Raw genomic sequence first — 41349 nt, forward strand, 5'->3', positions numbered from 1 at the left:
CTTCAAATCGCTGGGCTGCGTTGTGAAGCTGCTCGTGGCCAACTGTCAAGGGCAGAAGGACCCACGTTTCGACATAGAGTATGAGCTCGTCTCGCCGGTCAGATCGAAGAAACTAGGTTACGACCTTAGAAAATTGCTTACGAATAGGCGCTTCTTGAGGCGCCTGAGGGAACTGATTAAGCAATTCAAACCAGACATCATCTATGAGCGATATGATTTGTATGCGTCGGCGGCAGCAGATGTTGCCTCGACGAGGCGCATAACTCATATGCTTGAAGTCAACGCGCCTCTGCTCGAAGAGATGCGGCGGATCCTTCATTTTCCGCGACTGGCCAACTTATTCCAGAGTCGGACATTCAAGAAGGCTGACCTTCTGATCGGCGTGTCGGACAGTATTTGCTCGATGTTGAGGACGATTACTCCGGGCGGGCGCGTCTTGCTCGTCGAGAACGGCGTGAACGAGGATGTCTTCAATACCAGGGTTTCTGGGGAGGAGGTAAGGAGGCAGTATGGGCTTAACGGCAAACTCGTTGTTGGGTTCACGGGCAGTTTAAGGGGCTGGCAGGGCGTTGATTTGCTCCTTCGTGCTGCCTCGATCCTGCTGTCGGCGCGTGATGACGTGCGCTTCCTTGTCGTGGGTGGTGGGAATAACTTCCCGACGTATAGGCAGATAGCGCAGGATTGGGGGCTTTTGGATAAGTTCCTACTCGTTGGTCCGGTGCCGTCCACTGAGGTTCCGAGCTGTATTGCCGCGTCTGACGTATGCGTTGCGCCCTATGCTCCGTCGGCCAACTTCTATGTTTCGCCAATGAAGATTCGGGAGTATGTGGCCATGCGCAAGCCCATAGTCGCGTCTGACTTGCCTCAGATAGCCAAGACCATCCGCGACAACGTGGATGGTCTTCTTGCCAGGCCCGGGGATGAAAAGGACCTCGCCAGCAAAATAGCAGTCATGCTCGACGACTCTGCACTAAGAGACCGTCTGGCCAAGACGGCCCACGAACGCTGGGCCGGCAAGCTCTCCTGGCTCAACTGTGCGCGGAGGGTTCTTGAAGCCACGAAAAAGCAGGGGAAATAGGGGACGTGGCACTGCGCCGGACATCAAGCCTGTATCAGCGGGCGGAGATGCTGCTTGACTTTTTCCTGGTGGTGTTGGTGATTCTCTTGCCTTTTGAGAAGCAGACTGCACAGGTACTGAACACCGCGCTTTATGGCGCGCTGGGGCTGGTTGTCCTTTTGGCTCTCGCTCGCCGAACAACCACGAGAATATCCACACCACTTGACCTGCCCATCCTTGCACTTGTCGTGATGGCAGTCCTCAGCACTGTGTTCAGTATCGACCCGCTAATATCACTGAAGTCTATTCATCGGACGTTAATACAGTTCCTCTTAGTCTATTATCTCGTGGTCTATGCGGTCAACAGCATCGAAAGGGTCAAATTGCTGGCCTTTGCATTCCTGGCCGGCTCGGTGCCGGTCTCTCTATACGGCATATTTACGTTTTTCTCTAAAGAGGAATTGATTGACGGGCGCGTTCACTCCACGTTCTACCATCCAACGCGTCTTGCAAACTATCTAGTGTTTGTTGTGGCAATCAGCGTGCTGCTCGGGGCGCACTATCGCTCGCGCAAGGCTCTCCAGATGGTCTTGTATGCCGCCTTTGGTCTGGGTTCCTTCTGCCTTGTTCTTACGGCCTCACGAGGCGCCACGCTGGGGCTCCTGCTGGGTTTTCTCGTTGTCTTCGGGCCTCGGAGGAAATGGTTGTGGCTTATGCTTGCCGTGGTTGTTGCCACGTCGATCGCCATCGTCCCCTTTCAAAGCAAACATCTTCGCTTCATGAAGGTGGCCGAGAGCTTCTCCAAAGGAATGGATGCGAACACGGTCTTGGGCGAGAGGAGGTTCCTATGGCAAAGCGCGATGAGGATGATCAAGGACCATCCCGTTGTCGGGATTGGATATGGCAAGACATTTAATCTGCTTTACAGATCGGCCTATGTGGAGGAAGGCGCGACGCAGGACCACTCATCGGCTCACAACATCTTGCTCGAGATCGCTCTGGAAATGGGGCCGCTAGGTCTTGCGGTGTTTCTCTGGCTGCACATCTTGATCTTCGTTTCGACGTTTAGGCTCGTTCGGCGCCAGCTCCGGCCGAGCACGTTTGCCCGGGCGCTTGCCGCGGGAATACTAATCGGTTTGATTGGCGTTACCTTCAACGGGATGGCCAACTACTTCTACAGGGACAGGCTGATACTCGTTTACTGGCTTTTTGTGGGCATTGTTTTCAGTCTGCGTCGAATAGCTTCCCGAGACCCCGTTGCCGAGCCTGCGTCCCTGAAGGGCACCGCGAGTTGATCCCCAGGACAAGAGAACATCGAGACACACCTGTTAATCCCGCCGGCCTCCGGATCTAGGATGAAACGTCGCTAAGCGGCGGACCGCCTCTATTTTTGGGAATTGGGTTTCGGCCCTGACTCCTTGAGCATTTTCTCTGCTAGAGCCACCTCGGTCTTGCTGCCCATGTAAACTGGGCACCTATCCTGGATGCTCTCCGGCTCGACATCGAGTATCCGCTTCTGGCCATTGCTGGCTGCGCCCCCCGCCGCCTCGATAATGAACGCCATGGGATTGGCCTCGAACATGAGTCGCAATTTGCCCTTTGGAGCGCCATCCAGCCCCGGATACGTGAACAGGCCGCCGCCCTTCATGAGCACATGATTGACGTCTGGGACCATTCCACCGCTGTAACGGAGCTTGTAGCCCTTATCCAATAGTGCATCGATGAAGGCTGTATGGCTGAGCGAGCACTTCCTCGCGCTGCCACCAGGGCTATATATCTTGCCCGATTCTTTCATTCTCACATTCTCCCGCGTGAGTATGTAGGAACCTACCTGGTTGAGTGTAAACTCGTGCACGCCATCTGGCAGGCCGATCACCATGGTCGTCCGCGGGCCGTAGAGAACGAACAATGCGGCGATCTGGTCGGAGCCCGGACGGACGAGCTCCTCGCCGGGGAATATGGAGACAATTGTTCCGACAGCTAGGTTGACATCCACGAGCGAGGACCCGTCGAGTGGATCGAAGCAGACTGAGTACTTGCCTGGTTTGCTCAGATACGCGGAGAAGATATTTTGCTGCTCCTCCGAAGCCATGTTCACAACCAGCCCACAGGTGCTCATACGCGTGCTCATTAGCTCGTCAGCCAGAACGTCAAGCGCCAACTGTTGTTCGCCATAGACATTTGTGGTGCCCGCCTGACCCAAGGCGCTGGTGTCGATTGCATACTTGATGTACTTGGACGCCTCAGCGAGCTCACATATCAATCCCCTGAGGGTTCCCTCGATCCCCAGCTCGAACAGAAACGAGCGTAGAGTCTTTGCTTCTTTGGTGAGTGGCATGTTTCGCTCCTCTATGTGCTCTCAGGTCTCGCGAGCGGCACGTCAACTCTCCTGACCTCGATCGAGGCGAGCTGTTGAGTATTCATAGCGCCCAGCTTCTCGAACAGAAACTCGAAGCGTGCCTGCAGCTCCTCACAAATCGCATCTCTCGCCGACTTGTCTATGCTCCATATTTCTTTCTTGAATGGCCCAAATCCTTTCTTACGCGTCTTGTAGATGAACTGCTCGTCGGTCTGGTCGGCCTTCCGCTCGTTCGTCAGCTTCTCATGTATCCATGCATATATCTTGTTTCTCAACTCGCTCGGGAATGCGGCATGGTCGTAGATAACGTTTTGAAAACCTGTCGCGAGGTGAATCTCTGCCGCCTCCACCTCCCGGAACTTGTGGAACAGCTCGTCCGGCAGCGTCGAGGCGCCGTGTTGAACCGCTCCCGCCAGGCCATAGCTCTCCCTTGCTATTGTGGAGAGGTTCTCCAGCGTGTCAAAATCAAGGGCCACGTCTGCGACGTTTCCATCGGGAAGCGGGACTCCGCCGTGCGTTGTCCCAGTCTGGATCGCGATCTTACTAATCCCTATAAGGTCGTTCCCTCTTTTGGCCAGCTCGTCCTGAAAACCCTCCATGTAGGCGGAAAGCTCATCCGGAGTGCTGTTCTTGCCGCCTACCTCGCCAATCTCCCCGCCAAGAGAGATCGTTACGCCCTCCGGCTCCTTGCTGCGAACATAGGCACACAACTCGGCGGCGAGAGTGAAGTTGTCTCGCTGCTGCTCGAAAACCGTCTCTTTGGACAGATCAACGAGAGTCGATGTATCTAGATCGATATTGAAGAAGCCGCCAGCGATCGCCTCGTCGATAAGGTCCTTGATCAATTGAACCTCTCGCTCTGGATGGGCTCGATAGGCCTTCGCTTTGACCTGGAAGTGGTCGCCTTGCACAAACAGTGGCCCCGTGAAACCCTCCTTGATGCCCGCAGCGGCGATAACGGCCGTGTATTCCATCGGACGCTGATGCGTATAGCCCATCTCCGACTTCGCTATCTCGAAAATCATCGCCCCAACTTTGAGCTTCTTCCTGGCGCGGAATATAGCTCGCGCAACATCATAGGTCATGCTGCGAATGTTGACGGCGGGAACGGTTACGCCCGAGTACTCCTCACGGCCGCGCGCCTCATAAAGTTCCTGAACGGAGCCTAGCCACAGACCGAGCCGATTGGCGGTCTCTATTATCACCCATCTGGCAGCGTCTCTCGTGGCCTGACTCTCTGCGAGCGCCGCGGTGCTGGCAAGCTCGTCAATCAGCTCGGCCCTGAGCCGCTCCGGGTCAAACACTCTGAGGCCGTCCTCTATTTCGATGATGTTTCTCAGCCCATCCTTGAGATTAGCAAGACCTTCATAGACCATGGGTGTTACCTCCCGCCTCATTTTTCGATTCCCAACGACACGGATTGTAGTCTTTTCACATCATAAACAAAGATTGTAGATTGTGTCAACACATGCGAAAGGGCCGCAACAGTTGTGCAGACATCAGTCGATTTGGACACCTGTTGTGTTAAGCGATACTTGCTTGCCAAATCTTGTTCCTTCGACTGCTATCCCTGTTGACATTCACTCGCCGTATCCTATAATCTCGATCTTGTACGAGAATACCTGAGGACTAAGTGTTTTCTGCTACCAGACAGAAGACTACAAATCGATAACCTGAACTTGGAGGGAGGTGATGATAAATGAACAAGCACAAGGGATTTATAGCGGTCAACGTCGCAACGGGCGAGGCGCTCAATGTCTATAATTATCTGAAGAAGCGTCCAGAGGTTACGTCGGTTTTCCTCGTTGCTGGAATGTATGACCTGATGATCGTGGCTGAGACGGAGACTTCTGAGAGCTTTGCGGATTTTGTTGTCCAGGAGGTTCAAAAGACAAAGGGCGTTACGCATACGATGACGTGCATGGCTCTTCGGGGAGATTAGGATAGCTCTCTTGTGCGAGGGCTCTCACAGGATTGCTCTCATTGTTGTGAGGGAATGCATTGGTGTAGCATAAAGACGTCGGGCGTGGTGTGCGGAGTTTCTTTGAGGCTTCGTTCCAGCCCAAGCAGGTTATAGGTTGGATATGTTCTTGGCCTGCTGTCTCTTGGGGTGACAGATTGGGCAGTTAGCTCTTCTAGATGTTGTTGCTGATACACGGATCACTCAACATCTGTATTGCTTTCGAGGCCGGAGAAGTTCTTGGTGCAAGGGGGCTTGCGGCATCGCATGTATTCTCCGTGCGCTATTGAGTATGCTGGGTTAGGCTCGTTTGGGCTACAGGAATGGCATTCAGTTGCAGATGCGATTTTTGGGTGCGTTTCGTAGAAGCTGTAGATTCTGAATGGGCACTTTTCAAGTTCCGCGTTTTGGGATAGTGTGTTGTATGAGTTGTGTGTGGTATTTCCCTAGTTGATGGCTATTGGAGGTGCAGAGGATGAGCACGTTCACTCGTGCCCAGGTTGAGCAAGGTGTCAAGGAAGGGAGAAGCTTCAAGGGGGCTGACCTTTCTCAGGTTGATTTGGATGAATGCGACCTTTCAGGCACAGACTTCTCGAATGCCAATCTTCAGGGCGCGATTCTGAGAAATGCGGACCTCTCCTACTGCAATTTTGAGGGCGCGGACCTTTCACGGGCAAACATGCAAGAGGCCTTCATGAAGAAGGCGGATTTCACGGGCGCTGTGCTCCGCAAGGCGGACTTGTCGCGAGCGCGTGTGAAGAGTTCCATTTTCAAGCGTTGCGATCTGAGAAAGACTAGGGCGGAGGATTGCGAGTTCGTCAGTTGTGATCTGGGGGAGGCGTTGCTCGACGGGGCGGACCTAACGCTTTCCGATTTTACTGAGCCGGTTTTGGAGCGGGTTCAGGCGATTGGAGCCGATTTCTCGCTTTGCCACATAGAGAATGGGATGTTTGATCATTCAAACCTTAAGGGGGCTGATTTTGGGGGGGCGGAGATTGTCCACTGCGAGATGATGATGACCCGCCTTGATGGCGCCAACCTGAGGCAGGCCAAGATCATCTCGACCAAGCTTGTGAAAGCGCTGCTTTGTGAGGCGACGCTTTCTGCCAGCAATCTGAAGGATGTTGACCTCTCCGAGGCGGATTTGAGCAAAGCCACGTTGGAGGTAGCCAAGATTCGCGCAAGCCAAATGTCACGGGTGAACCTATCGGGCGCCAGTCTAAAGGCGTCGTATTTCAGGGATGTCAATCTCACAGGTGCAAAGCTGGATGGAGCGGATTTCCTTTCCGCGACTTTCAGGAATGTTGATTGCTCTGGCGTTGACTTCCGGTTGGTCCGGAATCTCGACAAATCAAGGGGCGACCTTAAAAACGCCGGCAACCTTACTTAAGCATGTCCTAGCAGAGCGGTCTTATGGCAGAGGTTCAAGGAAGGGTCCCGCCTCATGATCGAGAGGCCGAACGGCTCGTCCTAGGCGGGCTCATCATCGACAACAGTCTGATACCCGTTGTTGGTGAGATAGTAACGGAGCGGAGCTTCGATTTTGCGGCCCACAGACACATATTCTCGGCGATGCTCGAGCTTTATGAACGAGATTTGCCTGTTGACCTCGTTACGCTGAGGGAGGAGCTAACGAGGCGGCAAATGGTGGAGAAGGTTGGCGGGATGGCTTATATCTCGGGTCTGGTTGCGGATGTCTCCTATGTGACCAACGTGAAGCACTATGCGAACATCGTCCATGACAAGTTCCTTCTTCGCTCGCTGATATCCGCTTGCAGTCGCGTCGTTGACAAATGCTACGAGGGTGCTGAGGACGCAATCCAGGTCATAGAGGAGGCCGAGAGAGCGCTCTCAGATGTCGCGCAGACGCGCACTCGGGCCAGTATTGTGCCCGTGGCGGAACAAGTCAGGGACAATCTCGAGATGATAGAGAAGCTCGCGACTGGCGAGAAAAAGGTCCCCGGCGTGCCGACCGGCTTTAGACAGTTGGACAAGCTCGTACTTGGCCTGCACCGGGGTGATCAGATAATCGTCGGGGCGAGGCCAAGTGTGGGGAAGACCTCGCTTTGTTTGAACGTTGCCTACAACGCGGCCAAAAAGGAGGGAGTTCCGGTCCTGATCTTCAGTATCGAGATGTCCAAGGAGGATGTTACGAACCGCTTTCTCTCCTTCTTGGCCGGTGTCTCCCTCTCCAAGATCAGGAGCGCCAAGCTCTCTCTCTCTGAGCGAGACCTGCTCCGTCATGCTGGCGAGGAGCTCAGCAAGCTGCCGATTTTCATTGACGATTCAGCAACCTTGTCCCCTCTTCAGATGCGCTCAAGAGCGAAGATGCTGAAGACTGAGTTTGACCTCGGGATCGTCATGATTGACTACATTCAGTTGATGCACTATCACAGGCGAACGGACAATCGTCAGCAGGAAGTAACGGCCATATCCAGATCGCTGAAGTCGATGGCTCGGGAGCTGGGTGTGGCTGTAGTTGCGTTCTCACAGCTCAGTCGTGAGGTAACCCGGCGGCGGGAGAGCGCCATCCCCCAGTTGGCGGACCTGCGTGAATCGGGCTCGCTCGAGCAGGACGCGGATGTGGTGATCTTCCTTCACGATCCGACCCGGGCCGCCCACCAAAAGGACAAAACCTATAAAAGGCCCGATGCGGTGGAGATAGACGTAATCGTGGCAAAGCAGCGGAACGGCCCGATCGGCGCCGTCAAATTGCTCTTTCAAAGCAAGTATGCTTGTTTCAAAAACATCTCCAACGAAGCGCCCCCCCCGTGGGGCGGCCCTGTGGACGATTCGACTATGCCCACATGGGTCGATCAGGACGATGAACTTGAGGGTCTGGAATAGGGCATCGACGTCTCCCTGGACTGGCGTGGTGTGTACGACAGCATAGCCCCGTGGCACAAAGACGCGCTGTAAAACCGCACGGCTCGCACTGCCCGCGGGCAAGCCTTGTGCAGCTCCAAATCGCTTAACGGTTGCTATTGAGGGGACGAGGCGCTCCTGATCGCAAGGATCGAGATGACTGTCTCGTCGCCTGTTGTTTGGTCTATTGCCCTGATGTAGCCCCCGTTCTGCGTCTGGATTACCTCGGAGACCGTTACTTTTTTGTACTGAACAGCCTGCGTGATCGGCGAGATATATTCTACTACAACTGGCTTGGCAAGCGTCATGGCCATGTTCAGAGTGTCGATGATCCCCTTGCGAGGTCTGTTCGAGAGCTTGGCCTTCTTGTCATCGCTCAGTCTCCTAGATATTGGCTCTCGTTGAATGACAAGGTCTGAAAGCTCGCCAGCAAGAAATCTGACCTGCAGCTCCATTAGGAATGGAAGCTTCGCAGACAGGAGCTCCTCATCAATACAGAGCCTCTTGAGCGCCGGCAGCTCGTGCTCGACCGACCTCAGAATCCGGGACAGCGCAAGCGCGCTTGCGAAAACAGCAGTGCTCTGCTGCTGAGAGAGCGAGTATGTCTGAAGCTCGGGACTCGATTCTACAAGTTCTTCGTCGATCTCGGGCAAGTAGCCCTCGCGCTTGAGCAGCTTGTAAAGAGCATTTGCCTGCGTGCCGTCAATGAGTGCGGTTCTTTCCCCGATCTGCTTCTGTATGCAAGTCGCTATCTTGTGCAGACCAAGAATCTCGGTCATCAGAAACTCATCGGCTGTATCGAGCAAAACAGCGCCTTTTATCCTGATATTGCCAAACCTCGCCGCCCACTCCCTTATCGAGAACTCAACGTTCTGAGGGACCCCAGCGAGTGAATGGCGCTTGAGAAACGAGATGATTGACTTGCCGTCAATGCCACGCTGAAGGGCTCTCGCAATGGAGTGTTTGCTGAGCTGGAACTTGAAGACAGCGTCAGTCTCGCCGCGATTGGAGAACCGGTTGAGGAAGAGCAGGGCCGAGCGGTCAAACTCCCTGTTCGCTGTTATCTCGAAGTCTGGTTGCAGGACGAAATGCTCCTGTGGCTTGCCGGGCTTGCTCCCGAGGTCTTCATTAAGCAGCCTTTTGCCAAGCTCAGAGATGGCGAAGTGCGTGAGCTGCTGTTTTTTTGAGAGCCTTAACTTGACAGCCCCGAGCCAATACAGCGGGTCATAAATGTAGTTGGCGAGGAGATGGCCCTCGAGATTAAACCAGAAACTTCTCTCGCCGGCCTCGCTGTGAAAACGATGGCCCTTGCCGGCCTCGAGTATGGTTATCCTCCAGTTATAGGGGTCGGATTGGGGACGAAGGAAGCCGGGCAGTGTTTCGGACATCTGCATGGAAAACGTCCCAAACTCCTGCCACTCGCCCTCGGGCAGCCTCGCCAGTTCAGAAAGCACAGCTCGTCTGCACTCCCTCGGCGGATTTCGGCGGCCAGAGACATCGACGCGGAGGCTCGGAATCTGGTATAGCTCGTCCCACGACGAGCCAAGATACGCGGTGAAAAGCCTCTGTTGTTGCGCCTCAAGCGGAGCCGACAGCCAATTCTCACAATCATCCGAAAGGCCAGCGACGGTCTCGTGGGGCCGAACGACGAGCAGCTCCAGCTCGAAGAGCAGGTGCAGCACGAACCTGACCAACCGGTCTTGCTTGAGCCGCGGGAAAGAGGGGGGGGCGATAGGTGAGCCGTTGATGACGGCGAGGATGCGATTTATGCCGGATTTGGCGATGCCGCCTCGTTTTAGAACCTGCAGGTCTGCCGAATCAACCTCTGCAAGGAGGACAAACAGGTCGTCGAGCAGCCTGTCCCCCATATGAAGCTCTGAGTCGCCAGCGTCGCGACCTGTGGGGACTGATAGGCCTTTTGTTAGCGCCATTGCTGCGTCTTCTTAGGCCGAACGGGCCGTCCTGTTATTCCGGCCGCGAACGGCGATCTCAAAGGCCTGCTCGTACTTCCGTTTTATGACGCCCCAGTTGTAGTTGATACGGAAGTATCTGTTGCCGAGGCTGCCGAGACGTGAGCGAAGGAAGTCGTTCGTCAGAAGCTCCCTTAAGGCGATTATGAATTCGCCCTTCGAGCGGTAGTAAAGACCCCCGTTGCTGCGGATGCATTGTCCCCTCAGAACGTCCGATTGGCCGTTGACCAATACAGCTTTCCTGTTGGCCCACGCCTCGAGCAGGACCATCGAGAGACTTTCCAGAAAGGACGGCATAACAAGCAGTTTTGCGCCTTTCAGGAGGGCAAGCTTGTCCTCGAGAGAGACGAAGCCCAGATGTCTGATCATCGGGTGGTCCGGCACGTCGATAACGTTGTTACCCAACAACACAAGATGCGGCTTTGGCGCGTTGTCCGCCGCTATGTAATCAATGAAGTAGTCAAACAGCTGCTCGCACCCCTTGTTCTTGTCGATTCGCCCGATGTAGATAATATATGGCTGGGACGCAAGCGAATACCTGGCGAGCGTCTCGTTAATGTCGCCGGCTTTCTTCTCCTCTATGCCGACGCCCGTTATGATATTGGGCACAGAGTAGTTGTGATGAGCGTTCTGGATAAGGGCTCTGCTCTCGGGCGAGTTGTAGAGTATCACACTGGGGTCTTGGAACGTGCTGTGGAAGATGGGCAGCTCGACCGCCGGGTCGGGCTCTGCCGTGGGGACAAGGATCGACTTGTCGCCGAAGAGCCTCACACATTCAAAGGAGTGGTAGTAACGGAAACTAAAGGGGATTAAGATGTCATAGCTGTCGATGTTTTTTTGCAGAAAGTCGATTAGGTCTGAAGTGAATGGGCCCTGCTCGCGCAGCCAGAGGCGTTGTTTCTCCATCGAGGCCGGGCCACTGAAAACCTCCTGCGAGATCAGCCCGAACCTTCGCTCGTCGCGAAGTTGCTTGCTCCTGAAGCGGCGGACCAGCACGCCGTTGATCCTCTCCTCGCCCGGCGTGTAGTGGTCTCGCCAGGAGACGTAATCGAGCGCGCAGGAAGATAAGACCTCCACCTCAAAGTCCGATGCGAGGTGTTCGGCGAGGAGCCTGCAATGAAGCTCCGCTCCCCCGTTTACATCCAAACCAAACCGCTGAACAAGAAACGCTATCCGCACCAGCTACTACCTCTTGGCCTCAAAACCGCATTGTCTCATGACGTCATCGCTGACAACCGCAATTGCCTCTTTGACCGCCTTGTCGAAGTTATCATTTTCCACTGTTCTTATCCCGTTTTTCTCCGCCAGCGAGAGGACGTAATTCTGTATCCTGCGGATTGAATCAAAGTTCTCCAGATAACGCCGCGCAAGCCTGTTTTTGGCCCCGGCCTCCCGCGAGGAGAACCTAGCTCTGTGAGAGGCCTCGTCCGAGACCTTGCACATTATCCAACTAACGATGGCTGAGCGGTCGAATTGACCGATCTTCAGGCAGCCCGGAACGAGGTGGACGCCGTCGATGACCGTGCTCACGCCCTCCCGGACTGCCCGTTCGATCATGGCACGCACGCCGACGCATATCTTAACAGCTTGCTCCTGAAAGGCAAATACTACCGGATCGACTGAGGCCGGAAGCGGCGTAGAGAGCGACTTGTAGGCCGTGTAGGATGACTCATGTATTGAGGGCACGAACTGGTCGGAGAAAAGCGTCCCCATTATGTGCCGTATCGAGTCCGTCGAGCTCGCCCGCCTAAACCCCAGGAAGCGACCCAGCTCCCCCGCCATTGTCGATTTGCCTGTCCCAGTCCCGCCGCCGATGAGCACGATGACCGGAGTCGCCTCGTCCTTGAGGTGGCGCCACATCAAGTAGTAGCGCGCAAACTTCTCGCCCGAAGTAGTCGAGAGGAAGTGCGCTGTTCTCTCCCTGATCTTATCTCGGGTCACGAGCGTCTTTCTCTCTGCCTTAAAGCCAGACTCCACGAGCCTTGCTATCTCAAAAGCCGTCTCAGCCGCTACACCAGATGCCTGTATCGAGAATGTCAAGAGACCCTTGGAAAACGGCATCGACGTCCCAGTGCCCTCTACCACTAGATGACGAGAACCGCCTCGCAGCCGTGAATACTCCTTTGCAATCTCCTCCCCAAAACTCTCTCGGAGCCGCAAAAGCACCATGGCGATCAGCTCCTCTTTCATGCACTGCGCACCTTCGCGGCCTGCCACCTCCTTTTGAATGTCGCAAGCAAAGCTATACGCCTCCTCCAGCGGGAGCCCTGAAGCGGTCAGGGATTTCGTCAAGACACCTCGCGAGAACGGGAAACGCACACCGTCCCCCAAGACAACAGACGGCTGAGGTTCAGAGATCATACAACACAGTCCTTAATCAAACTCAATAGCGGTCCGCCCCCTCACGCCGGACAGAAGCCGTTAAAAACACCACAATAACCCTCTGTATCTTGCTAAATGCATATCTCCAAACCTACACCCAAACAACTGAGACCCACGCTGCCAATTACCGAACACTCGCAATACCGTATCAGCCCTAGTGCATCTTGATGTCCTGGCCCTCCGGCAAGGGGTGTCGCTCGATGTCGATAGTGCCGAAAGTCTCCTCATACTTTTGGATGTTCATCTCCAGTGCCTTCCAGAACAGCTTCGCCCGCAGTGGGTTCGTGATGATCCTGTCGAATACCCTGATCTCGTTGCGGCCCGGCATTACCTGGCCAAGGTCGATCACGAACTCGTAGTTGCTGTGCCACACATTGACGAAGTTGGCGTATTTGCCTCTGGAGGCCTCATCGTCAATTCTTACCTTGAACTGCATTTGTTTTGGCTTGGCTTCCAAATCCTGTCACCTCCGATCCGAAAACATTATCGTGACGTCGCCTTTGAGCGTCCGACAAGAGGTTACATACCAACCAACCGATCGTCAAACCGCTAAAAACAAAGCGAACTATATCCGATGATAGATTCAGGAGGTACGACACAAGTAATGAGTATGGTGGTGGAGCTTTGTGCTGAAGGTCCAGCGGCAGTGTTGCGCGCCACAGGAGCACTCGATGAAAGAGGGGCCACCCAACTTCATAGTAAGGTGCAAGAGGCGATAGACACAGGATTTAGGAGTGTAGTCTTAAACCTCTCGGGCATCACCAACATGACGCCAGATGGCTTGATGCTGCTCGAGACAATTCGCCATGACGTCGCCCTTTGCGACGGGCAGCTCATTCTGACGCTCCCTCAGCACGAGGCCGCTGAAGTTCTCAGTGTTTATGGCCTCAAAAAGCACCTCGTCATTCTACCTAGTGAGAAGGAAGCGCTTCGCCGGATCGACAGCTCGATTCCCGCAGGGTGGAGCACTCCTTGACGTGCTGTCCCCCGGCGCCTCCTGACACATGCCTACGGTCAAGGCAAGCACGTTGAAAGAAGCATTCTAGAACTGTTGCCTCCTCGCTCTGCACCGTCAGGCTACGCCTGCGGCTACCCATGGTCTGCCCTTCGGGCAGGAGCTTTTGCCCTCTATCCGCGAGGCAGCCGCAACGTTCCCCGCTCCAATCTGATTATTGGAATAGTCATATTTGCTTGCCTGAGCAAGTCCGGCGTGCCAAGATCATCCTGCCATGAAATCGATCGCCGCAAAGGCCTGGTTCTTACTCCGCCTCCTCGTTTTCTCGCTCGCTGCCTTGGCCTACGCAGCATGGGTAAGATTGCTCTGCCGCCGCCGCTGTGCGTTGAAGGGGACCGCCGAATCCAGAACGGCCATCGTATTCATCTCCACGCATCCTTTCACTGGCCTCTGGCAGAGGCCGCAGCAGATAGCTGTGCGCCTCGCCAAATCATATCCCATTCTCTATTTTTGGCCGAGATACGCCTCTGACCTCGCAAGGCGGAAAGAGAACTCCCAGCAGGTTGAGCCCGAAAGCGCATCATCGATTCGGCTCGTGTCGCCGCTTCTGCTCCCGTTCGGGCGAGCAATCCCAGCGGTGTATAAAGCGAATCTCGGAACCGCTAGGTCGGCGATCGCCCATCGCCTCCGTGCGATGGGTTTTTCTGCCGCGCCCACACTTTGGTTCTACGCGCCTCGTTTCGCCCATCTTCTGGACTCGCTTGAGCATTCCGCCGTGGTTTACGACATCATGGACGAGCACTCGGCCTTCAGCTTTGCCAGGCGCGACATGAAAGAGCTTGAGACTAGACTCTTGCGGGACGCCGATGTCGTGTTTGCCGGAACTAACACGCTTGCCGAGCGAAAGAGGGAGCTTGCGCCGGAGATAAAGTATCTGCCGTGCGGCGTCGAGTTTGAGCACTTCAGCGCCGCCGCGGCCCAGAAACTGCCTGTTCCAGCTGCCTTTTCAAGCGTCAATGGCCCACTGATTGGCTACTTTGGCGCTGTGGACGACCGGCTCGACTTCGACATGCTCCTTGCCGCAGCGATGAGGCATCCTGACTGGACGATCCTGCTGGTAGGCCCCAGGTTTGGGACGAAGTCTCAAAATGAGCTCGTCCAGTCCCAACCCAACATCGTCATGCCCGGCCTCGTCCCCTACGCGGAGCTACCAGCCTATCTTGCCCAGTTTGACGTCGCAGTGCTCCCGTTCGTTCTTAATGAGCTCACGATGCACATACACCCGACCAAAGTGCTGGAGTATCTTGCATCCCGAACTCCGGTTGTATCCACACCCATTCCGGACGTCGTGAAGTTCTACTCTGGGGTCGTGAAGATAGCCTCGACGCCGCATGAGTTCATCGCCGCGGTCGAGAATCTACTCAGCAGGCCAGATGCGGACGCAGTTGAGCGAGGCTATCAGATGGCTCGCGCCTCGTCCTGGGATGCCCTGGTCGAGAGAATGATGGCCGACTTAAAGAGGGCCTTACTGGGCCGGAGCAAATCTAGCGGGCGGAGTCCGGCGACAAATGGGCATGCCTGACCCCGTCCACCGCGATGCGGATGCTCTTGAAGGTCCGCATCGTCCGCACAGCATCCAGCCCATTGTGGGTCTAGCAGTCGTGTTTGCGGTAGCCTTTGCCATTCGGCTGGTTGGCATAAACTGGGCTCTCCCCGCGGTTATCCACCATGACGAGCGCAACGTTGGGCTGGCGGTTCTAAAAGCGCTGTTCTCGGGGGAGCCTTGCCCCACATTCTACTACTATCCGGCGCTAGCTGTGTTCAGCCACTATGTCTCGGCGGTGGTGGCTTTCACCGTGGGCAAGCACTATGGCCTGTTGGGACGGCTCACTGACCTGAGGCTTCCCGATTACCTCCCGTACGCTAGGTTCGCCAGTGCCCTGGCAGGGGCGCTCACCGTTCTAGTGGTGGCAAAGACCGCGAGGGACGTCCGACGAGGCGCTGGCATACCCGCGGGCCTGGTCGCCACTTTCGGCTTCATCAGTGTCCTGCACAGCCACTATGCCACCCCAGACGTTTCGCTGACCCTATTCGTCCAACTCGCCCTGCTGTTCTCGTTCCTGAGTCTCTCTCGCCGAAGCCCTCGCTCAAGCTTCTGGGCAGCGGCTTTCGCGGCCTTCGCGGCGTCGTTCAAATACACCGCTTTCCTCGTCATTATCCCAGCGATTGTCTCCGCCGTGCTCGTTGGACCAAAGGGCAATCGGATGGGCCGCGCAACGCAGGTAGCAGCAGTCGGATTCGCTATCTTCGCAGTTATCAACATTGGCGGCATCATCGACTTGCCCGTCCTCGTCGATCATGTCCGAGCCGAAGCCATGCACTACTTCCAGGCGGGCAACCTCGGAGTCCCAGGCGTGAGCTGCGAGAACCCGCGCGGGGTCATGTTCCACGTTCGTGCGGCTCTCGGCGACGTTGGCTACGTGGCGGCCGGGCTCGCCATCCTCGGCATCATAACCTGCGCGTCATCTCGGCTGGGAAGGCGCTATCTGCTGGTCTCGTTGGCCTTCGTTGTGCCTCATCTCGCGCTCTTTGCCTCCGCAAGGGCCGCGTTCCCAAGGAATGTGCTCCCGCTAACCCCATCCGTTGCCATCCTCGCCGGGGTTGGCATCGCCCGGGTGGCAGAATCTGTCCGCACTAAGAGCCTCCGGCCGAAAGTGATCGCACTCGTGACCGGGCTTGCCATTCTGCTCCCAGCCCGGGCCACGCTCTTAAATGACTATGTGATGACGCGGGCCTGTTCTCTCGCGAGGGTTCAAGAATGGTTCATCCGAAACGGGGAGCCGGTCGGCGGCGTAGGCTACCGGGTTGCCTCGCTGCACTCGCTTTGGACGCCCAGAACCGTGGGGGCGAGAGACCTTTCGATCGGCGAGGTGTTTCTTGAGCGCCTGAAGAATCAGGAGAATCTGCCGGACCCCGCGTGGTTCTTAGAACAGGGAGCTGTTTTCTTCACGATCGAACGCTGGGGGGTTGGCCGGTATTCCGGGCTCGACTGGCCAGACCGCATGTTAGGCCTCATCCGGCACTACTGCGTTTTGGTTGACACTATCAGCGGCTGGCCGCCGGATGCTAGGTGGTTCCCTAATAGCGGCTTTGCGGCTCCTGAGGTTGGCCCGGACACGTTCTTTGGACCCACCGTTGAGATATTCATCCTAAAGCCTGCTTTTCCCCCACCACAGACCGGAGCAGGATGACCCCACACGGGGGAACAGGGCCCTAATCGCCCTGCATCAGTGGCGCCCATGAGCTGCATACACCCAGGCGGAGCAACAGGCCCAGCAACAAAGATCAGCTTCTCTGAGCGCGACCTCGCCAAGTAGTTCGTAGTTATAGGTAGTTCCAGATTGCAGGCTCTACTTGGGCAGTTCGCGTTTCGGGGTGTACGTTGCATATTGCAACTTTCGCAAGGGAGTCCTGGTTTTGCAGCCGGGGAAAACTGTCCCAAATGGGACAATTGGTGGTAAAGCGCTGTCCCAAATGGGACAGTTAGCGAAACATAGATATAACTATCCATTAGGGGCGCTCATGATATAATAATCGTAATATGACCAATTCCTGCAAGGGGGAGAGTCAAGGCCATTTTCTGAGGGTGCAAGAACCGCTTCTGATCGAAGCTAGGCTAATAATCGCCGATAAGCTAAATAGTTGGGCTGTTTGGCACGGGATGTGCTGATTTTCTATAACGAAGCGGAAACACCTGTCAAGGAGGTGGCAAGAAAATGTACTTCAAAGTAGTTGTCGAATGTGGGCACGTAGGTGCTGGCAAGAGCGTAGAGACTGTCAGGTATTGGCATGCCAGAAGTGTTTCTCACGCGCTGTTTTCCGCTTCAGGCCTGCCGCGGGCCAAGAAGAAGAACTTGACCGTTGTCAAGTCCGTGGTTCCGATAACCCGGGATGAGTTCGACGTTGGCCTGAAGGAAGAGGCGTCGAATCCCTACCTCTCATGGGTTTCGCGGCCTGTCGAGTCTGGACACTTGGCCAGACGGGCAAGCTAAACTCGCGTTCATCGCGCGATACCTCTTGCCACTGTTTTCTCGGCCCTACTTGTTCTAGCGAGCATGGCTTACCGGCTCTGACTTGACAAAACCCTCACTTTAGCATTCACTTCTGCCTCCGAGAAAGCTGTTCAGTCTTAGGCTGAGAGTTTAGCCCCTCTCCTCTGGTGTTCAGCTCCTGAGAACAAGGATGAGGTCATCTGTTCCTTGCGACATTTTGACATAACCGGGCTCTGCATATTCCTTATTGCTTTTCTTGTTGCCTCGGTTGGGTTATTCACCTATTTCTCGTTCGACGACTATATCTACTTGCGACTAGCGCAGGAATACGCGTCCAGCCTCAAGACCTTTTTCACGCCTTTCTGGACGTTTAACCCTTGGATTTATTACCGACCTCTTCCCTCGATGTTCTGGGTAATCTTGTTCACGCTTTTCGGACCGTTCCCCACGCCATACGAGCTCGGCATCATGTTTATCTTTGCGACGATGGTATTCTTTGTCTATCGGCTTGGAAACCTTCTCGGTGGACGGATTGCTGGTGTTGTAGCCGGGCTGCTGGTGCTCTTTTACTTCCCCATCTACAGCCTCTCCTGGCTGCGGTCCTCATCCTCCCTACAGATGGAACTGTTCTTTGTTGCCTCGGGGATGTTCTACATTGCGCGATGGGCGAAGTCTTTGTCAACGCGTCACGCACCCAAAAGTCTTCCTTGGCTGGGGATTGCGCTCTTGATCGGCGCATTCCTGTCGAAAGAAGCATCATTCTTGATCCCCCTTCTGCTACCTCTTCTGGTGCCCAAGAGGCGAGTTATCAAGCTCGCTGCGGGTCTGTTTGTTACAGGTATTGGGATATTCTTCGTTATCAGAAACCTGATCGAGCCGGGTTTCCCACTTCACGTCCCAAGGTTTGATTTGATGCCGATTGCAGGGGACCTGGAGTTTTTTCTGTGTGATCAGTTCCTATTCTACCTGCCTGCCTCGCTCATTGTCTTGGCCGCGCTGGCTTGGGGCAGCAGAAATCGGCACGTTTATCTCCTTTTATGTGTCGTCGCGTTTTTTCTCATAGATGCCTTTGTCGGATACACAGTCACGACGCAACGGGCGAAACTGGCCGTATGTCTTGTCGTCTTGGCGTATTGCTTCATCAATGCGCCCGCTAAAGCGAGGTGCTTGCTTGTCTGGGTCGCACTTCTATTTATTCCCCCTCTCTCCGTTCTCGACACGAACATCCACCAATCGGATGAATCATTCGTGGGCTTGGCGTTGTTTTTGGGTATTGGCGTTGCGAGGCAGACGAGGCTCGCCTCGAGGATAGGTAGGTCCATTGTCCGAGCTCATAAGTCGAGAGCCGAAAGGCCAAAAGGCATCGCCGGCGGCTTGCATGAACAGACCCTTGGCTTAAGAGCTAGACTTGCACGACGGTTGCGTATCGCAGGTGCACTATTGTGCGTACTGCTGCTTGGCTACGCGGCCTATAGTATTGTCTCGCTCAATCTCCGAATCGGCGTGGCTGAGGCGCGCATGGCAATCCAACAGTCGAGGCTGACGAGTGACCTCCGTGAATACCTGTGTGGCCTACAAGTGCGAGATATGAGGGTTCATATGACTAATCTTCCCAGGCTTATCTCGGTTCCAGACTTCCCATTCGACGCTCTTCTGCATGGCTGCTGGCTTATCGTCGATGAACGTATTTCGGCGAGAATGGGCATTTTTGCCCTGACGAATGAAACACCGAAGAGGATAATAGACGACGTGACCTCGCGCTCACACCTTATCAAGCGACTCTCCAGAGGACCTCACGAGGTGCTGGTCTTCCTCTCCCCAAAGCAATGGCTCCAAGCAGAGAGACCAGCATTGTTGGATTAGGGAGCTTGAGACATAACTGTTTCAGAGAGGCGAGATAAGGTGCGGGGGTCGTTAGGGCAACGATCCCCCACACCTAGTTTTGCCCTCGCAGGTGGATAGGGTCGGGCAGGACTCATGCTAGCCTGCCGAGGGCTTAAAACTGAACCACATGGGGCTCATCGGGGCGAACTTTATCTACACACCTCCCTGTTATTGCTTCTTACCAATTCCTTACGAGATGTCTAATTATTTCAAAGCAGATTCTGTGCCACAGTAGTCAGCCGATTCTTCAGATTGCCTATTCAAGGGGTGAATTGGGCACGCATCGCGGTTTTCTGCCCCAAGTCGGGCAGAATTGGTATGTGTTTGGATATCGGGACTTATTTCGCTTATATCTGGTCAATATCGTGATATTGCGCCAATCGATCCTGTTTCTTTATTTGTCCCATTTAGGACAGCGATTCTAGGCCGATTGTGCCATTTGGGACAAAACGTAAGCAAATCGCATATCAGCAGACCAGCGTGATGTCGCGAATCGTCTAAGGTCAGGCTTGAAGGGCCTGGCTCATGGCCGCGAGCCATTGGGATCACTTCGTTGAAATAAGCTCGATCGTGTGGACGACAGGGATATTGCGGCCGATATGGGCGAGTCCGTCCGCTATCTGCATAACACAGGCGGGGCAGCCGGTTGCTACAATGTCGGCGCCAGTCGCAAGGATGTTCTTGGCCTTGTCCGTGGCAATCTCGCTTGAGATGTCATAGTGATGAACGCTGAACAGCCCTCCACAGCCGCAGCACACGTTCGCGTCCTGCATCGGGACGAACTGGACGCCGGCGGTGTTGTTTAGGATCGTTTTTGGCTGTGCGACGATGTTCATTCGCCTGCCGAGGTGGCATGCCTCGTGGTAGGTAACTTTGACAGGTTTGGCGGGGTCGAGTCCCAGTCGTTCAAGCAGGTCTTTGTTGACCGAGAACTTCGTCCGGCCGAGCACGTCAACGAGCAGCTCCGAGACGTCGATTATGCGGCCGGCGACGGTCTGTGCCGAGGCGAGCATCCGGGGATCATCTCTAAACAGGATTGGGTAGTAATGCTTGATCGCCGATCCACAGGAGCCGCAGGTGGTAACTATCACTTCTGCGCCTGTCTGAAGCAACACCTTTATGTTGTGCTTGGCAAGCCTCCTTGCAGAGACGAGGTCGCCCGATATGATTGCTGGCATGCCGCAGCACTTCTGTTTGAGGGGGACGAAGAGCGAGACATCCTTTGAGGCCAGTCGGAGCAGCTGGAGGGGGACCTCGGGGCAGGAGTAGTTGGCCATGCATCCGACGAAGTAAGCAACTGACCGGGTTTGCGGGGCATCTTCCGGAGTAGATCGGCTCCTGGCTGCGGCAGAGCTGAGGAACGGACGCGGCGCTATCTTTGGAAGGAGACGGTCTCTTGGGACCATGATTGGGAACCTGAGGTGCATCCCGGATTCGCTGGGGACTTTGAAGAAGAACAGGCGACGAAGCACTCGCGCCAAGAATGCGCCGAGGTTCATTAGCGATCTTGTCTGGAGGACTGTCCGAAAGGCCATGAAGAAGGGGAGATTGCTGGCTTTCTTTCTTCTGAGCGCTGACCGCCCGGCGATCATCCTCGCGTCGAAATCAAGGTCGTTAGGGCATTCGTCCATACAAGCCGTGCAAACAAGACACTGCGAGAGATAAGACGCGACGTCGTGCTCGGCGTCGATCTCGCCGCTCGCGAGCGCCTCAGCCAGAGCCATCTTGCCTCTCGGCGCAACCATCTCGACGAGTTTCTTCTTATAGACGGGGCATACGGCAAGGCACGAGCCGCATCTTAGGCACACCTTCTTCGCGTCGTCTGTCAATCTCAAGACTTTCGACGTCTCACCTTTCTCGACAACTGCTAGTAAATCCCGACTCATTTGTATATCCGGTCTCGTGCACTGCTTCAAAACCGCATCCCACATGCCTGTAGGCTCTTCATCCTAGCAATCATCGGCCACGAAAACGAGGCTAGCTCCTCGATTTCAGACCGCCAATCGCATAACTGTAACATCTATCGACGCCTGAAGGATACCGGCTGACGGTCATAAGTTGAGTAGAGAAGACCTGTTCATGGGTGTGGCGTGGGCGAGGGAGAAACAACAAAACAGACCAATGCGGCACGAAGCCAGACGCGCTCAAGCCAATAATCTGTGCAAATCGCGCTGACCCTCTATCGCAAATCGCGCTCTTCCCATTTGGCTTTGCCGATTGCATGATAGGTTCTCGTGAATACTAGCTGAGGTATGTGAGCCCATTGCACTCGAGGTTTTTTGGAAGTGGCCAATACACGAGGTATTGAGACGGCGCTTCTGGCGCGGCTTCCTGACGATGGAGCTCTGCGCTCATGGTGGCCGAGGGCGCGATGCCGGCTTATATCACCCGCTGCTGCGCCTCCGCTGGAGCTTTTGCTTGTGGCGGCTAAGCTCTCGCTTGCTGGCTTCAGGTGCAAGGTGGTTGATTACGAGGCGGAGGGGCTCGAGTGGGGGGCGTTGCGCTCGGACATAGTGAGACATCGCCCGAGTCTGATCGTGTTCGGCGCATCGCTTATCACTCTTGACAGGGAGCTGACAGCAGTTCGAGAGGCGAAGGCGCTTGTGCCGGATTCTGCCGTTGTGCTCTGTGGGCGTGACCTCCTCTTTGAGGAGGCCCGAATCCATTGGGAGTGTCCCGACCTGGATGCGATAATTAGCGACCCATTCGGCTTTGCCGGCCCCGGTCGCTTGAAAAATCGGGATGCGCTGTTGAGGTTGGCCCAGTCCGGGCGGCTTGGCGCATCGGTTCGTATCAGCTCGTTCTCGGGGAGAGAGATGCTCAAGATAAACAGGATGCTTATGTCGCCCTGGGAGATGTTGAAGCTGCCGCTATACAAGGCGCCGTTGGGCGAAGAGGCCAGGCTTCCGGTCTTGGTTTCGGTGGGCTGCAAGCACAGCTGTCTGCACTGTCTCGTTCCGCGGCTTTCGGGCGGCGTTGCACAGATGAAGAGGCCATCTTTGGTGGTAAGAGAGATGCGCCGCGGCCTTCTAGATATGGGTCAGCATAGCTTCGAGCTAGTCGGCGACAACCTCGCCCCACCTGACCTGTGGTGGGAGGAGCTCGTGGACGAGATGTCTCGTGCAGGCCTCAAGACCGCACGCTTCAGCTTTCGGACTTGCGAGTGCGGCATCTCGGCGCAGCTTGCGAAGAGGCTGCAAAAGGCCGGGTGCGATATGGCAACGATCGTTCTGCCCGTCGCGTTTGAGAGGGCAGCGTCCGAGCTTGCCTTCGGGCCTAAGCTCGATAGGGAGACCTGCATAGGGACGTTAAGAACGCTCCGAGGGGCTGGCATTCTGACCTGTGTATGCTTCGTGGCGGGGCTTCTAGAATCTGAAGAGGAGGACCTTGCGGGCGCGATGAGGCTCGTGACCAAAGGCGGCGCAAGCGTGGTGGAGGTCCTGGATGCGAACTGCACGTCGGGGTCGAGGCTTGATGACATGCTGAAGAGGAAACGGCTTGCTGAAAGCCAAATCAGCGCCAGAAAATCAGCAGACCGATCGTATTCAGATGGTGTTTCAGCCCTTGCGGCCAGAGCGGCGAGGCGCTTCTGGCTACGGCCTTCATCTCTTATCGGGGCGACGAGGCGCTTTGGCCCGTCTGCGCTTGCAAAGGTTGCTCGGATGTTGCTATCATCGGCCCGTATTTAGGTGGATTGGCTTTTTTAATTTGCGCCATTTTGCAGAGCTCGGGGGGCCGCCTGGCACGCCTGAGTGTTGGGCGAGAGTTTGCCCTCAGAGCGATGAGAGGAGGCATCCCGGTGGCCCAATAGAGCCGGCTGGACGCTTTATTTTGTAGTATCGAAACCCGCTAATCATAGGGAGAACAAACCTATGCGAAGACATCTTGTGATACTGATGATAGTCGCTGTTTCGACCTTCATGTTCTTTGCCGGCAATCAGGCTCTGGCGGCCTTGGGGGACGTCGGATACCAGTTCTCGGCGCCAGAGGAGCTGAATCCTCGCGGCCTTGCCGTGGACGAGTCCGGCCTTCTTTACTCTTCTGGCGTGGTTGTAATTGGCGACATCGTCTCGCCCATGCTCTATGTCCTTGACACGATCGGTGGCACAACCCGCGACTCGTTCATGATCGACTATGTGGAAAATACTATAAATGAGGTGCAGCCCCGGGGCTGTGCATGGGTCGCCGGCGATGTGTGGATCATTGATTCGGGGTCAGTGCCGAGGCTCTTGTGCATAGACCCAGCCGATGGGAGCCTTGTCTCGTCATTTCATGTCGATGGCCGGATGATCGGCCTGACCTATGATGGTGAGAATCTTGTCTGCCTCAAATCTAGCTCGGGCGGCGGGACGCTCATTTGGTATGGTCTTGATGGGACAGAGCACTCAAGGGCGGATTTGCCGTCACAAGTGGGCCTGACTGAGCTGGTTCAGGGCTTCGGGGTGGCTGCGGCCGGCAAGGACCTGTTCGTTTCGGCAACGTGTGGTCAGAGCGATAGCATAGTTTTCATTCGCAAGAGCGACGGGGCGATCGACCCTGGCTTCGTGGCGCCCAACTCCGAGCTGTATGAGCTGGCGTTCGACGGCCTTTACCTGTGGGCAGTGGATTACGGATCAAAGATGTTGCTCCGCATCGATGTTGGCCGGGCGGGCGAGAGCGGAACAGTCGCGGTTCAGATTAGCAATGGTTCCGAGAACGCCGAGGGCTGCCCGCTGCCAAATGCGGCCGTAACCATAACTGACGCATCGGGCGTGAAGACCTCGCTGGAGAGCGACCATCTGGGGCGTGTCCGTTTCAGGACGGTTTCGGTTGGCGAGCACGTTGGTCTTGCAGTGAGCAAGCCGGGGTTCGTCGGCTACACGTTCGATACCTTCGCTGTTTCGGCCGGGACTATGAACATCTTTGAGTGCGATCTGGTCCCGGAAGACGGGATGGTCATGCCCTGTGACAGCAGCTTTGATGAGCAATGGGCACTTTTCGACCCGATGCGCGCGGCGGATGTCAACGCTCCCGCTGGGTGGCGAGTCGAACGCGGCGACAGCTCGTCAGTCATCGTCGCAATAGTGAGCACGGGGATTGACCTGAATCACCCGGACCTTAGGGATAACCTTTGGACCAATTCCGGCGAGACCGACGCCGACGCGATTGATAACGACGATAATGGCTACGTAGATGACGTGTTTGGCTGGTCGTTCACGAAGGACGGCAAGGGAGGCAGTGGCGTGTTTGACGAGGATGGCGTGGGCACGGCTGTGGCGGGCATAGTGGCCGGCAGCGCCAACAACAGTCCGTCTCTATTCACGGACCAAAACGGCAGCCCACTCAACGTCGCGGGCCTTTCTTGGGGCGCCTCGGTCATGCCCCTCAAGTTCGATGGGTCCAGACAAGCGATGTGGGAGGCGGTTCGATATGCGGTGGACATGGGCGCTAAAGTCGTTTTGATTCCAGTCGGCTTTGATGCCAAATCCGCACAGCTTGAGGACGCCGTCAACTATGCGGCCGTCCACGACGTCGTAGTGGTCTCGGGGACGGGCGATTCTGGCGGCGTGTCCGGCTACCCCGCGAGTTTCAACGGCGTCTTGGCTGTCGGAGCGACTGACAGGAGCGGACAGCTTGCATCCTACTCGAGCATAGGGGACAACGAGGAGGGGAGAAAGGTTGACGTTGTGGCCCCGGGCGGTGCAGGCGGCCCCGGGGACGGGGATGGCATTCTCACGACGCTTCCAACTTACCAGTGTAGCCTATCGACGGACGGTTATGCTCTCGGCTATGACTACTTCCACGGAACCGCCTGCGCTGCGGGCTTCGCGGCCGGTGCCTGCGCCCTGTTGCGGTCGCATTTCCCGGATGAGACCGCCTCCGAGATCGTCCAGCGGTTGAGGCAAAGCGCAAAACAGGTTGGCGATGACATCAAGACAGGGGCGGGGCTTATTGACGTCCATGCCGCCTTGACCGGAGCGTCGGCCGACCTGCCGCCGGCCATCGAGGCCGTCTCGTTCAACAACAGCTACATCTCGCAGGTGGATGGTGGCAACTTGACGATAACTGCCGAGGTCGCGACTCCGGATGGCAAAGACGATATTGCGAGCGTGGAGCTCTACTTCGAGGGTGCGCCGACCGGCATTCTGATGCACGACGACGGGCTTGACGGGGACCTGACGGCGGGTAACGGCGTATTCAGTTATTCGATCTATATCTATCCGGAGATGTTCGCCTCAGGCCAGTATCTAGTGGGGGTAGTGGCGACCGATTCTTCAGGGCAGCAGAGCGGCATGTGGCCGTATCTGATTGTGAACGGAGCCAGGTCCTCCCGGATGTGCCTGGCCGGGGGCGCTAAGCACTTGCGCCCTTGCTTGTTCGCGGCAGATAACCGGCCAACGATACAAATGGCAAGCCTTAGCGGCACGTCGGTTACGACGCAGGGAGGGATTGTCAGGATAACCGCCGTGGTCAGGGACTCGAGCGGGTCATCGTGGTCAGACATCGACCGGGTTGAGCTATTCCTGGAGGGGCAGACGCCGCTTGGAGTTTATCTGTGGGACAATGGGCAGCAGGGCGATGACGTGGCCGATGACGGGACTTACACGTTCTACTCGGGCGTAGGCGGCCTTGCTGCGGGTCGTCTCCTACTCGAGCTTGTCGCGTCCGACAGGCACGGTCAGAGAAGCGATACTTGGCCATATCTGACGATTCACTGACCGGGCTTGATTCTGTTTGGCCGAGGTCGATCCGCAGCTCGCGGTGATCGGGTTTGATCTATTCTTGATAGATGACGGTTTCGATGATCCATCAGGAGCCCAGGTGATTATCGAATCGCTGCTTTCTGGGAGAGACCGTTGAGACGTGTGAGGGGCAGAGAAGAGGGTCTTGCCTCGGAAATGCCCACGTGTGATGGTGTCCCTTCGCTGACACTTCAAGAGAGATGGGTCTATTCGTCTGCCATCCTCCTGAACGCTTTGAGCGTCGCGGTTACTGGGCATGTTGCAGCTGCTGATGGCGATCGGACGCTTTGCTGCATTGCTCCTGAGGGCAAGCTTGTCTTCACCAAGCGGTTTGAGGATAGAATCCGCACCTTCAGGCTCTCCCGGGATGGCGCATATCTCTTCGTATCGCTGTTCAACAACACCTCTTTTCTTCTGGACTCAGCGGGAGAGACACTATGGGAGATAGGGCATTCTAATGTCATCTCAGCATCCGACATCCGCATTTCCGACGGCGCCGTCATCGTTGGCGGGCCCTCCCAGGCCGTCTGCGTTTTCAACCGAGATGGGAGGCAAGTCAGCTCGCTGGAGATTGGCGCTCCCATTGAGTTCATACAGGTTTCGGCGGACGAAAGTTCCGTCTTGGTCGGCAATTTCAACGCGTTCATTGGTGTGGTTGATGACGGGCTCGAGGCGCTGTGGCTGCGAAGGTTAGGGACCTTATGCGGCGTGGGGCGATTCAGCTCGTGCGGCCAGTGGATAATACTGCCGGCTTACGGAATGGGAGCTTACCTGTTCGACAGCCGGGGCCAGGACGTTCGTGCCTTCAAGCCAAGGCGCCCGGTGAGATTTGCCGCATGTGTTGATGAGTGCAAGGTAGTAGCCTTGGGCACAATCGACGGCGAGCTATACCTGCTTGGCCGAGATGGTGGCACGCAGGTCAGATTCGAGCTGTCATGCCGGCCCAGCAGCTGGGCAATCGACGCTGGCAGCCGCCTGATCGCGATCGCAGATAGTTTGGGGTCTGTTCGCTGCTACGAGCTTATCTCTGGCGACAGCTCGCGCTTCTGGTTCCTTGAGCATTCCCATAACGGGGCCGAAACTTCCGAGAAGCGGCCGCTTTACGTTTTTAAGCTCTTCCGGCAAGCAACCAGCCGCCGAGGTGCACAGGTCAGGGTGCTCCCTGGCGGCAAGCACACCCTCTGTGCTACGTCCGAGGGCCAGATTCTCTCTATCGACTGGAAAGGACAGAGAAGCCAGGTAGCGTCCCTCGGCACAACGATTTTCTCCCTCCAGCTTGCCTCGCGGTCATACTGCTTTGCTGCGACCACTGAAGACCAGCTCTACGCCTTCGCCCACGATCAGCTTAAGTGGCATAGGCGTATCGGGACAGCGATGCTGGCGATCAACGCGCTCGGAAACCACTTCGCAACGATGGATGTCGCCGGAAACATCTACGTTTTTGACAGTCATGGCGAGCTGATCAGGACCTGGACGAAATCCTCGGACGCTCGCTACTTCCTCATCTCCCCATCCGGCGAGGACATGGTCGTGGTTGAGGCGCGTCGGGCGGTGGTCGTTGATTTCAAGGGAAGGGCTGTCTTCTGCGTTGAGTTCAGTCCGGGCGCGCGCCTTGGGACCGACGATCAGTCCGTTTATGTTGGTGATTCTCGTGGCGCTGTCACGGCGTTTGATCTCGCTGGTCAGAGGTTGTGGGCTGCCAATATCGGCGAGCCGGTGGCCAGGTTGCGGCCTTTTGAGGATGGTCTTTTCTGTACAACGACCTCGCAGTCAGCGTTTATGATAGGAAACGACGGAGAGATAGCGTGGAGGAAGACACTTGCCAGCAAGAGCTCCGTCGTGGCCAGAAATCAAAAGAGGGAGTTTATCGAGGTGTTCCGACAGCAGAAGGCGCTGATCTGCCTGAGGCTCGGCGGCGAGCTCCTATGGAAGGCTGACCTTTCGGGAACACATCGGTCGCTGTCGGTCGATGCATCGGGGGAGTTTGTGAGCGCGTTTGACGGCCTTTCAATCTGGCTGTTTGCGGTTTCCGACCTCGAGCCAAGCGAGCCGGACAGGTTCGATTTTCTCGAGCTGTGAATGCTCTTCAATGGGGCCGGTCATCCGGGGAGTGCCTCAAGGCGAGCAGGTCAAGCCATGTTCGATCAAACCGGCCCGGGCCAGACTGCTATCCACTGCCCTACGAGCGGAAGCTCATGGGTCTGCTAATCCTCCGTCTCCTGCAAGGCTTTAGTGACAAGCTCCCCGTCTTCTATGCAGAAAATGACGCCCTTCACCGATTCGGTGAGAGTGCTGGAAATGTTGGCGATTGAGACTACGCATCCGGCATATATTGTGTCGATGATGGTTATTCGGCCCCGGAGAAGCTCGCGGAGATTCTTTTTCAACGCAGCACGTTTGGCCTCAGCAGCGCGCTGCTGTTCATACAGATCGACCATGATCGTAACGTAGTTCTTGACCTTGAGTTCATTCTCCCGACGATACGTGGACGAGCCGATGAGCATCTGGATGTTGCGCTCGTATTCGTCGATCTCGCTCGCCTTCTCGGCGATGGTCTTGTCGAGCTCCTTGATCTGCTGAGTGATGTCTTTAAGGCTCATCTTCGGGTCTCCGATATAGGCGCTTGTTTTGTTGGACCTCTTGCTGCCCATATTCCTGATGATGATCTCTTTGCCCGCCTGAACTAGGCTGTTTAGGATGTGTCCATTTTTGGAACCAACATCAACTTTGTTGCCAGCTCTGACGACGCTGTCCAGCACGTGTCCTGAGACCATGACCGTGTCCCCCGCTGTAACTATGGCCTGCTGAATAAACCTCGCAGCCACGGTCTCTTTAGCCTCAATATGCGCCTCTTTCTGGTGACCATGGATTCCTCCCTTCACCATGACACTGCCATGCCTTGAGACAACCCTCGAGCCCTCCACTATCCCGTGGACAATGATGTCGCCGTCCGCCTCAACTGAAAACCCAGCCAACACGTCGCCCTTCACTTTGACGTCGCCCGCACTGTTTACATTGCCTGTGGAGTAGCCCAGATTGCCGCGCACGACATAAGTTTTCTCGACATAAAGCCGCCCTCGGTTGTCCATCATCACGCTGCCGTCTGTCGCCGCCCGAAGCTCCAGGCCATCCTTGGAGACATAAGTTCCTTTGCCTTTCGAGAGGCTTATGTCTTTGCCTGGAATCGGCAATATCACCCGACCATCAACGGTGGAACCCGCCGTCCCCTTAGTAGCCGGTATCTTCCTGACGAGGATATTGTCCTGCTCGACCGGCACTAACATGTCATAAGATTTAAGATCGACTGAGCCGTCAGGGAGTATCTTGGGCTGCGGCTTGTGCATTACATTCACCACTTGCTCGGCCTTCGCATTCTCTCCGTCTATCGGCTTGACAGCTTTCGCGACCACGGTAGCAGTCTCTACCGGCCGCCTCCGCACTATATGATGTAGCTTCTCCTCGTCGATGTCCGCAACAACGCCTGCCTTGTACAGACAAAACCGAAGGTCATCAGGTGTTATTTCCGATTGGTCCCAGTCAGTTACCTCAATTTGAGCCTCCGCCCCGTTGCTGGAAACCGTTACTTCAATGACGCTCTCCTTCCGCTTGTCGAAGTAGGTGAAAACTGGCCCGATGTCCTCTGGCTCGCTCGACGCCCTCTGAATGACCTCCATGATCCGCTGAAGGTCCATGTTGCCCACGCCAGCCTTGAGCATATTGGACTTGATGTCCTCAAAGTTGTACCGGGACCTTACCTCCGGGGCAACCGTCATCGTCAAGCGCCCGCCGGATTCTGTGATCGGGAGAGAAAATACTTCGTGCGTCTTCTTCTCAGTCAAATTGCTTCACCATAATCATAAAGTAGGTCCCAGAGAATGTCGCGCAAAGCAAAGCAATTGCACACGGCTCTGATTCATATCATCGATTTGCAGCCGTCAAAGCTTAGATCGGCGACAACGTCTGAATGTTGTAAGGACAAGAACATACCAGCCAATCTGACAGAGCACAATAGACGAGAGGGCACAGCAAATCCACCACAGAAACATCATTTAGCCCTATATCTGAGCCTGAAACGCCACATCATAAGCAGGCTCCGAAGCGCAGTTTTCAAACTGAATGTGGATGACCCCATTGAACGGTCATAGAAAACGATCGGGTATTCGACCATTTTCAGCCCATGCTGCTGCGCAAGGCACAGGATTTCCTGCACAACCTCCGGGCCCTTTGAGATCATGCTCTGAAGTGGCAGTTTCTGCAATGCCGAGGTCCTGAAGAGCCTGAACCCTGACGTCAGATCATGCCCGTAAATCCCCAGCACAGCCATGATGTAACCGTTGGCAAGCCTCGTGATGATCTTACGGCCCAAACTCCTGCCAACCTGCTCTCCGCCCCTCACGCCTCGTGAACCGATCACGATGTCAGCGTCCCCTATCGCCTCGAGAAACCTGGGAATGTAGAACGGGCGGTGTGAGAAGTCAGCGTCCATCTCAACAACAAACTCTGGCCCGCGCCTCGCGGCCTCGATAAGGCCAGCAATGCCGGCGAGGCCCCTACCACGGTTTTCCTTCCTAAGCATGAGGAAGACACTCTCCGGCTGCTTTTCTGCAAGCCCTTGGACGGCCTCGGCTGTCCCGTCGGGAGAGTCGTCGTCCACAACCAGCACGCCAAAATCATCCGAAAGGAGCAGAATCTCCTTGATAAGCGGCGTGATGTTCTGACGCTCGTTGAACGTGGGGATCATCGCCAGCACCTTAAGTGGTCTGGCAGAGGTAGGTTCCGGCACGGACAGCTACTGCTCCTGATTGTGCGAGGCGAGGAATTGGATCATCGCGCTCACTTTCTTGACGAACTCCCCGAACATGTCGAGCGACAGCGATTGCAGCCCATCGCATAAGGCCTTCTTGGGCCAGGGGTGGACCTCAACCATAACGCCGTCTGCCCCAGCGGCGAGCGCTGCCAGCGACATTGGGATGATCAGGTCGGCTCGGCCCGTTGCGTGGCTGGGGTCAACAACTATCGGCAGCGCACTCAGTTTTTTTATGAGTGGGACAGCTGCGAGGTCGAGCGTAAACCTTGTCGAATCGTCGAAGCTCCTTATCCCGCGCTCGCACAAGAACACTCGCTCGTTGCCCCCCTTGATGATGTATTCGGCCGCCAAGAGCAGTTCCTCCACCTTGGCCATGAAGCCACGCTTTAGCATCACTGGGAAGCGGACCTCGCCAACCGCTTTCAGGAGCGAGTAGTTCATCATGTTGCGTGTCCCTATCTGAAGGATATCGGCGTATCTGCATACCAGATCGATCTGCCTGGCGTCCATCACCTCAGTCTGTATGAGAAGGCCGGTCTCATCCCTCGCCGTCTTGAGTATCTTCAGCCCCTCCTCGCCGAGCCCCTGGAAGCTGTAGGGCGAGGTCCGGGGTTTGAAGGCACCACCGCGAAGGACCTTGATGCCTGCCGCTTTCACCGCCCTGGCAACGGTCAGCGTCTGTTCCTCCGACTCAACCGTGCACGGCCCAGCGATTATGATCGGCTCCTTGCCGCCGATCCTTACCCCGGAGACTTCAAAACCTGCTGTTTTGTCCAAGCCTTTTCCTTTTGCCCGAATGCGAAGCAATACCTCACTGCTGAGGCCGAACGAGATCAAGCGTATTGTAGGGCGTGCCCAACCCGTGTCAACGAGTTTGGCTATTCAGTATTGTTACCGGCGACCTATGCCTGGGTGGAAGCCCCCCTGGAAAATCAGATGGTGTTGGTGACGGATAGCATGGGATCAAAATGAATGCTTGTTCATAGCACCCCCCGCGGGATTCCCAATAGAACGACAATGCCTAAGCAAGGCTGGTTTCAAGTGTCGAGAAGCGTTGGCACGGTTACGCTGCCATTCATCAAAAAGAGCATATCAGCATCGGGGCCGGCCAGACGCAGTGCGCTGTCAATTGCCTGCTGCATGAAGGAGTAAGGCTCAGCAAATACATCTCTAATAATGTTCGGATCGAGGTCTGTAACGGCAAAGAGCTTCACGCGAAGCGCGGCCTGAGCGAGGCGCCCTGCCTTGTGGCACCCAAACACAGGGTCCTGTCGAACACGCTTTATGACCTGTTTAGGGTCTCCAAGTTGTCTAATCAGTTCGATATATGAGCGCTCGCCCACGCCATTTGAACACTGCGAGACGAGGACCAGCACGCCCCCGTCTTTCACCGCTAGCAGGCCGTGCTCGAGAGTTTTTTGCAGCTGGTATAGGTCGCGGTCCAGAGGGCTTCTTGCCACCGAGACGACAACATCTGCTCGCTTGCGTATCGGCATGACGTATATCTCATCAGCTCTTTTCGTCGCAGCCATAAACGAGGCGCCAAGTTCGCCCGCGGTTGCCGCATAAATCTTCTGATCGCGGTCTAGGACGAGGTTGATGGCGAATATTGGCTTGTTCTTGAGCAGTGCAACGCCCTCGACCATATCTTCGTGGACTGGGTTTTTTTTGAGGGCCAAAGGCATGACGCCTGGCAAGAGGGCAAGGCTGTGGTTCTGCTCTATTGTCTCGAAGGCAGAAAGCCCTGGCAAAAGCGACTTCCGCCCGCCAGTGTAGCCAGCGAAATAGTGCGGCTCGACCGAGCCTAGTATGACGGTCCGGTCAGCGTCGAGCAGAAGTCTATTAAGAGAGACGTTTGTGCCTCGGCTGGTCCTGCCCAGGTTGACCATATCGGCCTTGTTATGGCAATCGTGGATGAATGTCCGCGGCGCGAGCTTCTCGTGAAGGTCGCCGAGGATGCTAACCATTTCCTTCCACGTCGGTGAGCCGTGAGCACCTGTGGCCACTGCGAAGTAGAGGTCGGCGCCTTTGGCGGTCTCGAGCAGAGCCGGCAGTACCTGCGCGGTCGGCGTTGGCCTCGCGGCATCGTTCACAACGACAAGTGTTTCCTCGCCGCGATGGGAGACGAACTGCGCAAACGGCTCCGAGGCTATGGGGTGGGAGAGCGCCGCATGCAGCGTTGCCAGTTCATCCTTGATGGGTGCCGGCTTGGGCCTGATCATGCCCATGAGGTTGCGTTTGGGCACCCGAACGACGGTGGTGTCTGGCCCATAGGGAACATCAATTGCGATCAGCTCATCGTCGGCCATCACAATCCTAATATACCATGCAGAACGACAAGAAAGCAAAATGGGGGACGCCTCGCGGCATCCCCCAAGAGAGCAGCAAAATCGCTACACCATGTTCTCTATCAGAGCCGAGGCATACTCCGACGTTTTCAGTTTGGTCGCTCCATCCATCAGCCTATGAAGATCGTAAGTCACGCGCTTCTGCTGGATGGTTTTCTCAATCGCGCTGCATATTATCTCTGCCGGTTCAGGCCACTCGAGGTACTCAAGCATCATCACGCCTGAGAGTATCAGCGACGTGGGATTGACCTTGTCCATGTTGGAGTACTTGGGGGCAGTCCCGTGCGTTGCCTCAAAGAGCGCCACCGTATCGCCGATGTTTGCTCCGGGCGCCATGCCCAGCCCGCCAACCTGGGCGGCACAAGCGTCGGAGAGATAGTCTCCGTTGAGGTTGGGCAGCGCGACAACTTCATACTCATCGGTGCGTGTGAGAATCTGCTGGAACATGCTGTCTGCGATCCTGTCGTTGATGAGTATCTTGCCTTCTGGCAACTTGCCGTCGAACTTGTCCCAGAGCTCCTGCTCAGAGATAGTAATGTCCCCGAACTCATCCCTTGCGACCTCGTAGCCCCAGTCCTTGAAGGCGCCCTCGGTGAACTTCATTATGTTGCCTTTGTGGACCAGGGTCACACTCTTTCTGTCTCGCTTGATGGCGTATTTGATCGCCGCACGAACGAGGCGCTTGCTCGCGAACTCACTGATTGGTTTGATACCTATCCCTGAGTCGAGCCTGATGTTGGTCCCGAGCTCGGTGTTGAGGAAGTTAATGACTTTCTTGACCTCATCGGAGCCTTTTTGCCACTCGATGCCGGCATAGACGTCCTCCGTATTCTCACGGTAGATGACTATATTCATCCGCTCGGGGTGCTTTACAGGGCTTGGGACGCCCTCGAAATACCATACGGGACGAACGCAGCTGTAAAGCTCCATCCGCTGACGCATCGCCACGTTGAGGCTCCTATAGCCGCCGCCGATCGGGGTCGTGAGAGGCCCCTTTAGCGCCACGTGGTAATACTGGATAGCGTTGATCGTGTCCTCGGGCAGTGGCTCGCCGTATTTCTCGAAAGCTCTGTCACCAGCATAGACGTCAAACCAGACGATCTTGCGTTTGCCGCCATAGGCTTTCTCAACCGCGGCATCAAGAACTCGCCTAGTGGCGCTGGTGATGTCTGGCCCGATCCCGTCTCCCTCTATAAGGGGGATTATGGGTTTGTCTGGCACTATGATTCGGTCATCTTCAACCAGTACTCTCTCGCCATCCGTTGGTGGAACGATCTTGTCAAACTGCACGGTCATCCTTTTTCTCCCTCGTAAAAGCTAGTCAAGGTTGAAATCGCCGTACTTGGCGATGTGATACAGAAGGCCGCCATCCTCGAGTATTTTCTGCATGGCTTTCGGCAGAGGCGCAAACGAGACCTCGGTCTTCTTTGTCAGGTTCCGAACAACTCCGGCGTCGAGGTCAACCTCGAGCTCATCACCGGTCTTAATCCTGTCGGTGTTGCATATTACGACTGGCAACCCCACGTTGATAGCATTCCTGTAGAATATCCTGGCAAATGACTTGGCAAGGACCGCGCTGATGCCCGCCATCTTGATGATGGTTGGCGCGTGCTCTCGGCTTGAGCCAAGCCCGAAGTTCCTGCCGCCAACTACGAAATCGCCCTTGCTCATCTTGCTGGCGAACTCGGGGTCTGCATCCTCCAAGACGTGCTTGGCAAGTTCCGGCAGGTTGGAGCGAAGGTGGAAGAGCCGCCCCGGAGCGATGTGGTCGGTGCTGATGTCGTCCCCGAACGTCCAAGCGTTGCCTTTCATTTTGTTCATCATATCACCTCCCGAGGATCAGTTATTCGTCCTGTCAGCGCCGTTGCGGCAGCAGTGGCCGGCGAGCCCAGGTATATCAGGCCCTTTGGATTGCCCATTCGACCAAGGAAGTTGCGATTCTGCGTTGACAGGCATGCCTCATCGTCGCCGAGAACTCCCTGATGAACGCCGACACATGGCCCGCAGCCCGGCGGCAGCACCAGAGCACCCGCGTCAATGAGCGTCTGCAACGTTCCGTCGTTAAGCGCTGCTTTGAGAATCTTTCTCGATGCCGGGGCAACCAAGAGCCTAGTATCCTTATCGCGACTCTTGCCCTTTAGGATCGCTGCTGCCGTCTGAAGGTCCTCGAGGCGCCCGTTCGTGCAAGTGCCGATGACGACCTGATCGATGTTCACAGGGTCCATCTGTCGTATCTGGGTCATCGTCCTCGTGTTGTCAACAGTGTGGGGGAAGGAGACCGTCGGCTCTAGCTTCGAGGCGTCAACCTCGATCACTCTCTCATACTCCGCGTCCGCATCAGCTGACATCGTCCTGAACGCATCGCCCCGGCCCATCCGCTGAAGATACCCCTGGGTCATGTCATCGGAGGGGAAGAGACCGACCTTAGCTCCCGCCTCAACAGCCATGTTGGCTATTGTAAACCGGCCCGATATATCCATCTCGTCGATGGTCTCGCCCTGATACTCGAGCGCCTTGTAGGTCGCGCCATCCGCACCGATCATGCCGATCAAGTGGAGAATGAGGTCCTTAGGATATACACCTTCCGGAAATCGGCCCTTAACCTGTATCTTGAAGGTCTCGGGCACTCTAAACCATGTCTTGCCCAAGGCCATCGCGATCGCCACATCCGTCGAGCCCATCCCGGTCGCAAAAGCGCCAAGTCCGCCCCCCGTGCAGGTGTGGGAGTCGGCCCCGGTGTGAACATCGCCCGGCGCAAGATAGCTCTCTACGATAACTTGATGGCACACTCCTTCCCCAACTTCGGACAACACAGCCCCAGTCTTCTTCCCAAAGCGCCTCATCAAGATATGGTCATTTGAGAGCTCCTTGCGGGGACTTGGTGCCGCATGGTCGAGGAAGAGCACAGTCTTATTGGGGTGGGCCACCTTTTCCAGTTCAATTTCTTTAAGCTGCCGAATCGCGAGAGGGCCAGTGCCGTCCTGCACGAGGCAGACATCGACTGAGGCGATGACGAACTCGCCAGCCCGAACAGCGCGTCCCGCATGCTCAGAAAGTATCTTTTCTGTAAGCGTCTGTCCCATGGTACTATCCTCTTATCTTCGTGCCGTCCGCAACCGCTAGACTGTAACTGGGAAGCGCCCCACTAATGGGGCGCTCCCCGTCGTAGCGATTTTAGACCAGCGAGGCAAGCCGATTGAAGTCAATAGATTTCGGCCTGTTAATGGCCGTGCCGATCCCTCGGTGCAGAACGAGCTGCGCAAGCATACCCATTGCCCTAGAAACGCTGAACAGCACGGTGTAATACTCGAACTCCCGCAGTCCATAATGAAAGAGCAGTGAGCCGGAGCCTGCGTCAACGTTCGGCCACGGATTCTTGATCTTGGGGAACTCCTTCAGGACCTTCGGCACGACCTCAAAGACCGTTGCCACCGTCTTGAAGACGGGGTCTTCAGGTATATGCTTCTTGCCAAACTCGAGGAATCCCTTGTAGCGAGGGTCGGTTGTCCTCAGCACGGCATGACCATAGCCCGGAACAACCTTTCCAGCGGCCAGCGTGTCCCTCGTGTATTCGTCGATCTGCTTCTTGGTCGGGACGCCGTCAAACTCATCCATCAGTTCGAGTATCCAGTTCAGGCACTCCTGATTGGCCAGGCCATGAAGAGGCCCCGCAAGGCCGTTCAGCCCGGCTGAGACCGCATAGTAAGGGTCAGAAAGCGCCGACGCCACAGTGAAGCACGTGTAGGCGGAAACGTTCCCACCCTCATGGTCGGAATGGAACGTCAGATACAATCTCATCAGCTCCGCGAACTCACCGGTCGGATCGGGGATGCCGAGCATGTTCGCATAGTTGGCGCCCAGGTCGAGCCCCGGCGTCCAAGGGATGATGTCTCCCTTCCCATAACGGAGACGATACACTCCGGCCGCGATCGATGGGATTTTAGCCAATATATGAAGAGCATCCTCAAGCGCCGGAATCCAATACTGGTCCTTGGTCATACCCTCCGAATACATCTTGCGGAACACGCTCTCGTGCTCCAGAACCAGAATAGCTGTGTTAAGCATCGCCATCGGGTGGCTGTCCTCCGGCATCGAGTCGAGCACATCCCAGACGTATTCGGGAACATAAGAGCGCTTGTCGAGGTCCAGCTGAAGAGACTTTTTGGCCTCCTCGTCAGGAAACTCGCCGGTCAGAAGGCAGAAGAATATCTCCTCGGGCCACTTGTCCTTGATCTCTAGCAGTGGATGGCCCCGTATGATCAAGCCCTTGTCAGGCTCCACGACCGACGTATCGCACAAAAGACCATAGACGCCTCTTAGGCCGCCCAAGAATTGCGCCACGGTAACCTTTCCTATCTCCTTGGCCCCGTGCTCCTTCGCAAACGCCTTTACTTTCTGGCGATACTTCGGGATTTGCTCCGCCAGCTTCTGCTGCAAAGTTGCCATCGTTCTTTCCTCTCCTTACATCTAGGGGTGAAAACTACTCTTCAACGACTTGAGTACTTAGGACTTATCTTTCAGGAAACCGACAATATCTAGTTTGCGTCTTGATAGTCAACCCCAATCTTAGCGAGAAGTTCCACGAAAAGCAGGCGTGCCCAGGCGTCAACGCGCTCGAACCTGGGATGCCTACTTCAGCGCCTCCTCGCCCGCATGAAAGTCGCGCCCGAAGGACAGCTGCTCCATGACATCTTGCTCGATGAGTGGCGTGCCATGAACGATGAGGCTTGCGAGATTGGCTCCTATGCCGGGGCCAAGCATGAAGCCCTGGCCGCACATGCCGACTGCAAGGAACAGACCCTCGAGGTCGTCGGGCACAGGACCGACTATCGGGCTGCCATCGGGCGTCATGGGATAAAGCCCACGCCAAAGACGCCGCACCAGCAAGTTCTTGAGCCGTGGCATGAGCTCGATCAGGCGCTGCGCGATGCTCGGCCCGAACTCGGACGTGCACCTCCTGTCTGTGCTGGAGAATACTGACGAAGGCGTGTAGCAGAAGATGACGGCCCCGAAATCATTCTGGCCGAAGTAGAAGTTGGCGCTCTTGCCGTCGGCCCCCGGCCTGAGATCGACAACGAGCGGCCGAAGGAACTGCCGTATCGGGGCCGATATGCCGGCCTCGTGGCTGTCGGGCGCGACGGGAATGTCGAGGCCGACCGATTGACCGAGCTGCCTCGCAAAGGCGCCGGCAGCGTTTACGACGACCGGCGCGGAGTAAACTGCCTTGTCCGTCTTGATGCCCGAAACCTTGTGTTTATCGGTAGTTATTGCCTGAACCCTCTCGTTCAGCTTGAAGTCGCAATCAAGCGACTCAGCCACGCGGTGCATCTCGTAGGAAGCCATCAGCGGGGAGACCTGGCCGTCCTCAGGAGAGTAGGTCCCGCCATGCAATCCCTCCTCGTTGATGCCGGGCACGATCTCCTTGATTACCTCCGGGCCAACCCAGTCAATCGTGAGGCCGAACTTCTTCTGGATGGGCAGTATGGATTTCAGAAGTGTTTCGTCGGCCTCGCGGAAGACGGGGAAGCAATACCCTCCCATCTTCCATCCCAGGTCTCCGCCATAGGTCTCGGTCCAATTTGAGTAGATTCGGATACTCTCCAGACAGAGCTTAATCTTGGCGGGGTCAGAGTGCGTTGCCCGAACGCCGCCAATCGCGGACTTATTCTGGCCCTGGCCGCATGATGCATGTTGATCGACAACGAGCACTTTGAGCTTCTCCGTGGCGAGAAACATCGCCGTAGGGAGGCCGACGCTGCCGCCGCCAACGACGATCGCGTCGTAGGAGCTCATCTGTCCTCTCCTTTCGAGGAGGCCAACACAGAGAGCGGAACCTCGGTTACGAAGGGGCGCTCGGTAGGCGCCGTTACCTCATCCTGAGGCACGCCCTCCTCCTTAAAGATGCGCTCTATCAACTCCGTGCAGGTTTGCCCGCCACACGCGCCCATGCCCGTCCGCAGAACCGCCTTCAACTGGTTCATATCTCGCACGCCGCGTCTTATTTCCCGCACTATCTCGCGTCTGGTTACGCGCTCGCATCTGCATACGATCACGTCCTCTCTTGACTCTGCGCCCGCAGCGTCCCACTGCTCGACAGGCTCTTGGAGCCTGTATCCTGTAACATCAAGCCGTAGCTCATAAGGGACTTCGAGCAGGAGAAGGTTTCTCTTGTTGAGAATGGGCGACCTCTTGACAGCGACGACCCTCCCCTCGCCGAGAGGTCGGCCCTCCATGTCTGTGGTTGTTATCGTGCGGCGGCGAAACAGAGCCTTTCTGTCAGTCTCGGACGGCAGAATGACCAGGGCAAGTCGCCTGTTGGGGTCGTAATTCTCAACCACAAGAGTGATCGCGAGGCCCGGACAGATCGAGACGCACCGGCCGCAGCCCGTGCAGCGGCCCTCGAATGTCGGAAGCGTCGTGATCGAATCTCCCGCAAGCCTGATAGAATGCATCGGACAGACCTGAGTGCAGGGGTTGCACGGTATCTCCTCGTAGCAGCGGATCACGGGATACACACTGAGGTCTTGCGCCTTCGGCTTTGTCATTAGCGTCTCGCCGGGCTTGCTGCGAAGCGTCTCCATCAGCGGTTGCCAAACCCGCGGGACGAACGTTGGCCTGCCAAGCATCCTTGCTATCTTGCGGCCTGCAAGCCGACCAGAGAACATGGCGGCGCTTGCCTCGGCTATCTCCTTCGCATCGCCGGCCGAGACGACAGGAACATCTGCCTCCTTCGCCATGATGAGAAGCGAATCCAGCGGCGAGAGTCCGACGGCAATGAGTATGGTATCCACCTTGAAGCTTCTTGAGGTGTTCGGCAGGACCTTGAAGGATGCGTCAACCCTAGCTATCTCGATGCCCTCAACCTCCGTCTTGCCAAACGCCCTGACAACAGTATGCGACGTCCAGACGGGCACGCCGAGCCTCAGAATCTTGTCAAGATGAACCTTGTAGCCACCACACTTCGTAAGCGCCTCGACCAGCCCGACGACCTCGATGCCAGCCTGAATGGCGTGGTACGCAGCGATGAGCCCCACGTTGCCCCCTCCAACTACGAATAGGCGGTCCGTGGGACGGACGAGGTCACGGTTGACAAGAGTCTGGAATGCGCCAGCGCCGTAAACTCCGGGCAGGTCGCAGCCGGGGAACGCGAGGTTTTTCTCTCTTGCGCCGGTTGATATAAGAATGATTTTCGGATGGACTAGAACGTAGCGAGAGCGATGCTGCACGCCAACTCTTTTGTCCGCAAAAACGCCGACTGCCGTCGCGCCTGTCCAGGTCTTGACACTTTTCAACCGCGCGACCTGCTCGCAGAGAATGTGGCCGATCTCGTGTCCCCTGGTGCCAGCGAAACAGTCATCGATCGACCCGAAAAAAGCGTGCGTCTGAAGGCTGAGTTTGCCGCCAAGCTCCTCCTTGTCATCGACGATGAGCGTCTCGATGCCGAGCTGCCCGAGCTCTATGCCGGCGCAGAGTCCCGACGGGCCGCCGCCGACAATCAAGACGTCAGTTTGCACCGTCTCCACTTCGCCGAAGGCGACTGGCCTGTCCGTTGCCGGCAGCTCCGGCATCCCGTCGCAACTCGTAACCACCATCCCCTCGCGAGCAAGCGTCATGCACGCCTTGACGGGCAGGCCATCAGCTATCACCATGCACTGCGAGCATTGCCCGTTGGCGCAGAAAATGCCCATCGGAGCGTTGTCTTTGGGGTGGTGCCCGAAGATTCTAATGCCGCTGGCGAAAAGCGCCGACGAGATCACCTCGCCACGCCTTGCGCGGAGAGCCTCCCCGTTAAAAGTGAACGTGAACTCCTCGATCCTGGGTACCTCGAGAATCGGATGAGCGCTTATCCTGAACCCGCTCACTTCTTGCTCTCCTCGATAAGTCCTGCAAGGTGCACCACGAGGTCCTCGACCTCGATGCCGCTCTTGACCCAGGAGTCCGGCCTCATCACGAACTTCAAGCTCGTAAGGCTCCTAGGACTAAGCGTT

General features: G+C 56.2%; 30 protein-coding genes. 13 read left to right on the forward strand and 17 right to left on the reverse strand.

Annotation, left to right across the window (positions count from 1 at the left end):
- Together VM163_04755 and VM163_04760 are read left to right on the forward strand one after the other, a co-directional pair.
- A partial coding sequence (locus VM163_04755) for a glycosyltransferase family 4 protein (protein HUT03181.1) occupies positions 1 to 1078 on the forward strand: 1078 nt, incomplete at its 5' end.
- 47 nt (positions 1079 to 1125) lie between these two features.
- On the forward strand, positions 1126 to 2352 hold the full coding sequence (locus VM163_04760) for an O-antigen ligase family protein (protein HUT03182.1): 1227 nt from the start codon (positions 1126 to 1128) through the stop codon (positions 2350 to 2352).
- 89 nt (positions 2353 to 2441) lie between these two features.
- Here VM163_04760 and VM163_04765 read toward each other — a convergent pair whose 3' ends face one another.
- Positions 2442 to 3395 carry a class 1 fructose-bisphosphatase gene (locus tag VM163_04765; protein HUT03183.1) on the reverse strand — a complete coding sequence of 318 codons (954 nt, stop codon included), beginning with the start codon at positions 3393 to 3395 and terminating at the stop codon, positions 2442 to 2444.
- Positions 3396 to 3406: 11 nt separating this feature from the next.
- On the reverse strand, positions 3407 to 4792 hold the full coding sequence (locus tag VM163_04770; protein HUT03184.1) for a class II fructose-bisphosphate aldolase: 1386 nt from the start codon (positions 4790 to 4792) through the stop codon (positions 3407 to 3409).
- A gap of 323 nt (positions 4793 to 5115) precedes the next feature.
- Between VM163_04770 and VM163_04775 the strand changes: the two genes are divergently transcribed.
- The 3 genes from VM163_04775 (at position 5116) to dnaB (ending at position 8223) form a co-directional block, all read left to right on the forward strand.
- Positions 5116 to 5358: an Lrp/AsnC ligand binding domain-containing protein gene (locus VM163_04775; GenBank protein ID HUT03185.1), complete on the forward strand. Its 243-nt coding sequence runs from the start codon at positions 5116 to 5118 to the stop codon at positions 5356 to 5358.
- 493 nt (positions 5359 to 5851) lie between these two features.
- Positions 5852 to 6766: a pentapeptide repeat-containing protein gene (locus VM163_04780; protein ID HUT03186.1), complete on the forward strand. Its 915-nt coding sequence runs from the start codon at positions 5852 to 5854 to the stop codon at positions 6764 to 6766.
- 23 nt (positions 6767 to 6789) lie between these two features.
- Positions 6790 to 8223 (forward strand): replicative DNA helicase, encoded by a 1434-nt coding sequence (dnaB, locus tag VM163_04785; protein ID HUT03187.1) that lies wholly within the window; start codon positions 6790 to 6792, stop codon positions 8221 to 8223.
- Between the two features lie 134 nt (positions 8224 to 8357).
- Here the strand turns inward: dnaB and VM163_04790 are convergent, their stop codons facing one another.
- The 4 genes from VM163_04790 to VM163_04805 all read right to left on the reverse strand — a co-directional run bounded on the left by VM163_04790 (position 8358) and on the right by VM163_04805 (position 13050).
- Positions 8358 to 10172 carry a helicase-associated domain-containing protein gene (locus tag VM163_04790; GenBank protein ID HUT03188.1) on the reverse strand — a complete coding sequence of 605 codons (1815 nt, stop codon included), beginning with the start codon at positions 10170 to 10172 and terminating at the stop codon, positions 8358 to 8360.
- 12 nt (positions 10173 to 10184) lie between these two features.
- Complete coding sequence (locus tag VM163_04795) at positions 10185 to 11390, reverse strand: glycosyltransferase (GenBank protein HUT03189.1); 1206 nt, start codon at positions 11388 to 11390, stop codon at positions 10185 to 10187.
- Positions 11391 to 11396: 6 nt separating this feature from the next.
- Entirely contained in the window at positions 11397 to 12572 is a 1176-nt protein-coding gene (locus VM163_04800; GenBank protein HUT03190.1) for a hypothetical protein, read from the reverse strand.
- A 175-nt stretch (positions 12573 to 12747) separates the two neighbouring features.
- On the reverse strand, positions 12748 to 13050 hold the full coding sequence (locus VM163_04805; GenBank protein ID HUT03191.1) for a DUF3467 domain-containing protein: 303 nt from the start codon (positions 13048 to 13050) through the stop codon (positions 12748 to 12750).
- A gap of 147 nt (positions 13051 to 13197) precedes the next feature.
- Here VM163_04805 and VM163_04810 point away from each other — a divergent pair, with 147 nt between their 5' ends.
- From VM163_04810 to VM163_04830, 5 genes are all read left to right on the forward strand, one after another.
- Positions 13198 to 13569 (forward strand): STAS domain-containing protein, encoded by a 372-nt coding sequence (locus VM163_04810; GenBank protein ID HUT03192.1) that lies wholly within the window; start codon positions 13198 to 13200, stop codon positions 13567 to 13569.
- A 253-nt stretch (positions 13570 to 13822) separates the two neighbouring features.
- Positions 13823 to 15130 (forward strand): glycosyltransferase, encoded by a 1308-nt coding sequence (locus tag VM163_04815; GenBank protein HUT03193.1) that lies wholly within the window; start codon positions 13823 to 13825, stop codon positions 15128 to 15130.
- Positions 15117 to 16799, forward strand: coding sequence for a glycosyltransferase family 39 protein (locus tag VM163_04820; GenBank protein HUT03194.1), 1683 nt, complete (start codon positions 15117 to 15119; stop codon positions 16797 to 16799). Before VM163_04815 ends, VM163_04820 begins: the two co-directional genes overlap by 14 nt.
- A 525-nt stretch (positions 16800 to 17324) precedes the next feature.
- Positions 17325 to 17600, forward strand: coding sequence for a hypothetical protein (locus tag VM163_04825; protein HUT03195.1), 276 nt, complete (start codon positions 17325 to 17327; stop codon positions 17598 to 17600).
- Positions 17601 to 17807: 207 nt separating this feature from the next.
- Positions 17808 to 19463, forward strand: coding sequence for a hypothetical protein (locus tag VM163_04830; protein HUT03196.1), 1656 nt, complete (start codon positions 17808 to 17810; stop codon positions 19461 to 19463).
- A gap of 566 nt (positions 19464 to 20029) precedes the next feature.
- On the opposite strand, the gene VM163_04835 is transcribed toward VM163_04830, so the two are convergent.
- Complete coding sequence (locus tag VM163_04835; protein HUT03197.1) at positions 20030 to 21370, reverse strand: (Fe-S)-binding protein; 1341 nt, start codon at positions 21368 to 21370, stop codon at positions 20030 to 20032.
- Positions 21371 to 21769: 399 nt separating this feature from the next.
- On the opposite strand from VM163_04835, the gene VM163_04840 reads away from it, so the two are divergent.
- The 3 genes from VM163_04840 to VM163_04850 all read left to right on the forward strand — a co-directional run bounded on the left by VM163_04840 (position 21770) and on the right by VM163_04850 (position 28285).
- Complete coding sequence (locus VM163_04840; protein HUT03198.1) at positions 21770 to 23173, forward strand: hypothetical protein; 1404 nt, start codon at positions 21770 to 21772, stop codon at positions 23171 to 23173.
- A gap of 183 nt (positions 23174 to 23356) precedes the next feature.
- A complete protein-coding gene (locus VM163_04845; protein HUT03199.1) occupies positions 23357 to 26182 on the forward strand; it encodes a S8 family serine peptidase in 2826 nt (941 codons plus the stop codon).
- Between the two features lie 147 nt (positions 26183 to 26329).
- Complete coding sequence (locus VM163_04850) at positions 26330 to 28285, forward strand: PQQ-binding-like beta-propeller repeat protein (GenBank protein ID HUT03200.1); 1956 nt, start codon at positions 26330 to 26332, stop codon at positions 28283 to 28285.
- A 125-nt stretch (positions 28286 to 28410) separates the two neighbouring features.
- Here the strand turns inward: VM163_04850 and VM163_04855 are convergent, their stop codons facing one another.
- The 10 genes from VM163_04855 to VM163_04900 all read right to left on the reverse strand — a co-directional run bounded on the left by VM163_04855 (position 28411) and on the right by VM163_04900 (position 41223).
- Complete coding sequence (locus VM163_04855; GenBank protein ID HUT03201.1) at positions 28411 to 30045, reverse strand: FapA family protein; 1635 nt, start codon at positions 30043 to 30045, stop codon at positions 28411 to 28413.
- A 206-nt stretch (positions 30046 to 30251) separates the two neighbouring features.
- Positions 30252 to 30989 (reverse strand): polyprenol monophosphomannose synthase, encoded by a 738-nt coding sequence (locus VM163_04860; GenBank protein ID HUT03202.1) that lies wholly within the window; start codon positions 30987 to 30989, stop codon positions 30252 to 30254.
- Positions 30990 to 30995: 6 nt separating this feature from the next.
- Positions 30996 to 31790, reverse strand: coding sequence for a 3-deoxy-7-phosphoheptulonate synthase (aroF, locus tag VM163_04865; protein ID HUT03203.1), 795 nt, complete (start codon positions 31788 to 31790; stop codon positions 30996 to 30998).
- A gap of 260 nt (positions 31791 to 32050) precedes the next feature.
- Entirely contained in the window at positions 32051 to 33322 is a 1272-nt protein-coding gene (larA, locus tag VM163_04870; GenBank protein HUT03204.1) for a nickel-dependent lactate racemase, read from the reverse strand.
- A gap of 84 nt (positions 33323 to 33406) precedes the next feature.
- Positions 33407 to 34657 (reverse strand): isocitrate dehydrogenase (NADP(+)), encoded by a 1251-nt coding sequence (gene icd, locus VM163_04875; GenBank protein ID HUT03205.1) that lies wholly within the window; start codon positions 34655 to 34657, stop codon positions 33407 to 33409.
- Between the two features lie 21 nt (positions 34658 to 34678).
- A complete protein-coding gene (locus VM163_04880) occupies positions 34679 to 35185 on the reverse strand; it encodes a 3-isopropylmalate dehydratase small subunit (GenBank protein ID HUT03206.1) in 507 nt (168 codons plus the stop codon).
- A complete protein-coding gene (locus tag VM163_04885; GenBank protein HUT03207.1) occupies positions 35182 to 36444 on the reverse strand; it encodes a 3-isopropylmalate dehydratase large subunit in 1263 nt (420 codons plus the stop codon). The genes VM163_04880 and VM163_04885 overlap by 4 nt, the downstream gene beginning before the upstream one ends.
- A 91-nt stretch (positions 36445 to 36535) precedes the next feature.
- Entirely contained in the window at positions 36536 to 37807 is a 1272-nt protein-coding gene (locus VM163_04890) for a citrate (Si)-synthase (protein ID HUT03208.1), read from the reverse strand.
- Between the two features lie 183 nt (positions 37808 to 37990).
- Complete coding sequence (locus VM163_04895) at positions 37991 to 39154, reverse strand: FAD-dependent oxidoreductase (GenBank protein HUT03209.1); 1164 nt, start codon at positions 39152 to 39154, stop codon at positions 37991 to 37993.
- Entirely contained in the window at positions 39151 to 41223 is a 2073-nt protein-coding gene (locus VM163_04900; GenBank protein ID HUT03210.1) for a 2Fe-2S iron-sulfur cluster-binding protein, read from the reverse strand. Before VM163_04900 ends, VM163_04895 begins: the two co-directional genes overlap by 4 nt.
- Positions 41224 to 41349 lie beyond the last annotated feature (126 nt).

This window comes from bacterium (assembly GCA_035527515.1).
Lineage (GTDB): Bacteria > B130-G9 > B130-G9 > B130-G9 > B130-G9 > B130-G9.

Bases quoted from the DNA above. Each gene is read 5' to 3' on its own strand.
- VM163_04820 (HUT03194.1), top strand. From the start codon at position 15,117: ATGGGCATGCCTGACCCCGTCCACCGCGATGCGGATGCTCTTGAAGGT.
- VM163_04845 (HUT03199.1), top strand. From the start codon at position 23,357: ATGCGAAGACATCTTGTGATACTGATGATAGTCGCTGTTTCGACCTTC.
- VM163_04895 (HUT03209.1), bottom strand. From the start codon at position 39,154: ATGAGCTCCTACGACGCGATCGTCGTTGGCGGCGGCAGCGTCGGCCTC.
- VM163_04775 (HUT03185.1), top strand. From the start codon at position 5,116: ATGAACAAGCACAAGGGATTTATAGCGGTCAACGTCGCAACGGGCGAG.
- VM163_04825 (HUT03195.1), top strand. From the start codon at position 17,325: ATGTACTTCAAAGTAGTTGTCGAATGTGGGCACGTAGGTGCTGGCAAG.
- VM163_04890 (HUT03208.1), bottom strand. From the start codon at position 37,807: ATGGCAACTTTGCAGCAGAAGCTGGCGGAGCAAATCCCGAAGTATCGC.
- icd (HUT03205.1), bottom strand. From the start codon at position 34,657: ATGACCGTGCAGTTTGACAAGATCGTTCCACCAACGGATGGCGAGAGA.
- VM163_04815 (HUT03193.1), top strand. From the start codon at position 13,823: ATGAAATCGATCGCCGCAAAGGCCTGGTTCTTACTCCGCCTCCTCGTT.
- VM163_04880 (HUT03206.1), bottom strand. From the start codon at position 35,185: ATGATGAACAAAATGAAAGGCAACGCTTGGACGTTCGGGGACGACATC.
- VM163_04790 (HUT03188.1), bottom strand. From the start codon at position 10,172: ATGGCGCTAACAAAAGGCCTATCAGTCCCCACAGGTCGCGACGCTGGC.
- VM163_04770 (HUT03184.1), bottom strand. From the start codon at position 4,792: ATGGTCTATGAAGGTCTTGCTAATCTCAAGGATGGGCTGAGAAACATC.
- larA (HUT03204.1), bottom strand. From the start codon at position 33,322: ATGGCCGACGATGAGCTGATCGCAATTGATGTTCCCTATGGGCCAGAC.
- VM163_04760 (HUT03182.1), top strand. From the start codon at position 1,126: ATGCTGCTTGACTTTTTCCTGGTGGTGTTGGTGATTCTCTTGCCTTTT.
- VM163_04765 (HUT03183.1), bottom strand. From the start codon at position 3,395: ATGCCACTCACCAAAGAAGCAAAGACTCTACGCTCGTTTCTGTTCGAG.
- VM163_04885 (HUT03207.1), bottom strand. From the start codon at position 36,444: ATGGGACAGACGCTTACAGAAAAGATACTTTCTGAGCATGCGGGACGC.
- VM163_04780 (HUT03186.1), top strand. From the start codon at position 5,852: ATGAGCACGTTCACTCGTGCCCAGGTTGAGCAAGGTGTCAAGGAAGGG.
- VM163_04800 (HUT03190.1), bottom strand. From the start codon at position 12,572: ATGATCTCTGAACCTCAGCCGTCTGTTGTCTTGGGGGACGGTGTGCGT.
- dnaB (HUT03187.1), top strand. From the start codon at position 6,790: ATGGCAGAGGTTCAAGGAAGGGTCCCGCCTCATGATCGAGAGGCCGAA.
- VM163_04835 (HUT03197.1), bottom strand. From the start codon at position 21,370: ATGAGTCGGGATTTACTAGCAGTTGTCGAGAAAGGTGAGACGTCGAAA.
- VM163_04810 (HUT03192.1), top strand. From the start codon at position 13,198: ATGAGTATGGTGGTGGAGCTTTGTGCTGAAGGTCCAGCGGCAGTGTTG.